This window comes from Streptomyces sp. NPDC051133 (assembly GCF_040682635.1).
Taxonomy (GTDB): Bacteria; Actinomycetota; Actinomycetes; order Streptomycetales; family Streptomycetaceae; genus Streptomyces.
The window spans coordinates 57,672-114,111 of the sequence record NZ_JBFBBK010000004.1 but is presented as its reverse complement, the minus strand read 5'-3'; the positions used below and the strand labels follow the sequence as shown (position 1 = coordinate 114,111).

Annotated in this window: 49 protein-coding genes, 1 tRNA gene and 1 other RNA gene (1 of these 51 running past the window's edge); 11 read left to right on the top strand and 40 right to left on the bottom strand. The window is 72.1% G+C overall.

Annotated features, from left to right (window positions below):
• Window positions 1–227 precede the first annotated feature (227 nt).
• Together AB0N17_RS06595 and clpS are read right to left on the bottom strand one after the other, a co-directional pair.
• Window positions 228–839 (bottom strand): DUF2017 domain-containing protein, encoded by a 612-nt coding sequence (locus AB0N17_RS06595; RefSeq protein ID WP_366010022.1) that lies wholly within the window; start codon window positions 837–839, stop codon window positions 228–230.
• A 13-nt stretch (window positions 840–852) separates the two neighbouring features.
• Window positions 853–1,170 (bottom strand): ATP-dependent Clp protease adapter ClpS, encoded by a 318-nt coding sequence (clpS, locus tag AB0N17_RS06590; RefSeq protein ID WP_366010021.1) that lies wholly within the window; start codon window positions 1,168–1,170, stop codon window positions 853–855.
• Window positions 1,171–1,228: 58 nt separating this feature from the next.
• On the opposite strand from clpS, the gene AB0N17_RS06585 reads away from it, so the two are divergent.
• On the top strand, window positions 1,229–2,575 hold the full coding sequence (locus AB0N17_RS06585) for a nicotinate phosphoribosyltransferase (RefSeq protein ID WP_366010020.1): 1,347 nt from the start codon (window positions 1,229–1,231) through the stop codon (window positions 2,573–2,575).
• A 97-nt stretch (window positions 2,576–2,672) separates the two neighbouring features.
• The gene (locus tag AB0N17_RS06580; protein ID WP_366010019.1) at window positions 2,673–3,266 is read left to right on the top strand and encodes a nicotinamidase; all 594 of its coding nucleotides are present in this window, start codon (window positions 2,673–2,675) and stop codon (window positions 3,264–3,266) included.
• Between the two features lie 26 nt (window positions 3,267–3,292).
• Here the strand turns inward: AB0N17_RS06580 and AB0N17_RS06575 are convergent, their stop codons facing one another.
• Both AB0N17_RS06575 and AB0N17_RS06570 read right to left on the bottom strand, forming a co-directional pair.
• A complete protein-coding gene (locus AB0N17_RS06575; RefSeq protein WP_366010018.1) occupies window positions 3,293–3,619 on the bottom strand; it encodes a hypothetical protein in 327 nt (108 codons plus the stop codon).
• Between the two features lie 121 nt (window positions 3,620–3,740).
• Window positions 3,741–6,092, bottom strand: a complete 2,352-nt coding sequence (locus AB0N17_RS06570) for an immune inhibitor A domain-containing protein (RefSeq protein ID WP_366010017.1) — start codon at window positions 6,090–6,092, stop codon at window positions 3,741–3,743.
• 339 nt (window positions 6,093–6,431) lie between these two features.
• Between AB0N17_RS06570 and AB0N17_RS06565 the strand changes: the two genes are divergently transcribed.
• On the top strand, window positions 6,432–6,698 hold the full coding sequence (locus AB0N17_RS06565; RefSeq protein ID WP_366010016.1) for a hypothetical protein: 267 nt from the start codon (window positions 6,432–6,434) through the stop codon (window positions 6,696–6,698).
• 98 nt (window positions 6,699–6,796) lie between these two features.
• Here AB0N17_RS06565 and AB0N17_RS06560 read toward each other — a convergent pair whose 3' ends face one another.
• Complete coding sequence (locus AB0N17_RS06560) at window positions 6,797–7,591, bottom strand: RDD family protein (RefSeq protein WP_366010014.1); 795 nt, start codon at window positions 7,589–7,591, stop codon at window positions 6,797–6,799.
• Window positions 7,592–7,666: 75 nt separating this feature from the next.
• Entirely contained in the window at window positions 7,667–9,391 is a 1,725-nt protein-coding gene (locus tag AB0N17_RS06555) for an RDD family protein (RefSeq protein WP_366010013.1), read from the bottom strand.
• A gap of 244 nt (window positions 9,392–9,635) precedes the next feature.
• Between AB0N17_RS06555 and AB0N17_RS06550 the strand changes: the two genes are divergently transcribed.
• The gene (locus AB0N17_RS06550) at window positions 9,636–10,049 is read left to right on the top strand and encodes an SsgA family sporulation/cell division regulator (RefSeq protein WP_366010012.1); all 414 of its coding nucleotides are present in this window, start codon (window positions 9,636–9,638) and stop codon (window positions 10,047–10,049) included.
• An 11-nt stretch (window positions 10,050–10,060) separates the two neighbouring features.
• Here AB0N17_RS06550 and AB0N17_RS06545 read toward each other — a convergent pair whose 3' ends face one another.
• Window positions 10,061–11,467: an FAD-linked oxidase C-terminal domain-containing protein gene (locus tag AB0N17_RS06545; protein ID WP_366010011.1), complete on the bottom strand. Its 1,407-nt coding sequence runs from the start codon at window positions 11,465–11,467 to the stop codon at window positions 10,061–10,063.
• A 92-nt stretch (window positions 11,468–11,559) separates the two neighbouring features.
• Between AB0N17_RS06545 and AB0N17_RS06540 the strand changes: the two genes are divergently transcribed.
• Window positions 11,560–13,026 (top strand): tetratricopeptide repeat protein, encoded by a 1,467-nt coding sequence (locus AB0N17_RS06540; protein WP_366010010.1) that lies wholly within the window; start codon window positions 11,560–11,562, stop codon window positions 13,024–13,026.
• Window positions 13,027–13,035: 9 nt separating this feature from the next.
• On the opposite strand, the gene hppD is transcribed toward AB0N17_RS06540, so the two are convergent.
• The gene (gene hppD, locus AB0N17_RS06535) at window positions 13,036–14,181 is read right to left on the bottom strand and encodes a 4-hydroxyphenylpyruvate dioxygenase (protein WP_366010009.1); all 1,146 of its coding nucleotides are present in this window, start codon (window positions 14,179–14,181) and stop codon (window positions 13,036–13,038) included.
• 121 nt (window positions 14,182–14,302) lie between these two features.
• On the opposite strand from hppD, the gene AB0N17_RS06530 reads away from it, so the two are divergent.
• Window positions 14,303–14,800, top strand: a complete 498-nt coding sequence (locus AB0N17_RS06530; protein ID WP_366010008.1) for an Lrp/AsnC family transcriptional regulator — start codon at window positions 14,303–14,305, stop codon at window positions 14,798–14,800.
• Here the strand turns inward: AB0N17_RS06530 and AB0N17_RS06525 are convergent.
• The 3 genes from AB0N17_RS06525 to AB0N17_RS06515 form a co-directional block, all read right to left on the bottom strand.
• Window positions 14,797–15,588, bottom strand: coding sequence for a S16 family serine protease (locus AB0N17_RS06525; RefSeq protein ID WP_366010007.1), 792 nt, complete (start codon window positions 15,586–15,588; stop codon window positions 14,797–14,799). The two genes, AB0N17_RS06530 and AB0N17_RS06525, sit on opposite strands and share 4 nt — an antisense overlap.
• Before the next feature lie 64 nt (window positions 15,589–15,652).
• Window positions 15,653–16,762 (bottom strand): o-succinylbenzoate synthase, encoded by a 1,110-nt coding sequence (menC, locus tag AB0N17_RS06520; protein WP_366010006.1) that lies wholly within the window; start codon window positions 16,760–16,762, stop codon window positions 15,653–15,655.
• On the bottom strand, window positions 16,759–17,514 hold the full coding sequence (locus AB0N17_RS06515) for a chorismate synthase (protein WP_366010005.1): 756 nt from the start codon (window positions 17,512–17,514) through the stop codon (window positions 16,759–16,761). Before AB0N17_RS06515 ends, menC begins: the two co-directional genes overlap by 4 nt.
• 101 nt (window positions 17,515–17,615) lie before the next feature.
• On the opposite strand from AB0N17_RS06515, the gene AB0N17_RS06510 reads away from it, so the two are divergent.
• Entirely contained in the window at window positions 17,616–19,172 is a 1,557-nt protein-coding gene (locus AB0N17_RS06510; protein WP_366010004.1) for a helix-turn-helix domain-containing protein, read from the top strand.
• Here AB0N17_RS06510 and dapE read toward each other — a convergent pair.
• The 5 genes from dapE to AB0N17_RS06485 form a co-directional block, all read right to left on the bottom strand.
• A complete protein-coding gene (dapE, locus tag AB0N17_RS06505; RefSeq protein WP_366010003.1) occupies window positions 19,063–20,205 on the bottom strand; it encodes a succinyl-diaminopimelate desuccinylase in 1,143 nt (380 codons plus the stop codon). The genes AB0N17_RS06510 and dapE overlap by 110 nt on opposite strands.
• Window positions 20,202–20,390 (bottom strand): hypothetical protein, encoded by a 189-nt coding sequence (locus AB0N17_RS06500; protein ID WP_366010002.1) that lies wholly within the window; start codon window positions 20,388–20,390, stop codon window positions 20,202–20,204. Before AB0N17_RS06500 ends, dapE begins: the two co-directional genes overlap by 4 nt.
• Window positions 20,391–20,555: 165 nt before the next feature.
• Window positions 20,556–21,197, bottom strand: coding sequence for a helix-turn-helix domain-containing protein (locus AB0N17_RS06495; RefSeq protein WP_191870603.1), 642 nt, complete (start codon window positions 21,195–21,197; stop codon window positions 20,556–20,558).
• Between the two features lie 394 nt (window positions 21,198–21,591).
• On the bottom strand, window positions 21,592–23,394 hold the full coding sequence (locus tag AB0N17_RS06490; RefSeq protein ID WP_366010001.1) for a DEAD/DEAH box helicase: 1,803 nt from the start codon (window positions 23,392–23,394) through the stop codon (window positions 21,592–21,594).
• A gap of 199 nt (window positions 23,395–23,593) precedes the next feature.
• Window positions 23,594–25,030, bottom strand: coding sequence for an MFS transporter (locus AB0N17_RS06485; RefSeq protein ID WP_366010000.1), 1,437 nt, complete (start codon window positions 25,028–25,030; stop codon window positions 23,594–23,596).
• Between the two features lie 177 nt (window positions 25,031–25,207).
• On the opposite strand from AB0N17_RS06485, the gene AB0N17_RS06480 reads away from it, so the two are divergent.
• Window positions 25,208–25,279: transfer RNA gene (locus AB0N17_RS06480), tRNA-Cys, on the top strand.
• Between the two features lie 844 nt (window positions 25,280–26,123).
• Here the strand turns inward: AB0N17_RS06480 and AB0N17_RS06475 are convergent.
• The 8 genes from AB0N17_RS06475 to AB0N17_RS06440 all read right to left on the bottom strand — a co-directional run bounded on the left by AB0N17_RS06475 (window position 26,124) and on the right by AB0N17_RS06440 (window position 35,839).
• Window positions 26,124–27,275 (bottom strand): SUKH-4 family immunity protein, encoded by a 1,152-nt coding sequence (locus AB0N17_RS06475; RefSeq protein ID WP_366009999.1) that lies wholly within the window; start codon window positions 27,273–27,275, stop codon window positions 26,124–26,126.
• 189 nt (window positions 27,276–27,464) lie between these two features.
• Window positions 27,465–27,662, bottom strand: a complete 198-nt coding sequence (locus AB0N17_RS06470; protein WP_366009998.1) for a hypothetical protein — start codon at window positions 27,660–27,662, stop codon at window positions 27,465–27,467.
• Window positions 27,659–29,968: a molybdopterin cofactor-binding domain-containing protein gene (locus tag AB0N17_RS06465; RefSeq protein ID WP_366009997.1), complete on the bottom strand. Its 2,310-nt coding sequence runs from the start codon at window positions 29,966–29,968 to the stop codon at window positions 27,659–27,661. Before AB0N17_RS06465 ends, AB0N17_RS06470 begins: the two co-directional genes overlap by 4 nt.
• Window positions 29,965–31,953 carry a 2Fe-2S iron-sulfur cluster-binding protein gene (locus AB0N17_RS06460; protein WP_366009996.1) on the bottom strand — a complete coding sequence of 663 codons (1,989 nt, stop codon included), beginning with the start codon at window positions 31,951–31,953 and terminating at the stop codon, window positions 29,965–29,967. Before AB0N17_RS06460 ends, AB0N17_RS06465 begins: the two co-directional genes overlap by 4 nt.
• Window positions 31,950–32,843, bottom strand: a complete 894-nt coding sequence (locus tag AB0N17_RS06455; protein ID WP_366009995.1) for an FAD binding domain-containing protein — start codon at window positions 32,841–32,843, stop codon at window positions 31,950–31,952. The genes AB0N17_RS06460 and AB0N17_RS06455 overlap by 4 nt, the downstream gene beginning before the upstream one ends.
• A gap of 224 nt (window positions 32,844–33,067) precedes the next feature.
• Window positions 33,068–34,738 (bottom strand): beta-N-acetylhexosaminidase, encoded by a 1,671-nt coding sequence (locus AB0N17_RS06450; protein WP_366009994.1) that lies wholly within the window; start codon window positions 34,736–34,738, stop codon window positions 33,068–33,070.
• Window positions 34,739–34,945: 207 nt separating this feature from the next.
• Window positions 34,946–35,236 (bottom strand): DUF3039 domain-containing protein, encoded by a 291-nt coding sequence (locus tag AB0N17_RS06445; protein WP_097254340.1) that lies wholly within the window; start codon window positions 35,234–35,236, stop codon window positions 34,946–34,948.
• Window positions 35,237–35,266: 30 nt separating this feature from the next.
• Window positions 35,267–35,839, bottom strand: a complete 573-nt coding sequence (locus AB0N17_RS06440; RefSeq protein WP_366009992.1) for a YqgE/AlgH family protein — start codon at window positions 35,837–35,839, stop codon at window positions 35,267–35,269.
• A 267-nt stretch (window positions 35,840–36,106) separates the two neighbouring features.
• Between AB0N17_RS06440 and murA the strand changes: the two genes are divergently transcribed.
• Window positions 36,107–37,447, top strand: coding sequence for a UDP-N-acetylglucosamine 1-carboxyvinyltransferase (gene murA / locus AB0N17_RS06435; protein WP_366009991.1), 1,341 nt, complete (start codon window positions 36,107–36,109; stop codon window positions 37,445–37,447).
• A 210-nt stretch (window positions 37,448–37,657) separates the two neighbouring features.
• Here the strand turns inward: murA and AB0N17_RS06430 are convergent, their stop codons facing one another.
• The 9 genes from AB0N17_RS06430 to AB0N17_RS06390 form a co-directional block, all read right to left on the bottom strand.
• Window positions 37,658–37,939 carry an HU family DNA-binding protein gene (locus AB0N17_RS06430; RefSeq protein WP_023550134.1) on the bottom strand — a complete coding sequence of 94 codons (282 nt, stop codon included), beginning with the start codon at window positions 37,937–37,939 and terminating at the stop codon, window positions 37,658–37,660.
• Window positions 37,940–38,232: 293 nt separating this feature from the next.
• Window positions 38,233–39,648 (bottom strand): NAD-dependent malic enzyme, encoded by a 1,416-nt coding sequence (locus AB0N17_RS06425; RefSeq protein ID WP_366009990.1) that lies wholly within the window; start codon window positions 39,646–39,648, stop codon window positions 38,233–38,235.
• A gap of 387 nt (window positions 39,649–40,035) precedes the next feature.
• Window positions 40,036–42,408 carry a UvrD-helicase domain-containing protein gene (locus tag AB0N17_RS06420; RefSeq protein ID WP_366009989.1) on the bottom strand — a complete coding sequence of 791 codons (2,373 nt, stop codon included), beginning with the start codon at window positions 42,406–42,408 and terminating at the stop codon, window positions 40,036–40,038.
• Window positions 42,409–42,468: 60 nt separating this feature from the next.
• Window positions 42,469–43,236, bottom strand: coding sequence for a zf-HC2 domain-containing protein (locus AB0N17_RS06415; protein ID WP_366009987.1), 768 nt, complete (start codon window positions 43,234–43,236; stop codon window positions 42,469–42,471).
• Between the two features lie 62 nt (window positions 43,237–43,298).
• Window positions 43,299–43,883 (bottom strand): sigma-70 family RNA polymerase sigma factor, encoded by a 585-nt coding sequence (locus AB0N17_RS06410; RefSeq protein ID WP_030167252.1) that lies wholly within the window; start codon window positions 43,881–43,883, stop codon window positions 43,299–43,301.
• A 218-nt stretch (window positions 43,884–44,101) separates the two neighbouring features.
• Window positions 44,102–44,695 carry an ABATE domain-containing protein gene (locus AB0N17_RS06405; protein ID WP_366009986.1) on the bottom strand — a complete coding sequence of 198 codons (594 nt, stop codon included), beginning with the start codon at window positions 44,693–44,695 and terminating at the stop codon, window positions 44,102–44,104.
• Window positions 44,696–44,843: 148 nt separating this feature from the next.
• A complete protein-coding gene (locus AB0N17_RS06400; RefSeq protein ID WP_366009985.1) occupies window positions 44,844–46,004 on the bottom strand; it encodes a uroporphyrinogen-III synthase in 1,161 nt (386 codons plus the stop codon).
• 87 nt (window positions 46,005–46,091) lie between these two features.
• Window positions 46,092–47,462 (bottom strand): nitrate/nitrite transporter, encoded by a 1,371-nt coding sequence (locus tag AB0N17_RS06395; RefSeq protein WP_366009984.1) that lies wholly within the window; start codon window positions 47,460–47,462, stop codon window positions 46,092–46,094.
• A 166-nt stretch (window positions 47,463–47,628) separates the two neighbouring features.
• The gene (locus AB0N17_RS06390) at window positions 47,629–48,600 is read right to left on the bottom strand and encodes a LysR family transcriptional regulator (RefSeq protein ID WP_366009983.1); all 972 of its coding nucleotides are present in this window, start codon (window positions 48,598–48,600) and stop codon (window positions 47,629–47,631) included.
• A gap of 84 nt (window positions 48,601–48,684) precedes the next feature.
• On the opposite strand from AB0N17_RS06390, the gene AB0N17_RS06385 reads away from it, so the two are divergent.
• Window positions 48,685–49,890, top strand: a complete 1,206-nt coding sequence (locus AB0N17_RS06385; protein WP_366009982.1) for an MFS transporter — start codon at window positions 48,685–48,687, stop codon at window positions 49,888–49,890.
• Window positions 49,891–49,954: 64 nt separating this feature from the next.
• Here AB0N17_RS06385 and ssrA read toward each other — a convergent pair.
• From ssrA to ftsE, 5 genes are all read right to left on the bottom strand, one after another.
• Window positions 49,955–50,323, bottom strand: a transfer-messenger RNA (tmRNA) gene (gene ssrA, locus AB0N17_RS06380).
• 114 nt (window positions 50,324–50,437) lie between these two features.
• Entirely contained in the window at window positions 50,438–50,980 is a 543-nt protein-coding gene (smpB, locus tag AB0N17_RS06375) for an SsrA-binding protein SmpB (RefSeq protein WP_366010223.1), read from the bottom strand.
• 81 nt (window positions 50,981–51,061) lie between these two features.
• Window positions 51,062–52,237, bottom strand: coding sequence for a S41 family peptidase (locus AB0N17_RS06370; RefSeq protein ID WP_366009981.1), 1,176 nt, complete (start codon window positions 52,235–52,237; stop codon window positions 51,062–51,064).
• A gap of 67 nt (window positions 52,238–52,304) precedes the next feature.
• Complete coding sequence (gene ftsX, locus AB0N17_RS06365) at window positions 52,305–53,222, bottom strand: permease-like cell division protein FtsX (protein WP_366009980.1); 918 nt, start codon at window positions 53,220–53,222, stop codon at window positions 52,305–52,307.
• Between the two features lie 36 nt (window positions 53,223–53,258).
• Window positions 53,259–53,948, bottom strand: coding sequence for a cell division ATP-binding protein FtsE (gene ftsE, locus AB0N17_RS06360; protein WP_366009979.1), 690 nt, complete (start codon window positions 53,946–53,948; stop codon window positions 53,259–53,261).
• Between the two features lie 247 nt (window positions 53,949–54,195).
• Here ftsE and AB0N17_RS06355 point away from each other — a divergent pair, with 247 nt between their 5' ends.
• Window positions 54,196–54,387 (top strand): hypothetical protein, encoded by a 192-nt coding sequence (locus AB0N17_RS06355; protein WP_366009978.1) that lies wholly within the window; start codon window positions 54,196–54,198, stop codon window positions 54,385–54,387.
• 117 nt (window positions 54,388–54,504) lie between these two features.
• Here AB0N17_RS06355 and AB0N17_RS06350 read toward each other — a convergent pair whose 3' ends face one another.
• Window positions 54,505–55,377 carry a hypothetical protein gene (locus AB0N17_RS06350; protein ID WP_366009977.1) on the bottom strand — a complete coding sequence of 291 codons (873 nt, stop codon included), beginning with the start codon at window positions 55,375–55,377 and terminating at the stop codon, window positions 54,505–54,507.
• A gap of 297 nt (window positions 55,378–55,674) precedes the next feature.
• Window positions 55,675–56,440 carry the 3' portion of a peptide chain release factor 2 gene (gene prfB / locus AB0N17_RS06345; RefSeq protein WP_366009976.1) on the bottom strand. It continues 341 nt past the right edge of the window, so 766 of the gene's 1,107 nt are visible here — the last part of the coding sequence; its start codon lies beyond the right edge, outside the window — the gene reads right to left on this strand; its stop codon occupies window positions 55,675–55,677.

Here is a 56,440-nt window from a genome sequence, read left to right as displayed (position 1 = left end):
CGGCTCGGTGGCGCACCCGGCCGGACATGGGTGGTGTCGGCCGGGCGGTCGTGAAGATTTATCACGGCCGCAATATTGATCACAGAGGCGCGTTGTGGCGCATCCCACAGGTAAAAGCGGACAAAGAGCGCCCGAATGCGGCAAACCAGGCCGCAACGGTGACGGGATCGTTATCCGGATTTGAGCGTCCTCTGAGCGAACACTCCGAGGCGGCGAAACGGGACGGGTTACGACAAAAGAGTCGTCACGAGGGTCTCCTGGAGACCGCCGAGCCACAGATAGGCCATCACCATCGGCTTGCGCGGGTCCTCGTCCGGGAGCCGGTAGAGCAGGTCGGTGTCGTCCTCGTCGGTGATCTCCAGCCGGGCGCCGATCGCGAGGCGCAGGTCGTTCAGGGCGCCGAGCCAGTGCCGGGACTGCGCCGGCGACAGCTTCAGCACCGCCCCGGTCTCGTCCACCGGCGCGAGCGCGTCCAGGCTGCGGATCACCGCGAGCGCGTTCTCCCGTTTGCCGGCGCGCAGGTCGTTCTCGGTGTAGCGGCGGAACTCGGCGGAGTGGGCCCGCCGCTCCTCGGCCTGGGCGGGCGACTCGGGGGCCTGTTCCGGGTCGCTGTAGGCGTCCGGGAAGAGCCGGCGCAGGACGGGGTCCGCGGGCGGCTCGCTCGGCCCCTCGGCGAACAGCTCGGCGAGCGGGTCGCTCTCGGCGCCCTCGGCGGGGCCGGGGCCGGGACCGATGAGCTCCAGGAGCTGGACGGCCAGCGACCGGATGATGGAGATCTCGACGTCGTCGAGCGCGACGGCCGCGCCGCCGCCGGGAAGCGGTTCGAAATGTCCGGGCATATAAGTCGGTTCGCTACTTCCGGTCCTGCTGGAGGGTGGCCCACAGACCGTAGCCGTGCATCGCCTGCACGTCGCGCTCCATCTCCTCGCGGGTCCCGCTGGAGACGACCGCCCGGCCCTTGTGGTGGACGTCGAGCATGAGCTTGGTGGCCTTGTCCTTGGTGTAGCCGAAGTACGTCTGGAAGACGTACGTCACGTAGCTCATGAGGTTGACCGGGTCGTTGTGCACGATCGTGACCCAGGGGACGTCGGGCTCGGGTACGGCGAAGACCTCCTCCGCCGACTCGGTGCGTTCGATCTCTACGGGCGCGGGTGACGTCACAGTGACCATGCTGCCACGGGGTCCAGAAATCGTCACACTGACGCGAAGTGGGTGTAGCATCTTCGCCATGGACACAGCGGACCTTGGGCTGCCGGTGGATGTTCCCTCGACGGCGCTCTTCACGGACCAGTACGAGCTGACGATGCTGCAGGCCGCGCTGAAGGCCGGTACGGCCGAACGGCGCAGCGTGTTCGAGCTCTTCACCCGGCGGCTGCCGGAGGGGCGCCGCTACGGCGTCGTGGCGGGCACCGGGCGCGTCCTGGACGCGGTGGAGAACTTCCGCTTCGACGAGGGCGTCCTCGGCTTCCTGCGCGAACGGAAGATCGTCGACGAGGCGACCCTGAAGTGGCTCGGCGACTACCGCTTCAGCGGTGACATCTGGGGCTACCCGGAGGGCGAGGTGTACTTCCCGGGCTCGCCGATCATGCGGGTCGAGGGCACCTTCGCCGAGTGCGTGCTGCTGGAGACGGTGCTCCTGTCCATCCTCAACCACGACTCGGCGATCGCCGCCGCCGCCTCCCGCATGGCCTCCGCCGCCGGCGGCCGGCCGCTGATCGAGATGGGCGCCCGCCGCACCCACGAGCTGGCCGCCGTGGCCGCCGCGCGCGCCGCCTACGTCGGCGGCTTCTCGACCACCTCCGACCTCGCGGCCGGCTTCCGGTACGGCATCCCGACCGTCGGCACCTCCGCCCACGCCTTCACCCTCCTGCACGACCGCGAGCGCGACGCCTTCCAGGCCCAGGTGGACACCCTCGGCCGGGGCACCACCCTGCTGGTGGACACCTACGACGTCGCCGAGGCCGTCCGTACGGCGGTGGAGGTGGCCGGACCCGACCTGGGCGCCGTCCGCATCGACTCCGGTGACCTGCTCCTCGTCGCCCACCGGGTGCGGCACCAGCTGGACGAGCTGGGCGCGACGAACACGAAGATCGTCGTGACGTCGGACCTGGACGAGTACGCGATCGCCTCGCTGGCCGCCGCGCCCGTGGACGCGTACGGCGTCGGCACCCAGCTGGTGACCGGCTCCGGGCACCCGACCGCCTCCATGGTCTACAAGCTGGTCGCCCGCGCCGAGACCACCGGCCCGCAGGCGCCCCTGGTGTCGGTCGCGAAGAAGTCCAGCGGCGGCAAGACGTCCATCGGCGGACGCAAGTGGGCGGCGCGCCGGCCCGACGGGGACGGGGTGGGCGAGGCCGAGGTCGTGGGCACCGGTCCGGTGCCGCCGGAGCTCGCGGACCACCTGCTCCTGGTGCAGCTGGTCAAGGGCGGGGACGTCGTGGCCCGTGAGGCGCTGGACGTGCCCCGGGACCGCCACATCGCCGCCCGCGCCCGTCTGCCCCTGTCCGCCACCCAGCTCTCCCGAGGGGAACCCGTCCTTCCGACGGAGTACCTCACCGAGCGCTCGGGTAGCTAAAGCGGGTCGGCCGTCCGCCCCTTCGAACGCCCCCTCCCGCACCGGCCCATAAGTCTCTAGGCTCAGTTACTTAGCCCACAGTCGAAGGACACCCACCATGCGCCGCGCCTTGATCGTCGTCGATGTGCAGAACGACTTCTGCGAGGGGGGCAGCCTCGCGGTGGCCGGCGGTGCGGACGTGGCCGCCGCCATCACCGAACTGATCGGGCAGGCCGCGGGGACGGGCTACCGCCACGTGGTGGCCACCCGCGACCACCACATCGCCCCCGGCGGCCACTTCGCCGACAACCCCGACTTCGTCCGCTCCTGGCCCGCGCACTGTGTCGCGGGCACCGAGGGAGTGGGCTTCCATCCGAACTTCGCCCCCGCCGTCGCCTCCGGCGCGGTGGACGCGGTGTTCGACAAGGGCGCCTACGCGGCGGCGTACAGCGGCTTCGAGGGGGCCGACGAGAACGGCGTCCCCCTCGCCGAGTGGCTGCGCGCCCGCCACATCGACGAGGTCGACGTGGTCGGCATAGCCACGGACCACTGCGTGCGCGCCACGGCCCTGGACGCCGCCCGCGAGGGCTTCCGCACCCAGGTCCTGCTGGACCTGACGGCCGGGGTGGCCCCGGAGACGACGGAGCGGGCCCTGGAGGAGCTGCGGGGGGCGGGCGTGGAACTCACGGGCAAGCCGGTGGTCACCGGCTAGGGACGCGGCCCCTCAAGGGGCCCGTGTCACCCCTGCGGCACCGCCGGAGGTCTGCGCAGCAGCGCCCGGATCGGGTGCCACAGCTCGTTCACCAGGACACCGTTGTCAGCCGGTGCCGTGCGCCATATCAGGCCGTCGGGGTGGTGCAGCACCGCCGTGATCTCGTCCGGCGTCGGAGGTGCCGCGTTCCCCCGGAGGTAGATCGCCCGGAACCCCAGGTTGCGGAGCCTGGTCAGGGCCCTGGCGCGGTTCTGGGCGTGCACCAGCACCCGCACCCCGAGGGCGTCGTAGGGCAGGTTCAGCGCCACCACCACCGTGCCGTTCGGCAGCTTGCAGAAGCCTCCTGCGGCCATGCGGTCACATCCCCGTTTCGGTCGGTGTCAATAAGCGGTCCACAGGACGCACCTAAACACGATCGGCGGCAACCCGCCAAGGGGTTGCCGCCGATACGTCTCTGACCTGCGGAGATGCGGACTACTTCACCGCGGGGCCGACCTTCAGCAAGATCGTCGAGCCGTCCTTGGCCTCCTTGACGATCGCGATCTTGGTGTTGGTGTCAGTGACCTTCACGCCCCCGGCCGGGTTGGCCGGGTCGTAGTAGGTGCTCGCGTGGTCGTTGAAGACCGACACGCCCTTCGACGCCTTGATCTTCGTCACGACGTCGGCCTTGTGCAGGGTGATGCCGTCCGTGCCGTAGAGGCTGAACGGGGAGTCGTAGGCCTGCATGCGGTTGCGCATCAGCGTGCCGTCCGACCACTTCATCGCCGTCGGGTGGGAGTCGATCGGCAGGATCAGACCCGTGCCCGGGTGGTCCTTCGCGTTGGTGTTGTTGTCCGCCTGGGAGGTGTCCCACTTCCAGATCAGCAGACCGTTCTGGTACGGGTAGTGCTCCACCCAGTCGGGGCGCTTGGCCGAACCGAAGTTGTACGGGCCGGTCTTGAGCTGCTTGTCGTACGACACGTACTGCCGGTTCTCGGCGATGTAGTACTGCTTGTAGTCCTTGGTGAAGGACGCGCCGATGCGGGAGAACCCGTTCGACGTCCAAGCGGCGTCCCGCGTCTCGGCGTTGTCCGAGAAGACCGGCGCGCCGTCGGCGGTCACGGCGATCTCGTCGGCCGTGAAGCCGTTCTCCGCGACACCGCCGTCGGTGGCGTAGCGGAAGCGGAGCTGGATCTTCTGGCCGGCGTAGGCGTCCAGGGAGTACGACAGCTTCTTGTGCGTCGTCGAGAAGCCGGTCAGCGCGGGCTTGCCGCCGCCGTCCTGCGGGATGGCCTGGCCGTCCGCCGTGCCGTTGACGGCGGTCCAGTTGGCGCCGCCGTCGGTGGACACCTCGGTGTACAGGTAGTCGTAGCCGTCCTCGATGGCCCACCAGCCGTCCAGGTCCAGCTTCGCCGACGACTTGCCGGTGAGGTCCACGGACCGGGTCAGCGTGTTCTTCAGGTCGTTGCCGCTGCCGCTCCACCACTGGGCCGAGCCCTCGGCGGGCTGGGTGATCGTCGTGGTGACCGCCTTGTCGGGCAGGTTGACCACGAGAGCCTGCTTGTCCCAGGTGTTGTACTCGGCGACGCCCAGCTTGTGCGTGGACTGCGTGCCGGCCTTGGCGGTGTCGTAGTTCAGCCAGCCCAGCTGCAGCTTGTCCCAGGCGTTCATGTCGCCGGGCACGTCACCGATGGACTCCTTGCCGGTGCCGAGCCAGGAACCGGAGGACATCAGGGTCCAGAAGCCGGTGGAGTTGTCGCCGCCGTCGGTGTCGTACTCGTCCGGCAGGCCCAGGTCGTGGCCGTACTCGTGGGCGAAGACGCCGAGGCCGCCGTTCTCCGGCTGGATGGTGTAGTCGCCGACCCAGATGCCGGTGCCGCCGACCTGCGCGCCGCCGAGCTTGTTGTTCTCGGGGCCGGTGGCGCCGGCGTCGGTGCCGAAGGCGTACCAGCGGTGGGCCCAGATCGCGTCCTTGCCCTGCGCGCCGCCGCCCGCGGACTCGTCCTCACCGGCGTGCACGAGCTGGAAGTGGTCGATGTACCCGTCGGGCTCGTTGAAGTTGCCGTCGTGGTCGTAGTCGTACCGGTCCCACTGGTCGTACTTGGCCAGGTCCGCCTTGATCGCGGCGTCGGACTTGCCGGCCGCCTTCTGCTGGGCGACCCAGGCGTTCAGACCGTCGCTGACGACGTTCCACACGCTCGTGCAGTTGGTCTGGCCGCAGGCGTTGTTGCCGTAACGGGCCTCGTTGTAGGGGACCTTGACCCAGTCGGAGACCTCTCCGTCGACCGAGTAGCGGCCCGAGGACTGCTTCTCGTAGTACTTCTTCAGCGACTCGGTCTTCTTGCCGGTGCCGAAGTAGAGGTCCTGGTAGTGCTTCTGGTTGTAGTCCTTCTGCCAGGCCGTGGAGTTGTCCTTCTTGCGGTCCGGCGCGGCGATGGTGTTGTGCAGCGGCCCGGGGGTGCCGCCGTACTTCGGGTCCGTCTTGTCCCCGAACTCCACCAGGATCGTGAAGATCTTGTCGGTCTTCTCGCGGCTCAGCTCGACGTACTTGCTCTTGCCCTTGCCGCTCTTGAGCGCCAGGACCTTGGAGCCGTTGCGCTCCTGGGCCTTGGCCTTGCCCGATATGAGCTGGTTCAGGGCTTCGCGGCGCTGGGCGTCCTGGGTCTTGCTCAGCGGACCGTCGAGGTCGTGCTTCTGCTGCTTCACCGGGGCCGGGTCGTGCCGGTTGGCCGCCGCCCGGGTCTGGGTGCTCGCCTCCGCGACGGCGAAGGTGGCGAAGGTGGCGGAGGCCGCCGCGAGCGTCACCCCGATCGCGGCCGCTCTGAACGTCCAGGATCTGCTGGTCACTTGAGTTCCTCCCCCGCGCCGCGCGCACGGACAGGGGGATCCGGGTCATGGAGGAATCCGCGCGCGCACGTTCAACGCGTGTTCAAGTGACGTCATTTGACTAGAGGTTTAGAAGAAAAGACAGACCTTGACTTGTTCAGGCCAAGTGCACTATGCGGAGTCGGTGTTCGCTTTACGGACTTGTCCGGGTCACATGACTCCGTGCGCCCCCCGTGCTCCCGGTACGGTGGGTTAGGTCACGCTTACCAGGCGTTCGGCTCGGGCATGCACGCGAAGAGAGAGTCGAAGGCACCCCCCGACACCCGAAGACCTCCGCAGACTTCCGAGGACACGATTGCCATGCCTCGTCCGACCTCCGCACAGCTCACCTACGGTTCGTGCACCGTGATCTTCTCGACGCTCGCCATGCTGCTGCTGTCGCAGACGAGTTCGGGCCTCGGGGTCGCCGTGATCGCCCTCGTGGCGCTGGCCCTGGGGCTGCTCGTGGCGATGACGGTACCCCTGCCGGGGGCGCGAACGGCGGACAGGGCCGAGACGCCGGCCGAGCCGGCGGCCCGGACGGCCGAACCGGCCGCCGAGGAGCAGCCGGTGTCCACCAGGCTCTGACCGGAGCACACGGCAGCGGCGGGCCCGTGCTGCTCACGGACCCGCCGCCCTGTGCGCGGTCATGCTGTGCGTGCGGTCGTGCTGTGCGCGCTCGCGCCTCAACCGGTGCTGACCACCACCGTCTTGGCCGCCTTGTCGTGCAGGCCCTGTTTGTACGGCTTGTCGAAGAAGCTCCAGCCGCCGCAGATCGCCGTCCAGATGCAGGCGCAGCAGAAGGCGAACGGCACCCAGAGCACCAGGGCGCGGGTGAGCGAGGTCTGGGTGGAGGGGGTCGCGCCGTTGTCCAGGTTGGCCACGCGCATGTGCAGCCACTTCTTGCCGAGGGTCTGGCCCGTCCTCGCGATCAGGAAGGTGTCGTAGGCGACGTAGAGCACGGCGGCGACGACCGACTGCCAGATGGTGCCGGACGTCTCGATCTTGTCGGTGTTCACGTTGTACTCGTGGGCACCGATCGGCCAGGTGACCAGCCAGACGACGATCCCGACGATGATCATGTCGATGATGCGCGCGAGGGTGCGCTTGCCGCTCTCGGCGAGCGGGGGCATGCCGGCGAGCGGGTCGGCGGGATAGCCGCCGGCTCCGTAGGGGCCACCGCCGGGGCCGGGGCCGTACGGGCCACCGCCGGGGCCGGGGCCGTACGGGCCGCCTTCCCCGCCGTAGGGGCCGCCGCCTCCGTACGGGCCGCCTCCGCCGGAGGGGCCGCCGCCGGCCGGCGGCGGGTGCTCGCCGCCGTAGGGGGGTGGCTGGCCGCCACCGGGCGGCGGGGGCTGCTGGGCGCCGCCGTACGGGGTGTCGTACGGCGAGCCCGACCCCTGGTCCGACGGCGGCCGCTTCCTCAGCGGGTCGTCGTCGGGGGGCTGCGGTCCGGAGCCGGGGGGCGGTTCACTGCTCATGGCCCGAGTGGACCGCGAACCTCCCGGATCCGCACCCGGCGGGCGGCCGGACGGAGTACGCGGGTGTCCCCCGCGTCAGTCCGCGACGAAGGTGTGGGCCGCCTTGTCGTGCCAGCACTGGTGCCAGGGCCGGTCGAACAGGCACCACAGCACGCCCAGGATCCCGATGCCGAGCAGCCCGGGCACGCTGTAGACGAGCCAGCGGCGCAGCGCCGGGCCGAACGTCGGGGGCTCGTGCGCCTCGATGTCCCGCACCTCGAGACCGCACAGCTTCTTGCCCAGGGTGCGGCCCCACTTGACGGTCGGCAGCACCTCGTACAGGACGCCGGCGAGCAGCAGGACGGCGAGGACGATGCCCAGGCTCGTGCCGGTCGTGCCGTCGAGCAGCCAGACGGTGACCTCACGGCCGGACAGCTTGGCCGCGTCGATCTTCTGCTGGATGTGGTCGGCGGCCTTGATCCCGAGCGGTACGGCGGCGACGGCCGTCACGGCGCCCAGCACCAGGCTGTCGATCAGCCGGGCGGCGAACCGCTTGCCGAGTCCGGCCGGACGGGCCGCCGCCTGGCGGCGCGCCGCCGCCTGGAACACGTCCTCCACCGGCGGCTTCCACGGCGCCACCGGCTGCTCCTCCGCCCCTCCGGCCAGCTGGTGCACCTGCTGTGCCCAGGAGGCCTGACCGCCACCGGGTCCGGCGGTCAGCGGGGTGGCGGCGGGGGCCGGGGCCGGCCTGCCCTGCGCGGGCCCCGCCTGCTGCGGCACCGAAGGGGCCGCGGCGGAGGGCGGTCCGGCGTGGGGCGCCTGGGGTCCGGGGACGTTGGAGGCCTGCGGGGCCTGGGCCGCGTGGGCCTGGGGCGGCTGGGCGGCCGCGGCTCGCTCCGCGGCGGCCTTCCCGGCGCTGAAACCGGGACCGGCGGGCGCGGCCGAGGGCGCTCCGACCGGGCCCTGGACACCGGGTGCGCCGAGGCCGGGGTCCCCCGGGTGCGCCCCCTGCGCACCGCTCGGACCGCCGGCGCCCTGCACGGGGCCCGCACCGGGCTGTCCCGGAGCGGCCTGCCCCTGCGCGGAGCCGGGTGCCCCGAAACCGGTGCCGCCCGCGTGGCCGGGGTCGTGCGGGCCGAACCCGTCCCCGCCACCGGCTCCCGGGCCCGACGCCTGCGGGCCGAAGCCGGCCCCGCCGGGTGCGTGACCCGGGCTCCCGGGCGTCGCGCCCGGGGTGCCCGGTCCGCCGTCCGGTGCCGGCGCGCCGGGCCGGCCCTGGCCCGGGACCGGGCGGAACGTCATCGTGCCCTCGTCCCTGACCGCCGCCGGGCCCGGGACGGGACGGCGGAAGATGAAGGTGCCGCCGGGGTCGGGGGCGTCGTCGTCCGCGGCCGGGGCCGTGCCGTCGGCGCGGTGGGCGTGAGCGGCCGGGCCGTCGGCGGGCAGACGCGGGTCGGCACCCCAGGCGGCACGGCCGTCGGCGGCGGCACCGGACCCGCCGGGCCGCCCGGCGGGCGGGCCACCGGTGCCCGCCTGCCCCGCGCGGTCCTGTCCGCCGGCGCCCCAGGCGGGGGACCGCGGGTCCTCGTCGAAGAAGTGCGGGCCGGTCTCCTCCACGGCCGGGGCGGCCGGGGCGGCCGGGGCGGCCGGGCGGACGCCGGGCGGCGGGGTGAGCGGCTCGCCGTCCTCGGGCGCCGGGCGGCTGGTGCCGGGCACCCAGGAGGCGCCGTTCCAGTACCGGACGTAGCCGGGGATGGACGGGTCCGGGTAGTAGCCCTCGCGGGGCCTGTCGTCACCTGGGGCCGGGGTTGGGGCGCTCATGTCCGTCGTCCCGTATCTGCTCGGGGGTGGGATGGGGGGCTCCACATCTATCAGACGCGGGCTTCCGCCACCGCCAGTCCCACCGGACCCGCCCCTTTCCGGGCAACGGCGTACCCGGACGCGCGGTTCCGGGCAAAAAAATTCCACCGAACCCGCGTAATGGACGGGCCGCTGCCTCCTCTCCCCTGCCGCGGGCCCGTTGCGAGCGGGCCCCGGGCAGACCCGAGCAGAGAGGACACACGTCATGCATCACACCGTGGTGGAGCGGGAGCTGGAGTTGCGGCTGATCCTGTCGCCCGAGCGGAGCATCCCGGTCCCGGCCCGGCTGCGCTACCGCTGCGACGACCCGTACGCCGTCCACATCACCTTCCACACCGACTCCGAGCAGCCCGTGCACTGGACGTTCGCCCGTGAGCTGCTGGTGGAGGGGGTGTTCCGGCCGTGCGGGTACGGGGACGTGCGGGTGTGGCCGACGAAGGTCGACGGGCAGGGCGTCGTCCTCGTCGCGCTGAGTTCGCCGGACGGGGAGGCGCTGCTGGAGGCACCGGTCCCGCAGGTGTCGGCGTGGCTGGAGCGGACGCTGCGGGCGGTGCCGCCGGGCTCGGAGGGCGGGCAGCTGGGCATCGACGACGGCCTCGACCAGCTGCTCGCCCGGTGACCGGACCGGGCTCAGAGGACCTTGCCCGGGTTGAGGAGGCCCAGCGGGTCGAAGGCGTGCTTCACGGCCCGCTGCATCTCCACCCCGACCGGGCCGATCTCCCGGGCCAGCCACTCCTTCTTCAGGACGCCGACGCCGTGCTCCCCGGTGATGGTGCCGCCCAGCTCCAGGCCGAGGGCCATGATCTCGTCGAAGGACTCCCGGGCCCGCCGGGACTCGTCCTCGTCCTGGGCGTCGAAGCAGACGGTGGGGTGGGTGTTGCCGTCGCCGGCGTGCGCGCAGACGCCGATGGTGAGGTCGTACTTCTCGGCGATCCGCTCCACGCCGTCGAGCATCGCGCCGAGCTTCGACCGGGGCACGCACACGTCGTCGATCATCGTCGTGCCCTTGACCGCCTCCAGCGCGGTCAGCGAGAGCCGCCGGGCCTGGAGGAGGAGTTCGGACTCGGCCGCGTCCTCGGCCGGGACGACCCCGGTGGCGCCGGCCGCCTCGCACAGGGCGCCGACGGCGGCGAGGTCGGCGGCGGGCGCCGGGGTGTCGAAGGCGGCCAGCAGCAGTGCCTCGGTGGTCTCGGGCAGACCCATGTGGGCGAGGTCGTTGACCGCCTTGACGGTCGTACGGTCCATCAGTTCGAGGAGGGACGGCAGATGACCGCCCTCCATGATCCGGCAGACGGCGTCGCAGGCGGCCGTCGCGGACGGGAACTCGGCCGCCAGCACCAGCTGCTGCGGCGGCTTGGGCTTCAGCGCGAGGACCGCGCGGACCACGATGCCGAGGGAGCCCTCGGAGCCGACGAACAGCCGGGTGAGGTCGTAGCCCGCGACGCCCTTCGCGGTGCGGCGCCCGGTGGACAGCAGGCGGCCGTCGGCGAGGACGACGTCCAGGCCGAGGACGTACTCGGCGGTGACGCCGTACTTCACACAGCACAGTCCGCCCGAGCCCGTGCCGATGTTGCCGCCGATCGTGCACATCTCCCAGCTGGAGGGGTCCGGCGGGTAGTACAGGCCGTGCGCCTCGACCGCACGGGAGAGGGTCGCGTTGATCACGCCGGGCTCGACCACGGCGATGCGGTCGACGGGGCTGATCTCCAGGACGCGGTCCATCTTGACGAGGGAGAGCACGATGCAGCCGTCCGTGGCGTTCGCGGCGCCGGACAGGCCCGAGCGGGCGCCCTGCGGGACGACGGGGACGCGTAGTTCGGTGGCGGTGCGCATGACGTGCTGCACCTCCTCGACCGTGCGCGGCAGGACGACCACGGCCGGGGCGCCGGCCGGGCAGAAGCTCGCCATGTCGTGGGCGTAGGAGGCGGTGACGTCGGGGTCGATGAGGACGGCCTCGGCAGGCAGGCCGGCCAGGAGCCGGTCGGTGAGGTCGCCGGTCGCCTCGTCGCAGGATGCTTCGATACGGCTCATGATCACAGGGTCGCACTCACGGCCATCGGTGTGAACCCCGGACGCCCTCCGCTTGGGCCGCACCGATCAGCTCGTCATATTGACGCACAGTGAGCGTCATGGACAACCGACTGAGCGCGCCCGGTACGTCCCTGCTGCCCGAGCCGCCCGCCCCGCGCCGCTCCCGGCGGTGGCTGCGGCGGGTGCTGGTGGCCGCACTGGCGGGCGGTGTCGCCGCCGGCACGGTGCTGGCGCTGCTGCCCGAGGAGCAGCCGCGGCGGCACCGGGCGGTCCGGCCGCCCGCCGCCGGACCGCAGGCGCCGGCGGCACTGACGGCGCTGACGGCCGGGATGCCGGTCGCCCTGCCGCAGCTGACGGCGCTCATCGGGCAGCAGGAGCTCCGGGTGCGGGAGCGGCCCGGGGACGCGCAGGCCTGGGCCGTGCTGGGGACCGCCTACGTGGAGCGGGGACGCCGGGCGGCCGACGCCGCCGACTTCCCGCGGGCCGAGCAGGCGCTGCGCACCTCGCTGGAGGTGCGGGGCGGGGCGAACGCCGAGGCGCTGGACGGGCTGACCGCGCTGGCGCTGGCACGCCGGGACTTCACGGAGGCGAAACGTTACGGCGAGGAGGCGCTGAAGCTCACGCCCCGGCGGTGGTCGGCGTATCCGCAGCTGATCGATGCCTACAACGGGCTCGGCGACTACGAGGCGGCCCGGCGGTCCCTGGACAAGCTGATGGCGCTGCACACCGGCGCGGCGGTGCGGCCGGCCGTGATGGCGCAGGCGTCGGCGGTGTACCGGGACCGGGGCTGGCGCGAGGACGCGGTGGCCCAGCTGACGGACGCGGCGGCCGCCGCCCGCACCCCGGCCGAGCAGGCCGCCTACCTGGCCGGGCTCGGGCAGCTGGCCTGGGAGCGCGGGGACCTGCAGGACGCGCTGCGGCACTTCGAGGCGGCCGTACGCCTCGACCCCGACCAGCGGGCGGCGCCGGTGGGGCGGGCGAGGGTGCTGGCGGCGCTGGGCCGTACGGCCGAGGCGCTCACCGCCTATGAGACGGCCCTGGCCAGGCAGCCGAACCCGCGGTACACGCTGGAACTGGGCGAACTGTACGAGTCGCTGGGGCAGGACCGGCTCGCGGCCACGCAGTACACGCAGGTCAGGGAGGAGGCGCGGCGGGAGGCGGAGGGCGGGGTCGACGACGATCTGCTGATCGGCCAGTACGAGGCGGACCACGGGGACCCGGTGGAGGCCGTGGACCGGTTGCGGGACGAGTGGGACCGCCAGCCGGGCATCGAGGTGGCCGACGCGCTCGGCTGGGCGCTGCACCGGGCCGGTGAGGACGAGGAGGCGTTGGAGTACGCCTGCGTCGCCACGGACAAGACGAAGGGCGGCGGGGTGCGCAGTGCCCTGTACACCTTCCACCGGGGCATGATCGAGGACGAGCTGGAGGAGTACGGGCCCGCCCGCAGGCATCTGCAGGAGGCGCTGCGCATCAACCCGTACTTCTCGCCCCTCCTGGCCCCGGCGGCGCAGGCGGCCCTGCGCTCGCTGGGCGACGTCCCGGACGAGCCGGCGCCCAGCGAGTAGGGCCTGCCGCTACAGGTTGCCGCGCTTTTCCTGCTCGCGCTCGATCGCCTCGAACAGGGCCTTGAAGTTGCCCTTGCCGAAGCCCATCGAGCCGTGCCGCTCGATGATCTCGAAGAAGACGGTCGGCCGGTCCTGGACGGGCTTGGTGAAGATCTGCAGCAGGTAGCCGTCCTCGTCGCGGTCGGCGAGGATCTTCAGCTCGCGCAGGGTCTCGACGGGCACGCGGGTGTCGCCGACCCACTCGCCGAGGGTGTCGTAGTAGGAGTCGGGGGTGTTGAGGAACTCGACGCCGGCCGCGCGCATGGTGCGGACGGTCTGCACGATGTCGTTGGTGTTCAGCGCGACGTGCTGGACACCGGGGCCGCCGTAGAACTCCAGGTACTCGTCGATCTGCGACTTCTTCTTGGCGATCGCGGGCTCGTTGAGCGGGAACTTCACCTTGAGGGTGCCGTCCGCGACGACCTTCGACATCAGGGCGCTGTACTCGGTGGCGATGTCGTCGCCCACGAACTCCTTCATGTTCGTGAAGCCCAGGACGTTGTTGTAGAACGCGACCCACTCGTCCATCTTGCCGAGCTCGACGTTGCCGACGCAGTGGTCGATCGCCTGGAAGGTGCGCTGGGCCGGCGGCTCGACCATCGGCCGGGCGGTGACGAAGCCGGGGAGGTAGGGGCCGTCGTAACCGGAGCGGTCGACCAGGGTGTGGCGGGTCTCGCCGTAGGTGGCGATGGCGGCGAGGACGACGGTGCCGTGCTCGTCCTTCATCTCGTACGGCTCGGCGACGCTCGTCGCACCCTGCGCGATGGCGTGGGCGTACGCGGCACGGGCGTCCGGGACCTCGATGGCCAGGTCGATGACACCGTCGCCGTGGTCGGCCACGTGCTGGGCGAGGAAGTGGCCCCAGGTGGTGCTCGGCTTGATCACCGAGGTGAAGACGAACCGGGCGGAGCCGTTCTCGAGCACGTAACTGGCGGTCTCGCGGCTGCCGTTCTCCGGTCCGGAGTACGCGACGAGCTGCATGCCGAAGGCGGTGGAGTAGTAGTGCGCCGCCTGCTTGGCGTTGCCCACGGCGAAGACGACCGCGTCCATTCCCTTGACCGGGAAGGGGTCGGCCTGCCGGGCGGTGTCGGGAGTGTGCTGTGTGGTCTGCGTCATAGCGGAAGGGTGGCCCCGCTCTGCAAGGTGCGCAATAGTTCGCGTATTCACTGGGCAATCTGACCAGCGATACGACCGCGTCGGCAGCCTTTGTGTACAGGATGACCATCTCGGGGGTCCCATGGCGATCGATCATCTGGACGGGCGCATCATCGTGCTGCTGGCCCAGGAGCCGCGCATCGGTGTGCTGGAGATGTCCCGGCGGCTCGGGGTCGCCCGGGGCACGGTCCAGGCGCGCCTGGACCGGCTCCAGTCGAACGGGGTCATCCGCGGATTCGGCCCCCAGGTGGATCCGGCGGCCCTCGGCTACCCGGTCACCGCGTTCGCGACGCTGCAGATCCGGCAGGGCCAGGGGACCGACGTCCGGGCACACCTGTCGACCGTGCCCGAGGTGCTGGAGCTGCTCACGACCACCGGCAGCGGGGACATGCTGTGCCGGCTGGTGGCCCGCTCGAACGCCGATCTGCAACGGGTGATCGACCGGGTCGTCGGTTTCGACGGCATCGTCCGCGCCTCCACGACGATCGTCATGGAGAACCCCGTACCGCTGCGGATCATCCCGCTGGTGGAACAGGCGGCGGGCGAGGGCCGGGACAGGGACGGACGGGGCGGGAGCTAGCAGCTCGGGACGGAGCCCTTGTGCTTCTCCAGGGACACCAGGGAGTCGATCGCGCTCTTCAGTGTCGTCACCGGGACCAGGCGCAGGCCCTTCGGGAGTTCGGCCTTGGCGTCGGCGCACTCCGCCTTCGGCACCAGGAAGACGGTGGCTCCGTCCCGCCGCGCGGCCTGCGTCTTCAGGGCCACCCCGCCGACCGCGCCGACCTTGCCGGAGGCGTCGATCGTGCCCGTGCCGGCGATGGTGCGGCCCCCGGTGAGGTCGCCGCCGCCGCCGTCGCCGTCCAGCTTGTCGATGATCCCCAGGGTGAACAGCAGCCCCGCGCTCGGCCCGCCCACGTCCGCGAGCTTCAGCGTGGCCTTGACCTTGTCGGGACTGAGGTTCAGGTACTTCAGCGCCGCCTGGGTCGCCGCGTCCTGGGACTGCCGCATCTGCGCCTGGTTGTGCCGCTCGATCTCCTTGACGGTGTCACCGCTCGGGTAGACGGCGTCGCGGGGCATGACGGCCCGGTCGGTGCGGAACCAGTTGCCGATCACGTCGCTCAGGGAGATCCGGGCGTCCGGGCCGGTCGCCGCGATCGTGACCATCCGCAGCTGTCCCGCGGGCTCGCGCACCGGCGCGCCGGAGACGGTGATCACCGGAGTGCCCTTGTTCTCCCCGAGCACGTTCGCCGTCGACCCGGGCTGCGCCAGCGTGAACGGCAGCGGTGCGAACGCCGCCGTGGCGATCAGGGCCACGACGGGTACGGCGCAGACGGCGAGGGCCTGGGGGCGCGTGAGACGTGAGAGCACGGGATCAATCTAACGCGACACGCCCCGCACCCCCTGTGGCGCGTAGGCGGGTACAGGTCCCAGCTCATGCCCGGTACAGGTCCCGGCGCTCCCTGGTGAACCGGCGCAGCGCCTCCGGGAGCGGTTCGACGCCGATGCCCGGGCCCGTCGGGACCGGGAGGTGGCCGTCCCGCAGGACGAACGGCTCGGTGATGTCCTCGGCGAAGTAGCGGGAGGAGGCGGAGGTGTCGCCGGGCAGGGTGCAGCCGGGCAGCGCCGCCAGCGCCAGGTTCGGGGCGCGGCCGATGCCCGTCTCCAGCATGCCGCCGCACCACACCGGGACCCCGTGCGCGTGGGCCACGTCGTGCACCCGGCGGGCCTCCAGGTAGCCGCCGACCCGGGCGGGCTTGACGTTCACCACCCGGCAGGCGTCCATCGCGATCGCGGAGGCGGTGTCCCGGGCGTGGTGCAGGGACTCGTCCAGGCAGACGGGCGTCCGCAGACGCTGCTGGAGCCGGGCGTACGCGTGCAGGTTGTTCTCCTCCAGCGGCTCCTCGATCAGCAGCAGCCCGAAGTCGTCCAGCCGCCGCAGGTGCTCGGCGTCCGCGAGGGTGTAGGCGGTGTTGGCGTCGACCTGGAGGGGCAGCGCCCCGCCGAAGCGCTCGCGGACCGCCCGCACCGGCTCGACGTCCCAGCCGGGCTCGATCTTCAGCTTGATCCGGACATAGCCCTCGGCGAGGTAGCGCTCGACGTCGTCCAGCAGCTCCGGGACCGAGTTCTTGATGCCGACCGACACCCCTGCGGGCACCCGGTCCCGTACCGCGCCGAGGCAGGTCGCGAGCGGCATGCCGTACGCCCGCAGTTCGGCGTCCAGGACGGCCGTCTCCAGGGCCGCCTTGGCCAGCTCGTGCCCCTTCACCCCGGCTGTCGCCGGTGCGAGGGCGGCGGCGGTGGGGCGGGGCAGGGCCGCCGCGCGCGGGATCAGGAAGTCGCGCAGCACGATCTCGGCGCCGGCCACGAACTCCGAGCAGTACAGCGGCTCGGGGTCGGCCGCGAACTCCGACCAGCCCTCGGCCTCGTCCGTCACGACGTGCAGCAGGAAGGTGTCCTTCGTCGTCATCGTGCCGAAGGAGGTGCGGAAGGCGGTGACCAGGGGGATCGCGACGTGCACGATTTCGACGCGTTCGAGCTTCACGCGGCCTTCTCCGCCCGGGTCAGCGTGTACCAGCCGTCGCGCGACATCCCGGTGGCCCGGAAGCCGTCCGCGCAGGCCGTCAGGAACACCTCGCGCACCGCGTGCCGCCAGCGCAGCGCCTGCTCCGGGTCGGCGGCGCGCAGCTCGACGATGTCGTCGGGGACGCGGCACCACAGGTAGCGGTCGGCGAGGTCGCGCCGGACGAGCGGTCCGCCGTCGGGGGCGAGCCGGGCCACCGGTCCGTGGCCCTCGGGACCGGACGGGGCGGGGGGCGCCCCGAGCCGCCAGGTCACGGTCAGCCGGTCGCTCTCGTCGCCGTCGTTCACGCCGTCGGTCATGGGGCCGTAGAAGTCGACCAGGTACTCGGTGCCGACGGCCCCCAGCTTGACCAGGTTGAAGCGGGCGTTGCGGCCGACCAGCGGGTCGAAGGTCCAGCGCATGCTGCGGGCGCCCAGGGCCAGGGCCCAGTCGCGCTGGGCCAGCTTCACGGCGTGCCCGAGGCCCCGCTCGGCGGCGGCCACCAGCGAGTACGTGCTCCGCTCGGGGCCGAGGACGGCGACGGACGCGCCGACGAGCCGCCGCCCGTCGTGCGCGGCGTGCACGGCGCCACCGGCGTGCACCAGGCTGTGCAGGACCTCGGCCGGGTAGGGCGGGGCGCTGCGGGACGTCCGCCAGACGTCGCTGAAGTAATCGGCCACGGCCGCGAGGGAGGCGACGTCGTGGACGGTACGGATGGTGACTCCTGCTGTCATGGCACGAGTCTCGAAGGAGCCGGCCCCGGCCGTGTTGTGCGAGCGGCCAAGGCATGCGTACGTTCGTTTGGCCATCCGCCAACAGTCTTCCGGGGACCCTCATGGACGCCTGCACCCTCGGCGACCTCCTCGACGTCGTCGGCGGCCCTGCCCTGCGGCTGCACACCGCGCCCGCCGGGCAGGCCGTCCCGGTCACCGAGGCGGTGCTGTACGACGGCCGCACCCCGCTCCCCCGCACGCCGGGCGCGCTGCTGCTCGCGGTCGGCGTGCCGGCGGCCCAGGCCGGACCGCTGCTGCGGGCCGCCGCCGAGGCCGGGATGACCGGGGTGGTGGTGCGCGGCGCGGACGGCCCGGTGGCGCAGGCGGAGGCGCACGGCGTGGCCCTGCTGTCCGTCGCCGAGGACGCCGCCTGGCACCACGTGCACCTGCTGCTGGTGTCGGCCGTCACCGCCGGACCCGGCACCTCCGTCACCGCCGACACCGGGCTCGGCGACCTGTTCGCGCTGGCCGACGCGATCGCGACGGCGACCGGCGGGGCCACCGCCGTCGAGGACCCCCGGCAGCGGCTCCTCGCCTACTCGACCGTCGCCGGGCAGCCGGTGGACGAGGACCGCCGGCAGAGCATCCTCGGCCGCCAGGTGCCGGCCAGCGCGGAGAACACCGAGCAGTACCGGCGGCTGTTCGCCGCCGACCGCCCGCTGCGGCTGCCCGCGCTGTCCGGCGCGGACCTGCCCCGGCTCGCGATGCCGGTGCGGGCCGGCGGGGAGACGCTGGGCTCGGTGTGGGTGGTCGACGGCGGCACGCTCGCCCCCGACGCCGAGGACACCCTCGCCCAGGGCGCCTCCACGGCCGCGCTCCTGCTGCTGCGGGCGCGGGCGGCACGGGAGCTGGCCCGGCACCGGGGCAGCGACCTGCTGCGCCGGCTGCTGGACGGCACGGCACCGGACGCGCCGACGGCCGCCGCCCGCCTGGGTGTCGACGGCCCGGCCCGGGTCGCCGCCTTCGTGCTGGACTCCGCCGCGAGCGTCCCGGACGCCGAACGCACGGCGCTGCGCCTGCTGGACGTCGTACGCCTGCAGTGCGAGGCGCGTTACGGCCGGCACGCGGGCGTGCTCGTGGACGGGGTGGTGTACGCGGTGCTGCCCGGGCCCGGCGAGCGGCACCGCAGGCTCGCCGAGGACATCGTGGCGCGGGCCGGGCAGGCGCTGCGGGTGCCGGTGCGGGCGGCGCTCGGCGAACCGGTGCCGGGCGCGGACGGCCTCGCGGACTCCCGGGCGGACGCGGACCTGGTGCTGCGGGTGCTGGACGCGCAACTGCCGGTGGCCACGGTGGAGGAGGTACGGGCGCGGGTGACCCTGCTCCGCCTCGGCGAAGTCATGGGCGAGCGCCGCGAGTTGAACGCGGGCGCCTGGCGCCGGGTACTGGCGTACGACGCCGGTCACGGCACGGAGTACGCCCGCACACTGGTCTGCTGGTTCGACGCGGGCTGCGACATGGCGGGCGCGGCGAAGCTGCTCGCCGTCCACCCCAACACCTGCCGCTACCGGCTCAGGCAGCTCCAGCAGCACGCCGAGGTCGATCTGGACGACCCCGACGAACGGCTGGTGCTGTGGCTCCAGTTGCGGACGCTGGCCGGACTCCGCGCAACCACGCGCTGAGCCCGTCCGCGCACCGCTCCAGGTGCTCCACGGGGACGTACTCCCCCGCCGTGTGAGCCAGGGAGGGGTCCCCGGGGCCGTAGTTGAGCGCGGGCACGCCGAGCGCGGCGAACCGGGCCACGTCGGTCCAGCCCAGCTTGGGCCGGGGCGCGGCACCGAGGGCCGCCACGAGGTCGCCGACCCGGTCCAGGTGGGGCAGGGCGCCGGGGACGACCTCGGTGACCCGGACGTCGTACTCGGGGAAGAGCCCCCGCACGTACGCCTCCGCCTCCCGCGGCGAACGGCTGGGAGCGAAACGGTGGTTGACGGTGATCCGGCACTCGTCGGGGACGACGTTCCCGGCAACCCCGGCCCGTACGGCGACGGCGCTCAGCCCCTCCCGGTACTCCAGCCCGTCGATCACGACCCGCTCGGGGGTGTGCTCGTCGAGGCGCTGCAGCACCCGGCCCGCCTTGTGGGCGGCGTTGACGCCCTTCCAGGCGCGGGCGGTGTGCGCACGGGCGCCCTCGACCACGATGTCGGCGGTGAGGATGCCCTGGCAGCCGGCCTCCACGCCGGCGTCGGAGGGTTCCATGAGGATCGCCAGGTCGGCGTCGAGCAGGTCGGGCCGCGCGGCGCCGATGCGGGCGAGCCCGTTCCGGTCGCCTTCCACCTCCTCGCACTCGTAGAAGACGTAGGTGAGGTCGCGGCCGGGGTCGTCGAGGCCGGCGGCGAGCCGCAGGGCGACGGCGACCCCGCCCTTCATGTCGCAGGCGCCGAGCCCGTACACCCGGCCGTCGGCGAGCCGCGAGGGCAGGTTCCCGGCGGCCGGAACGGTGTCCAGGTGGCCGGCGACCACGACCCGCTCCGGGCGGCCGAGGCCGGTGCGGGCGACGACCGAGTCACCGATCCGGTCCACGGCGAGGTGGGGCAGTGCGCGCAAGGAGGTCTCGACGGCGTCCGCGATCCGTCCCTCCCGCCCGCTCTCGGAGGGCAGGTCGACGAGGGCACGGGTGAGGGTGACGAGGTCGGCGGTGAGGTCGAGGGTGCTCATGCGGGGTCCTGGGGCCGGTCGCGCGCGGGGTCCTGAAGCCGGTGGAACTGGGAGTGCCGGATGCCGTAGGGGCCGTAGAGGCCGTAGACGATCAGTGCGGGCGCCCCGACGGCTTGCCGCCGCCTGGGCGCGGCCCACCGCGTCGTCCTCGCTCCGGCCCCCGGCCGACTGTCGGCTCTCTCCATGCCACTGCTTCCCTCCGCCTCCGGGCTGGGTATGCCCCTTGATGATGCGGAGGGGCGAGGCGGGGGTGGTGGAAGGATAGGCCAAAGGTCGCGGGGTGGAATTGGCGGGTCGGCCAAAGGGACGGACGGGCGGGTCGGCGCCAGGCGGTGGGCGGCCGCGCCCGCTCAGCGCAGGGCTTCCGCCACCTCGCGTGCCGCCTCCACCACACGCGGCCCCACCCTCTCCGGGACGGAGTCCGCGAGCATCACCACTCCGACGCTGCCCTCGACCCCGGTCACCCCGACCAGCGGCGCCGCGGCCCCACTGGCCCCAGCCTCCAACTCGCCGTGCGTGAGCGTGTATCCGGGATCGGCTGACGGCGCCTGCCGCGCGGCGAGAATCGCCCTGCCCGCGGCCCCCCGGTCCAACGGATGGCGGAATCCCGCCCGGTACGCCACGTGATAGTCCGTCCACGTCGGCTCGACCACCGCTACGGCCAACGCCTCGGTGCCGTCCACCAGCGTCAGATGCGCCGTCGCCCCTATGTCCTCGGCCAGCGACCGCAGCGCCGGCAACGCGGCCTCCCGTACCAGCGGGTGCACCTGCCGCCCGAGCCGCAGCACCCCGAGCCCGACCCGGGCTCGCCCGCCCAGATCACGTCGTACGAGCGCATGCTGTTCCAGCGTGGCGAGCAACCGGTACACCACGGTCCGGTTCACGCCCAGTTTCGTGGACAACTCGGTGACGGTCAGCCCGTGGTCCGTGTCGGCCAGCAGCTTGAGGACACGCAGTCCCCGGTCGAGCGTCTGAGAGGTCTCCGCGGTCACGACGCCCACTCCTTCGGCGGTGAGGTCGGCGGACCGCTGAGCGAGATTGCGTCACCGAGTCCCGTCGGCGACGCGCTTCAGAGGCCGCCGATCGGCAGGAAGGCCCGGCGGCTCCGGGCATGTCGCTTCACGGCTGCGCTCCGCGGCGGCGCTGCCACGGGGCGTGTGCGTAGCCGGACAGTAGCGAAGGCGGTTCGCTGAGCGGAAGCCTCCGTCCAGAATCCGGGCAAGGCCAGATCCGGCCTGCCTCAGTTCGTCCGGATACGAGCAGGCCCCAGGAACTGACACGCGCCACGTACCGCGGAGGGGAAACGCTGCCGGTCGCCGCCGGTCCCGCCGGATCCCGCGGCGCGTCACCGCATGCGCGTGGAGCGTCACTGATGCGCGTGGAGCGTCACCGCATGCGCGTGGCCCACTCCTGCACCTTGGAGATGCGCTGCCTGAGCTGTCCCGCCGTGGCCTCCGCGCTCGGCGGACCGCCGCACACCCGGCGCAGCTCGGTGTGGATCACCCCGTGCGGCTTGCCGCTCTGGTGGACGTAGGCGCTCACGAGGGTGTTGAGCCGCTTGCGCAGCTCCATCATCTCCTTGTGGCTGACCACCGGCCGCCGCTCGGCGGGCAGCTCCAGCAGGTCGGCCTCGGTGTCCGGCTTCTTCTTGCTGTGCGCGATCTGCCGGGCCTGCCGCTTCTGCAGCAGCAACTGCACCTGATCGGGCTCCAGGAGACCGGGGATGCCGAGGTAGTCCTGCTCCTCCTCGCTGCCCGGGTGGGCCTGCATGCCGAACTCCGCGCCGTCGTAGAGCACCCGGTCGAAGACGGCCTCGGACTCCAGCGCCTCGAAGGAGAACTGTTCCTGCTCGCCGGTGTCCTCGTCCTGCTGCTTGTTCGCCTCCTCCATCTCCTTCTCGGATTCGGCGTACGGGTCCTCCTCGCCCTCCTTCTTCGGCTTGTCGAGGGCGTGGTCCCGTTCCTTCTCCATCTCGTTGGCGAAGGTCAGCAGATCGGGCACGGTCGGCAGGAACACGGACGCGGTCTCGCCGCGCCGCCGGGACCGCACGAAACGCCCGACGGCCTGGGCGAAGAAGAGGGGGGTCGAGATGGTCGTGGCGTACACGCCGACCGCGAGCCGCGGCACGTCGACGCCCTCGGACACCATGCGCACCGCGACCATCCACCGGTCGTTGCTCTCGCTGAAGTCGTCGATCCGCTTCGAGGCCCCGGCGTCGTCGGACAGCACGAGCGTGGCCTTCGTACCCGTGATCTCCCGGATGAGCTTGGCGTAGGCGCGGGCGGAGTCCTGGTCGGAGGCGATGACGAGGGCGCCGGCGTCCGGGATGGCCTTGCGGACCTCGGTCAGCCGCTGGTCGGCGGCGCGCAGCACGCTGGGCATCCACTCACCGCGCGGATCCAGCGCCGTACGCCACGCCTGGCTGACCGCGTCCTTGGTCATCGGCTCGCCGAGCCGGGCGGCGATCTCGTCACCGGCCTTGGTGCGCCAGCGCATGTTGCCGCTGTAGGAGAGGAAGATGACCGGGCGGACGACGTGGTCGGCGAGCGCGTTGCCGTATCCGTACGTGTAGTCGGCGGCGGACCGCCGGATGCCGGCGTTGTCCTCCTCGTACGTCACGAAGGGGATGGGGTTGGTGTCGGACCTGAACGGCGTACCGGTCAGCGCGAGCCGGCGCGTGGCGGGCTCGAAGGCCTCCAGGCAGGCCTCGCCCCAGGACTTGGAGTCGCCGGCGTGGTGGATCTCGTCGAGGATGACGAGGGTCTTGCGCTGCTCGACCCGGTTGCGGTGCAGCATCGGGCGCACGCCCACACCGGCGTAGGTGACGGCGACCCCGTCGTAGTCCCGGCCGAGCGGCCCGGCGCTGTACTCGGGGTCGAGCTTGATCCCTATCCGCGCGGCCGCCTCCGCCCACTGCTTCTTCAGGTGCTCGGTCGGCGCGACCACGGTCACCTGCTGCACGACGTGGTGGTGCAGCAGCCAGGAGGCGAGCGTCAGCGCGAAGGTCGTCTTGCCGGCGCCGGGGGTGGCGACGGCGAGGAAGTCACGCGGCTGCTCCTGGATGTACTTCTCCATCGCCCCCTGCTGCCAGGCGCGCAGCTTGCTGGCGGTACCCCAGGGGGCCCGGCCCGGGAAGGCGGGCGAGAGGTGGTGGGAGTGGGTGGAGGAGGAAGCGGCGGTGGTAGTCACGGTCTCCGTGCATTGGGTCGGCGGCTACGTATGACAACCGGGCCACCCTACCGGCGGCGCACCCCCGTCAACGCCCGGACAAGGCCGGGTCACCCCCGGGTGGGACCCACGTCACAGCCCCGCCGGTACGGCGGTACGGCGGTACGGCGGTACGGCGGTACGGGCGGTACGGCTCACCGCATCGGTACGTCCGTGCGGCTCACCGCTCCCGCAGTCGTCGCGTCACCCAGGCCCCCACCAGCGCCACCGCGGCCATCGGCAGGAAGACGGCCAGGAAGGCGGCCGGGCGGGTGCCGTCGGCGGCCGTCGCCGCGGTGGCCGCCGCGGTGCCGCCGCCCAGGGCTGCGAAGGCCGCGCCGGTACCGGCGAGCAGGACGACGTTCGACAGGGCGTCGGAGATCTGGAGGGCGGCGGAGTTGGCGCCGGCCGCTTCGGGGGCGGACAGCTGGAGCAGCAACACGCTGGTGGAGGAGATCACCAGGCCCATGCCGAAGCAGCCGAAGGCCCAGGCGACGGCGACGGTCCAGACGGGGACGGAGTGCACGAGGACACCGGGCGCCGTGACGATCGCGGCGGCGACCAGCACCATCCCGAAGGTCATCAGCCGTTCCCGGTACGGCTCCACGCGCGAGCGGGACTGCACCCAGGAGCCCAGCGCCCAGGTGCCGCCGCCCGCGGCCAGGGAGAACCCGGCGAGCGTCGGCGACAGTCCGCGCTGGGTGACCAGCATGAGCGGGACGAAGGACTCGGCGGCGATGAAGGAACCTGCGGACAGCCCGCGCAACAGCACCACGGAGGGCAGACCGCGGGCCGCCCGGTAGGTGCCGCGCGGGAGGAGACCGAGGACGGCGGGCACCAGCAGGGCGGCACCGGCCAGGCCCGGCAGCACGGAGAGGGGGCGCAGGTCCTGGGCGGCGTACTGGAGGAGACCGGCGCCGAGGGAGATGCCGAGGGCGAGCCGGATGCGCCGGCGGTCGAAGGAGCCGGAGCCCGCCTCCCCGCCCACCGGCCCGGACGCCCTGCGCCGTATCTGCGGCAGGGCGAGGGCGAGCGGGAACACGACGAGGGCGGGGATGCCGAGGAAGACCCACCGCCAGCCGAGGTGCTCGGTGACGGCGCCCGCGGCGAGCGGGCCGACGATGGAGGGCACCACCCAGCCGGCGGCGAAGGCCGCCATGATCGCGGGGCGCAGCCGCTCGGGGTAGGCGCGCCCGACGACGACGTACAGGGCGACGATGACCAGTCCGCCGCCGAATCCCTGGACGGCCCGCCCGAGGATGAACACCCACATGGACTGCGCGGTCCCGGCGACGACCAGGCCCGCGGCGAAGGCGCCGATCCCCGTGGTCAGCGACCCGAGGGGCCCCTTGCGGTCCGACCACTGCCCGGAGAGGACCATGCCGAGCAGGCTGGTGGTGAAGTACCCGGAGAAGGCGAAGGCGTACAACGCCACACCGTCCAGCTCCCGGGCCGCGACGGGCATGGCGGTGCCGACGGCGGTGGCCTCGAAGGCGATGAGGAGGACGACGGAGACGATGCCGACACTGAGGGCCCGGTACGACCGGCTCAGCACACCGCCGTCCCTCTCGACGGCTGGGTCCACGACAGCGGCGTCACGGGATTCAAGGGCACTCATGGTCGTCAGAGTAAGCCCCGCAACCGAGTTTGACCCCTGTCACGAGACCGACCACCCCTGCGACCTTGGTCGTACACCCCGCGCCCCCTGTGAACGCCACATGGCAGTCACATTGCAGCCCCCGCCGTCCCCTTGAACCCCTCGGACGCCCCGGCCTACGGTCATTCACACGAACACGGCCGTGTGCCCGAGTGGTTTAGGGGCTCGCCTGCAAAGCGAGTTACGTGGGTTCGATTCCCGCCACGGCCTCTGGAGTCTTGACCAGGCCAAAGGAAAGGGCGGCGCCCCGCAGGGGGTACCGCCCTACTGGCCGTCTGCATGACTTCGGGTTAGGCGAGCGCTACAGCCGACCACCACCTTGCTGCTGTATGCCGCCCGGCTATTTGCCACCCGTGTCGTTGCCCGGCTTGCCACCTGGCATGCCCCCGCCCGGCGTGCCGCCACCCGGCGTGCCCCCGCCCGGCGTACCCCCACCCGGCGTACCCCCACCCGGCGTACCCCCACCCGGCGTGCCACCACCCGGCGTACCCCCGCCCGGCGTACCCCCGCCCGGCGTGCCGCCACCCGGCGTGCCGCCACCCGGCGTGCTGTTTGGGCGGTTGCCGAAGTTGCAGGTTGCGCCTGTCTGGCAGATGACCACAGGGCCATTGTTGCGACCGCTGTTGCGGCCGCTGTTGCGACCGTTTTTACTGCCGTTGTTTCGACCGTTATTGGACCGGCCGTTACAGTACTTGTTGTTGCTGTTCTTGCATGACCAATCCGGGACACGCTGCTGTGCCGTCACCACTTGCCGTGCGCCGGGTTGTTGCGCCGACGCAGACGCATTGTCGAGAACCCCGCCCATGAGTAGGGGCGGTATTGCCAGACCGGCAACGATGAGACTCCTGCGCATGAGTTGACTCCTCGCGGCGCATCGATCTCTTGAAGAAGGCCGAGGCTGAGCCTCGCCAGCCGAAAACCGCTCGCGGTTACACCACCACTGGTCAACCACCCACGTTACTACTCGCAGACCGGGCTGCCCAACGCTGGGAATACGCAATGCGGTTGAGCGATAAATAGGTCCCGGTTCAACGACAACACCGCAGTGGCCGCCCTAGAGAACCCCGCCCCGTTCGTCCTGAAAGAGTTCCGTCCAGTAGTGCCAGGGTGTGCGTGGCGTGGTGGGGTCCACTGTCGACAGGGTGTGGAGCATGGCCGCGGCGAGGTGGTCGTAGGCCGTCGTGGTCAGTTCGTGGCGCAGGTGGGCGTCGATCGTGCGCTCGTGGTGCAGGAGCCAGAGCGTGTAGGCGAGGGTGGAGACGTCGGTGTTGAGGGGGTGGAGCGTCGCCTCCGGTTCGCTGAAGGTCAGGACCGCGCCCGTTCTGCCGTCCACCACCAGGCTGTTGTCCCCGACCAGGTGGCCGAGGCGGATCAGGTGGTCGCAGTGGGCTGGGAGGTCGGAGAGCGGGCAGTCGCCCGGCTCGTCGGCCATGTACTCCCGCAGCGTCGGCAGCGGGACGTCCGTGTCGGCGTGGAAGAGGACCGCCTCCTCGGGCAGCCCCGTCTCCCGCAGGAAGCGGCGGGTCGGCTCGTGGGTGAGCGTCGGCGGGAAGTCGACCTCTTCGAAACGGGCCACTCTGTTGTGCCCGAACTCTTGATCCAGCACGCGCGCGGGGACGTCCAGGGTGAGCCCGGACGCCGTGCCGGGGCCGGCGGCGAGGGAGAGGGGGCGGATCAGGGCCGCCGCCTTCCAGTAGGGCGGGACCTCGCCGCCCGTGCCCTCCTCGAAGAGGGAGAGCAGACGGCGGGTCGCCTCGGCCGCCGTCTCGGGGCCGTACCGGCCGGCCAGGGAGGCGAAACGGCCGCGCAGACCCGCCAGTTCCTCGGTGACCGCGGCGAAGCGCAGCAGCGTGTCCAGGGAGGGCGCGAAGGGGCGGGCACCGGACGGGTCGAAGAGGTAGGCCGTCGTCAGCTCGCCCGTGACCCCGTCGAGCAGGATCGACTCGCGCTCCATGCCGGCCGGGTTCAGCAGTTCACCGATCACCAGCCGGTCCCGCAGCTCGGCGGCCACCCGGAACGGGGCCTCCGCGGCGTCGGCGAACTTGCGCAGGCCGTGCGTGCGGAGGGGGGAGAAGGTCAGCAGGTCGGTCTGCGTGGGCAGCCCGGAGTCAGTGAGCAGGCCGCGCGTCGGCGCGTGCGTGACGTAGCGGTCCAGCTCCGCCTCGGTCAGCGTGATCGCCGGAATCCCGGCGTCGGTCGTGCTCATCGCTCCCCCGCGATCTTCCCCGTCGGTGCACGTCGAGTCCGTGGGCGCCACTGCCCCCACCACTCGGCACACTACGCCGCCCCACTGACAACGGGGCTCGACGGAAGGGACGCCGGACGGCCCGCGCGCGTTCCCCGCGCCTCACGTGAAAACTCACGGAAAACCTCACGTGAGACCTGACGCGAGACCTCACGTGAAGTAGACGCCGCCCAGTACGACGGCCAGGGCCGCCACGAGGAACAGCAGGACCCAGAAGAAGAGCTTGCCCACGCTCGGCGGGGGCTCGTAGCGCGGCTCGTACGAAGGCTGCGCAGTCGTCTGCGAGGCTTGCGGGGGCTGCGAGGGCTGTGGGGCCTGCGGGTTCTGCGGGCTCTCTTGCGTGCTCACTGGGCCGTCACCACTGCTGCTTGCGGGCGGATCGGAAGGCGGTTGACCGGGCGGCCGGTGGCCGCGCGGACGGCGGAGGCGATCGCGGCCGGTGCCGTCACCACCGGGACCGCGCTGACCGACTTGGCGCCGAAGGGCGCGACGACGTCCCGCTCCTCGACGAGTTTGACGATCCGGATGTCCGGCGCGTCCAGGGCGGTCGGCAGGGCGTACCCGGTCAGGTCGGGATGGCGGATCAGACCGCGCGGGGTGCGCAGGTTCTCCGTGAGCGCGATGCCCACGCCCTGGGTGACGCCGGCCTCGATACGGGCGGCGAGCTGGGCCGGGTTCAGGATCCGGCCCACGTCCTGCGCCACCGCCAGCTCGACCACCCGGACCGAGCCCAGCTCGATGTCGACGTCCACCACCGCGCGGATGGCGCAGAAGGCCAGCCCCACGAAGGCGTCGCCCTGGCCGGCGGCGTTCAGCGGCTCGGTGGGGTGCGGGCGGCACTGGGCCGTGGCCCACAGTTCCTTGCCGTCCATCGCCTCCGTGACGGTGGTCGACAGCACACCGTCGTACGAGGTGATCTTGCCGTCGGTGATCTGCAGCAGCTCCGTCGACATGCCAAACTTGTGCGCGAGCGGCTGGAGGAGCTGGGTGCGGACCATCTTCGCCGCGCGCTCCACCGCGCCGCCCGACACCCAGGTGTGCCGCCCCCGGCAGCCCGCGCCGGCCGGCGGCTGGTCGGTGTCGACCGGGGCGACGTGGACCTCTTCGATGCCGAGGGTCTCCTGGACGATCTGCCGGGCGAGGGTGGTGAAGCCCTGGCCGGTCTCCACGGCAGCGCAGAGGACGGTGGCGACGCCGTCGTGGACCTTGACGGTCGCCGTGGACACCTCGTCGGCGCCCTCCGCGCCGAGCATGTGCACCATGCCCAGGCCGTAGCCGACGCCCCGGCGCACCGCACCCGGCTCGCCCGCGCCCTCGGGGCCGCCGGGCAGCAGCCACTCGTCCTCGGGCGTGTCCTTCGGGAGGGCGGGGAGCGGGAAGTCCCGCACCGTCTGGAGGAGTTCGGCCACCGGGGCGGGACAGGTCACCGTCTGGCCGATCGGGAGGACGTCCCCGGTCGCGAGGACGTTGCGCAGCCGCACCTCGGCCGGGTCCAGCCCCAGCTTCTTCGCCAGCTTGTCCATCTGCGCCTCGTAGGCGGCGCACACCTGCATCGCACCCTCGCCGCGCACATGGCCGGAGGGCGGGTTGTTGGTGCGTACGGCCCAGCCCTCGATGAAGGCGTTCGGGACGACGTACGGGCCGCACGCGAAGGAGACGGCGGCGGCCAGGGACTCGGAGGAGGCGTCGGCGTACGCGCCCGCGTCCAGCAGGATCTGCGCCTCCACCTTCACCAGCTTGCCGTCGCCGTCGGCGTGGTGGCGGTAGCGCAGCAGGGTGGGGTGGCGGTGGGCGTGGCCGAGGAAGGACTCCTCGCGGGTCGCCGTCAGCTTCACCGGGCAGCCGGTCCGCAGGGCGAGCAGGCCGAGCGGGAGCTGGAAGCCCTGGTCCTCGCGGTCGGCCGTGGCGCCGGGCACCCCCGTGACCACGATCTTCACCTGATCGGGGGACAGGCCGTAGCAGGCGGCGGCCGTGTTGCGGTCGGCGTGCGGGTCGGTGGAGGCCAGGTACAGCTCCACCCCGCCGTCCGGGCGCGGCACGGCGAGGCCGGCCTCGGCGCCGATCGGGGCCGGGTCCTGGCGCCCTATGCGGTACAGGCCCTCGACGACGACCTCGCCGGCCGCCTCCGGGTCGCCGTGGTGCAGCGGGATGTGCCGGATCAGGTTGCCGTCGGGGTGCAGCGGCTCGGCCTCGAAGGCCTGCTCGGGATCGGTGACGGGGTCGAGGAGTTCGTACTCGACGATGACGGCGGCGGCGGCCATCCGCGCGGTGTCCGGGTGGTCGGCGGCGACGGCGGCGATGGGCTCGCCGTGGTGCCGTACGACCTCGGAGGCGAACACCGGGCGGTCGGGCGTGCCCCGGCCGTGGCGGGGCGTGCCGGGCACGTCCTCGTGGGTGACGACGGCGCGTACGCCGGGCATCTCACGCGCGTGGGTCGTGTCGATGGAGACGATGCGCGCGTGCGCGTGCGGGGAGCGCAGGACGGCCGCCCAGAGCAGGCCCTCGGCCCACAGGTCGGCCGCGTACGGGAAGGTGCCCTCGGTCTTGGCGCGGGCGTCGGCGTGCGGCAGCGAGGCGCCGAGGCCGTGCGGCCAGACGTCGGCCTCGGGGGCCGCTTCCGCGGCGGTGGTCGCCGTGGCGGCTTCGTTGCTCACCCCTGGCCTCCGTCCTGGCCGTAGTGCGGGTCGTGCGGGCCGTGCGGATCGTGCGGTCCCGGGGTGCCGTACGGGTCGGGCGAGCCGTACGGGTCCGGTGTGCCGCCGTAGCCGCCGGGAGGGGCGTGGGGCGTGTCGAACGCGCCCGGTGCCTCGAACGCCGACGGGTTGACGCCGCCGGAGCCGGGGCCCGCCTGGTGCGGAATGCGCGCCTCCTCCGCGTCCGTGCCGGGAGCGGCGTGCGACGCCTCGCGTTCGGAGACGACCTCCTTGACGGCCTCCACTACGCCCCGGTAGCCGGAGCAGCGGCACAGGTTGCCGCACAGCGCCTGGCGGGTCTCCAGCTCGGTCGGCGCGGGGTTGCCCTCCAGCAGGTCGTGCACGGTCATCGCCATGCCCGGCACGCAGAAGCCGCACTGCACGGCGCCGCAGCGGGCGAGCGCGCGCTGCACGTCCGAGGGCTGTCCGTCGACGGCCAGGCCCTCGACCGTACGCACCTCGCTGCCGGCCGCGGTGACCGCCGGCACCAGGCAGGAGGCCACCAGGCGTCCGTCGACCTGCACGTTGCAGGCACCGCACTCGCCCTGCGAGCAGCCGTCCTTGGCGCCGGCGAGACCGAGGCGCTCGCGCAGGACGTAGAGCAGCGACTCGCCGATCCAGGCGTCGGTGACGGGGCGGTCGGCGCCGTTGACGCGCAGGACGTACGAGGCGAGGGGGTGGTCGTCGTGCGGGGGCAGCGGCGCGTGGTGCTCCTCCGCGGCGGCCTCGTGCGGGGCCACGGGGTGGTCGCCGGCGGTCTCGGCGGTGTCGGCGCTGTCCTCGGGCGTGTCGTCCGACGGGGGGACGGCGCCCTCGGAGGCGTCCGGGACGTCGGTGCCGTCGGTGCCGTCGGCCGGGTGTCCGGGTGCGGTGGCTTCGGCCGCGGCTGTCTCGGGTGCGGCCGCTTCGGCCGGGTCCTGCGGTGCCTGCGTGCCGGTGGCGGCCGGGGCGGCGGCAGCGGCGGCCGTGTGCGCGGCCTGAGGGGCCGCAGCGCCGGCCGCGGAGTCCGCGGGCTCCTCGTGGCCTGCCGGGCCGTCAGCGGGGCGCTCAGGGGCTTCCGCGGGGCCGTGGGCGTCCGCGTCCGGCGCCGCCGCGGTCGTCCGCGTGCGCCGGCCCTGACCGGCGTCCGGGTGACCGGACTCGGCGTAACCGGCGCCCGGGTGACCGGGCTCCGCCTGCCGCGGCTCTCCCTGCTCCGGCTCCGCGTGACCGGCCGCGACGTGCCCGTAGGGCTCCCCCGGCCCGTACCCGTCGTCCGGCGCGTACCCCTCGTCCGGCCCGTACCCGTCGTCCGGCGCGTACTCCTCCGGTGCCGCGCCGCCCGCGGGATGCGCGCCGGTGTGGTCGGGGACGGGGCCGCCGGGGTGGGCCGGGGCCTGGGGGTCCGCGGGGCCGTCCCAGGGGTGGCCCGCGTCCTCCGTCGCCCAGGGGGCGGGCGCGCCGCCTGGCAGGGTGGCCGGCGGGGTGCCGCCCCACTGCTCGACCAGGGACGAGGTGGTGAACTCGCCGGACTCGTCCGGGAGATCGCCGCCGGCGACGGGGATGGACCACTGCCCGGTGACGTCGTGCCCGGGTGCGGCCGGGGCCGCGGGCTCCTCGAAGGTCCAGTGCTGGGTCGCGCCGGGCTGGTAGGTGAACCGGTCGTCCGCGCCCTGTCCGGCGCCCGCGGGCGCGGCGTTCGGGTCGGGCCACTGGGGTCCGTCGGCGGGCGCGCTCCAGGTGCCGGTGGCGGCGGGGTCGGCGGTGCCGGGGGCGACCGCTATCTGCGGCGGCACATAGCCGTGTCCCGGTGCGGCCAGCGGGCTGTCGCCGTTCAGCAGGGCGTCGATGCCGCCCTCGGGGAGCTTGACGAACGCGGTGGCGCCGTCGTCGTAGTCGCCCTGGGGCAGCGGGTTCCAGCGCCCGCCGCCCTGGGGCGTGCCCTCTCCGTGCTGGTCGTCGGTCACGACAGCGCCCTCCCCAGTGCTCGTCGGGCCAGTGCGGCGACGGTGCGCCGCAGGTGCAGTACGGCAGGCGGAAGCGGGGTCACCGAGCCGTCGGGCTCCGGTGCCGGATCCGGGATGCAGGCCGCGGCCACGTACTCGCCGAAGGCGTTCAGGGCCTCCGGGACGAGCGCGCGGTCGTTGTCCCAGTCGATCAGCTGGGCGACCCACTGCTCGGCCTCCAGGGGCCGCAGCGGCATCGGCGCTATGGCACCGACGGCGCACCGCACCCCGCGCCGGGCGGGGTCGAGGACGAGGGCCACGGAGGCCAGCGCGCGGCCCGGGCCGGTGCGTCCGGTGGCCTTCAGGAAGACCTGCGGGGCGTGCAGCAGCGGCACGCGCACGAAGCCGATGAGTTCCCCGCCGTGCAGCATCTCCACGCCGGCCAGCAGGTGCGACACCGGGATCTCCCGGCGGGCTCCGCCCTGGCCCGCGATGATCAGCGTCGCCTCCAGGGCGGCCAGCACCGGCAGCGCGTCCCCGGTCGGGGCGGCCGAGGCGATGTTGCCGCCCAGGGTGCCCGCGTTGCGGATGTGCGGCGGGCCGGCCGCGCGCGCGGCGGCGGCGAGCGCCGGGATCAGGGCCGCGAAGTCGGGGCGGCCCATACGCGCGTGCGTGAGGCCCGCGCCGAGCAGCGCGTGGCCGTCCTGGTACTGCCAGCCGCGGATCTCGCTGATCCGCCCGAGGCCCACCAGGGCGGCGGGCCTGAGCTGTCCGGAGTTGACGGCGGCCATGAGGTCGGTGCCACCCGCCACCGGAACGGCCGTGGGCATGGCGGTGAGGGCCGCCACGGCCTCGTCCAGTGTCGTGGGCAGCGTGACGGCCTGCGCCGCCTGCGGTGCGTGCGTGGTCAAACCGGCTGCCCCTTCCCGCTGCCCCACCTGGTCCCACCTGTGTGGCCGTACGGTACGTGCTCACAGGGCGGACGTGGCAACTCTGGCACATCTTCGCGAGGGCCGAACGCGGGGGTCCGCTAGGAGGCATTCGCCCGCCTCACCAGGGAGATGGTCCGATTTCGCACGGCATCACCGATGCGAGTGGATTGCCACTCTTCGGTGACGCCTGAGGTCTTTTTCCATCACCTGTTCGGAGGCGTCCCCTCGATCGGGCGGCCGGGGACACCGGGACGTTTCTGCCACGGCCGGGGGCCGGCGGGTGGCCGGTAGGCGACCCCGAGGGCGTCAAGTCGCCGGTAGTGGGCGGCCATCCGGCGCTCGAAGCCGGCGAAGTCCCGCTCCGCCGGGGCGGGCAGGCGGCTCCAGGCGACCTCGGCGAACGCGGCCAGCCGCGGGAACGTCTGGTAGTCCACGCGCGCGGTGTCCTCCAGCACCTCGGTCCACACGTTGGCCTGCGTGCCCAGCACGTGCCGGGCCTCCTCCGCGGTGAGTTGGGGCGGCACCGGCTCGAACCGGTAGACGTCCTCCAGGGTGCGCACGAAGCCGATGGGCACCGGCTCGTCCTCGCCCGGCGCCTGACGGTGGTCCAGATACACGTACTGCTCCGGGCACATGACCACGTCGTGACCGGCCCGCGCGGCGGCGATCCCGCCGCCGTAGCCGCGCCAGGAGGACACCGCCGCGCCCTGGGCGAGGCCGCCCTCCAGGATCTCGTCCCAGCCGATGAGCCGCCGCCCGCGCGCGGCCAGCCACGCGTCGAAGTGCCCGACGAACCAGGACTGCAGCTCGTCCTCGTCGGCCAGCCCGAGGTCGCTGATGCGGGTCTTGGCGGTCACCGACTCGCTCCACTGCTCCTTGCGGCACTCGTCGCCACCGATGTGGATGAACCGTGAAGGGAACAGTTCCAGTACCTCCTCGAACACCCCTTCGTAAAAGCGCAGGGTGGTGTCGGTGGGAGCCAGTACGTTGGAGGAGATCCCCCAGTTGTCCCAGACGGAGAGGGCGGTGGTGTCGATGACGTCGGTGTTGCCGAGTTCCGGGTACGCGGCGATGGCGGCCTGCGAGTGGCCCGGTACGTCGATCTCCGGGACGACGGTGATGTGCCGCTCGGCGGCGTAGGCGACGATCTCGCGGATGTCGTCCTGGGTGTAGTAGCCGCCGTGCGGTTTCTCCTCCCACAGGGGTGAGGCCCGGTGACCGAATTTCGACCGTGCCCGCCAGGAGGCGGTCTCGGCCAGTTCCGGGTACCGCTTGATCTCGATCCGCCAGCCCTGGTCGTCCGTCAGGTGGAAGTGGAAGACGTTGAGTTTGTGCGCGGCCATCAGGTCCAGGTAGCGCAGCACCCCGTCCTTGGGCATGAAGTGGCGGGCCACGTCGAGCAGGAGCCCGCGCCAGCGGAACCGGGGGGCGTCCTGGATGGTGACGGCGGGGAACTCCCACTCGCGCCGGCCGCTGACCGGCGCGCGCCGGAAGGCCTCGGGGCCGAGCAGTTGGCGGAAGGTCTGGGCGCCCCAGAACAGGCCTGCCTCGCTCGCGCCGTCGATGGCGATGAGATACCCGTCGGCGGACAGCCGGTAGCCCTCGTCGCCGCCGAGTTCGTCCGCGAGCCCGGGGACGATCCGCAGCAGGATGCGGCTGCCGCTGTCGGTGAGCGGCGCCAGCGGCAGCCCGGTCGCCGCGCCGACGGTCGCGCGCAGCCACTGCGCGACCCGCCCGGTGCCCTCGGTGGCCTCGATCTCGGTGTCCGCGTCGATCACGTATCCGGCGCCGCCGCCCGGCAGCGAGGCCGAGATCCGGTCCGGGGCCGGGATCAGCGGCACGTCCGGTTCGGGGAAGAGGGGTGTGTCGCTCATGCCGCCGTCGCACCTCCGCACCAGCCGTTGCATCAGGGGCAACGGCTGTTTCGCTCCGTACAGGCCGCTAGGGAGGCTACGGAGTCCGGTGAGGGCCGACAAGAGGTCTGAACCACTTCGCGCCGTGGGCGCGCGAAGACCCCCGGGACAGGCGTGCACGCACGCGTCCCGGGGGCCTCACGAGACTCGGGCCGGGCGGGGAGGCCTCTACTTGCCGCCGCCCTTGTCGCCGCCCTTGTCGTCGCCGCCACTGCCCATGGACTCGTAGATCTCCTTGCACATGGGGCACACGGGGTACTTCTTCGGGTCGCGGCCCGGCACCCAGACCTTGCCGCACAGCGCCACGACGGGGGTACCGTCGAGGGCGCTCGCCATGATCTTGTCCTTCTGGACGTAGTGGGCGAAGCGCTCGTGGTCACCGTCACCGTGGGACACCTGCGGCGTCGGCTCTACGAGGGTCCCCGTACCAGTCCCGCGCTCGGGCTCGAGAGTGCTCATACCGCCCAGGGTACTGAAAGCTCACACGCATCAGTTGAGCGAAGGGTCGTCCGGATACGTGGCCACCATCGCCAGCTCGTTGCGCTGGCGGCGCAGCACCTCGCGCCACAGCCGCTCCGGCGCCGGCGAGGAGACGTCCCCCGGCTCGGACTCCACCACGTACCAGGCGCCCTCGGCCAGCTCGTCCTCCAGCTGGCCGGGACCCCAGCCCGCGTACCCGGCGAAGATCCTCAGGGAGCCGAGGGCCGAGGCGAGCAGTTCCGGCGGGGCCTCCAGGTCGACCAGGCCGATCGCGCCGTGCACCCGGCGCCAGCCGAGCGGGGCGAGGTCGCCGTTCGCGCCGCCCGGGATGACCGCGACACCGAGCGCCGAGTCCAGCGAGACGGGGCCGCCCTGGAAGACCACGCCGGGCTCGCCCGCGAGGTCGGCCCAGCCCTCCAGGATGTCCCCGACGTCCACCGGGGTGGGGCGGTTGAGGACGACGCCGAGGGAGCCCTCCTCGTCGTGGTCGAGAAGGAGCACCACCGCACGGTCGAAGTTGGGGTCCGCCAGGGCGGGAGTGGCCACGAGCAGCCGCCCTGTGAGCGAGGACACCTCGGTCATGCCAGACATGATCCCGCATCTTCCCCCGGTGTGGGGAGCCAATGCGGGGTACCCAGGCCAGGGCGCAGGGGAGCGGGCCCGGCGCACGGCCGGGACCGGTGACCCCATGTGCCCGATAGGGAACGGTTCGTGTTGTGACACAGCTATGACGCGACTGGGCGGTCCTCGGGCTTAACGACGGGGGGTGATCGGCGATTACCCTGTCTTCCCGGCCCCTGCGCACAGTGATCGGCCGGCCCCTGCCCAACTCATCGGAACGCGAGATTCATGACCGTCAACGACGATGTCCTGCTTGTCCACGGCGGAACCCCGCTGGAGGGCGAGATCCGTGTCCGCGGTGCGAAGAACCTCGTACCGAAGGCCATGGTCGCCGCCCTGCTGGGCAGCGCGCCGAGCCGCCTGCGCAACGTCCCCGACATCCGTGACGTGCGGGTGGTGCGCGGCCTGCTCCAGCTGCACGGGGTGACGGTCCGTCCGGGTGAGGAGCCCGGCGAGCTGGTGCTGGACCCGACGCACGTCGAGAGCGCCAACGTGGCCGACATCGATGCCCACGCGGGCTCCAGCCGTATCCCGATCCTCTTCTGCGGCCCGCTGCTGCACCGTCTCGGCCACGCGTTCATCCCCGGCCTCGGCGGCTGTGACATCGGCGGCCGGCCCATCGACTTCCACTTCGACGTGCTGCGGCAGTTCGGCGCGACCATCGAGAAGCGCGCGGACGGTCAGTACCTGGAGGCGCCGCAGCGGCTGCGCGGCACGAAGATCCGGCTGCCGTACCCGTCGGTCGGCGCGACCGAGCAGGTGCTGCTGACGGCGGTCCTCGCCGAGGGCGTCACCGAGCTGTCCAACGCGGCCGTCGAGCCGGAGATCGAGGACCTCATCTGCGTGCTGCAGAAGATGGGCGCGATCATCGCGATGGACACCGACCGCACGATCCGCATCACCGGTGTGGACAAGCTGGGCGGCTACACCCACCATGCCCTGTCGGACCGCCTGGAGGCGGCGTCCTGGGCGTCGGCGGCCCTGGCGACCAACGGCAACATCTACGTCCGCGGCGCCCAGCAGCGCTCGATGATGACGTTCCTGAACACCTACCGGAAGGTGGGCGGCGCCTTCGAGATCGACGACGAGGGCATCCGCTTCTGGCACCCCGGCGGCCAGCTGAAGTCCATCGCGCTGGAGACGGACGTGCACCCCGGTTTCCAGACGGACTGGCAGCAGCCGCTGGTGGTGGCGCTGACGCAGGCCACGGGCCTGTCCATCATCCACGAGACGGTGTACGAGTCCCGGCTGGGCTTCACCTCGGCGCTGAACCAGATGGGCGCGCACATCCAGCTGTACCGCGAGTGCCTGGGCGGCTCGGACTGCCGCTTCGGCCAGCGCAACTTCCTGCACTCGGCGGTCGTCTCCGGCCCGACGAAGCTGCAGGGCGCCGACCTGGTCATCCCTGACCTCCGTGGCGGCTTCTCGTACCTCATCGCGGCCCTGGCCGCCGAGGGCACGTCCCGGGTCCACGGCATCGACCTGATCAACCGCGGCTACGAGAACTTCATGGAGAAGCTCGTGGAACTGGGCGCGAAGGTGGAACTGCCGGGCAAGGCGCTCGGCTAGCACTTGGACACGCCAAAAGGGCGGCCCCTCCTCCGATGGAGAGGGGCCGCCCTTTTCTACGTCTCCGGCTGAGGTGCGCCCGAAGGGGCCCGGGACCGTATCGATCTGCGGCTCCGCCGCGCGGGCGCGACCAGCCACTACGGGCCCGCAGTCACCCACGGCGGCCCAGCGGAACGGCGCTCCGGTGGACCGGCACTCACAGCGGAGCGCTTACTTGCCCTTGGCCGCTTCCTTGAGCTTCGAGCCCGCGGTGACCTTCACGCTGTAGCCGGCCGGGATGTTGATCGGCTCGCCGGTCTGCGGGTTGCGCGCGGTGCGAGCGGCACGGTGGGTGCGCTCGAAGGTCAGGAAGCCGGGGATGGTGACCTTCTCGTCGCCCTTGGCGACGATCTCGCCGACGGTCTCGGCGAACGCGGCCAGCACGGCGTCGGCGTCCTTGCGGGTCACCTCGGCGCGGTCGGCCAGCGCGGCCACCAGCTCACTGCGGTTCATGTTGTTACTCCCGTGTTCTTCTTGCCGTTGGGGTGTGCCACGCGGCGGATCCGCCCGAGGCACTGCGATGCCGATGCGCTCGCGCCCAGGGACGCATCCTGCCCCTACCTGCGGCGGGAAAGCCAATCCGGCACCCGTAGGAGTCGTGGGAACACCCTGGGGAGTCACACGAAAAGCGCCTGCTCGGCCGTCACCCTAGAGCGCACGCGGCATCTGCTGGTTCCACGACGCGCCGGTGCGGGGGGCCGGTCGTGGTGATCCTCACAGCCCCTGCACAGTACGTCACGCGGTGTCTAGACGGTCGCTCCGGCCGCCTTCGCGGCCTCGCGGACGGCGCCGGCGACCGCGCCCGCGACCTTGTCGTTGAAGACGCTCGGAATGATGTAGTTCGGGTTCAGCTCGTCCTCGGTCACCACGTCGGCGAGGGCCTTGGCGGCGGCGAGCATCATCTCCGTGTTGACGGTGCGGGACTGGGCGTCCAGCAGGCCGCGGAAGACACCCGGGAAGACCAGCACGTTGTTGATCTGGTTCGGGAAGTCGGAGCGGCCGGTGGCCACGACCGCCGCGGTCTGGCGGGCGATCGCCGGGTCCACCTCGGGGTCGGGGTTCGCGAGCGCGAACACGATGGCGCCGTCGGCCATGGCGGCCACGTCGTCGCCGTCGAGGACGTTCGGGGCGGAGACGCCGATGAAGACGTCGGCGCCGTGCACGGCCTCCTTCAGGGTGCCGGTGAGGCCCTCGGGGTTGGTGTTGTCGGCGATCCAGCGCAGCGCCGAGCCGGTCGGGGCGTCCACCAGGTCCTCGCGGCCGGCGTGGACGACACCGTGGATGTCGGCGACGACGGCGTTCTTCACGCCCGCGGCGAGCAGCAGCTTGAGGATGGCCGTACCGGCGGCGCCGGCGCCGGACATGACGACCCGGATGTTCTCGATCGCCTTTTCCGTGACGCGCAGGGCGTTGGTCAGGGCGGCGAGGACGACGATCGCGGTGCCGTGCTGGTCGTCGTGGAAGACGGGGATGTCGAGGGCCTCGCGCAGCCGGGCCTCGATCTCGAAGCAGCGGGGGGCGGAGATGTCCTCGAGGTTGATGCCGGCGAACCCGGGGGCGATCGCCTTGACGATCTCCACGATCGCGTCGCTGTCCTGGGTGTCCAGGCAGATCGGCCAGGCGTCGATGCCGGCGAAGCGCTTGAAGAGGGCCGCCTTGCCCTCCATGACGGGCAGCGCGGCCTTGGGGCCGATGTTGCCCAGGCCGAGCACGGCGGAGCCGTCCGTCACGACCGCAACGGAGTTGCGCTTGATGGTGAGGCGGCGGGCGTCCTCGGGGTTCTGGGCGATGGCCATGCAGACGCGGGCCACACCCGGCGTGTAGACCATGGAGAGGTCGTCACGGTTGCGGATGGGGTGTTTCGACGCCATCTCGATCTTGCCGCCGAGGTGCATCAGGAACGTACGGTCGGAGACCTTGCCGAGGGTGACGCCCTCGATGCCGCGCAGCTTCTCGACGATCTCGTCGGCGTGCGCCGTGGAGGAGGCCGCGATGGTGACGTCGATACGGAGCTTCTCGTGACCGGAGGCGGTGACGTCGAGGCCGGTCACCGAGCCTCCGGAGGACTCCACCGCGGTGGTGAGCTGCGAGACGGCGGTTCCGCTCGCGGGCACCTCCAGCCGGATGGTCATCGAGTAGGAGACGCTGGGCGCCGTTGCCATGGCCGACTTCCTCTGCTTTCACCGTGTCGCGAGTTGTGCCGTCCGATCGTCGCACCTACCGCTCAGTACGTGGTAGTCGCCCTGGGTTGCGGACGTTTTGTTCACAGGAAACCGTCCGGCGGGTGCGCGGTTTCGGAAAACCACTTCCACCATACGAGAAAAGATCAGGTGAGAAAAGAGGGGGCCGGGCAAACGGAAGAGGCCCACGTCACATCGGACGTGGGCCTCTCACAGGCTCAGTGACACCGACCCGCCATGCTCGCCTCGCGGCAAGTGGTCCCTCTGAGGGACGAAGGTTGGGCCCGGGGGCTTGGATCGGGCCGGTGCCACACCCAGGCTAACAAACGCACGGCGGAAGCCATTCCCCCTGCGGGGAGTTCACAGGAATCAGTCCCTGAGCAGGTCCGGCACCGCGGCCGCGTCCGGCTCGTCCCGGTCCCCCGAGACCACCGTCAGCTGCTGGGTCGCCCGGGTCAGCGCCACGTACAGCACGCGCAGGCCCGCCGGGGACTCGTCCGCGATCTCCGCGGGGGAGACGACGACCGTCGCGTCGTACTCCAGGCCCTTGGCCTCCAGGCTGCCGAGGGCCACGACCCGGTCGCCGAGCCCGGCCAGCCAGCGCCGGGCCTCCGCGCGCCGGTTCATCGCGACGACCACGCCGACCGTGCCGTCCACCACGCCCAGCAGCCGCTCGGCCTCGGCCCGCACGGTGGCCGCGGGCGAGTCCCCCACGACGACGAAGCGCGGCTCGACCCCGGTGGACCGCACGGCGCTGGGCGCCTCGGAGCCGGGCATGGCGAGCGCGAGCACCTTGGCGGCGAGCTCCGCGATCTCGGCCGGGTTGCGGTAGTTCACGGTGAGCTGGAAGCGGCGCCGGGGCCGGGTGCCGAGGGCCTCGTCGCGGGCCTCGGCCGCCTCGTCCGGGTCGGACCAAGAGGACTGGGCCGGGTCGCCGACCACCGTCCAGGTGGCGTGCCGGCCGCGACGGCCGACCATGCGCCACTGCATCGGGGTCAGGTCCTGCGCCTCGTCCACGATGACGTGCGCGTACTCGGTGCGCTCCTGCGCGAGGCGTTCGGCCCGCTCCCGCTGGCTCTCCTCGCGCACCGGCATCAGCTCCTCCAGGCCGGTGAGCTGGTCCAGCGGGTCGAGTTCGCGCTTCTTCTTCGGGCGGGCCGGGGCGCCGAGGATCGCCTGCAGCTCGTCGAGCATGGCGATGTCGTGCACGGAGTACCCGTCCCGCTTCAGCGAGCGGGCGACCTTGCGCACCTCGCCCGGGTTGAGGATCCGGCGGGCCCAGCGGCCGAGCCGTCTCTCGTCGGCCATGGCGGCGAGCACCGCCTTCGGGGTCAGCTCGGGCCACCAGGCGTCGAGGAACGCGAGGAAGGAGTCCTCGCTCATGACGTCCTCGTCGAAGGAGGAGCGCAGCTCGGCGGCCAGCTCCGGGTCGGTGTGCCGGCCGGCGGCCCCGGACTTGGCCCACAGGGCGTCCAGGAGGAGCTTGCGGGCGCGCGGGCGCAGCAGGTTGACGGGCGCGGTGCCGCCGAGGGCGGTACGGCGGACCCGTTCCAGCTCGGCCGTCTCCAGCTCCAGGCGGCGCCCGAAGGCGACGACACGCAGGCGGTCGGTCGTGCGGAAGGCCGCCGGTGTCTCGTCCGCCTCGTCCTCGTCGTCGAGGGCGAGCTGCCCCACCGGAGCGCTCGGCCCGAGCTCCAGCGCGCCCCGGGCGGCCTTGCGCAGCACCTTCAGCATCCGGTACGAGCCCTTGGCGCGGGCCACGGACGGCGAGTCGTAGAGCGCGGCCTCGGCGCCGTCGACGAGCGAGCCGATCGCGCGGATGGCGACCTGGCCCTCCTCGCCGAGCGAGGGCAGCACGCCCTCGGTGTAGGCGACGAGCAGCGGGGTCGGGGAGACGATCAGGATGCCGCCCGCGTAGCGTCTGCGGTCCTGGTAGAGCAGGTAGGCCGCGCGGTGCAGGGCGACGGCGGTCTTGCCGGTGCCGGGGCCGCCCTCGACGTAGGTGACGGAGGCGGCCGGGGCGCGGATGACCAGGTCCTGCTCGGCCTGGATGGAGGAGACGATGTCCCGCATGGTGTGGCTGCGGGCCTGACCGAGGGCGGCCATGAGGGCGCCGTCGCCGATGACGGCCAGCTGGTGTCCGTCGAGGCGGGCCGCCAGCTCGGGCCGCATCAGGTCGTCCTCGACGCCGAGGACCCGGCGCCCCTTGGACCGGATGACCCGGCGCCGTACGACCCGGCCGGGGTCGACCGGGGTGGCGCGGTAGAAGGGTGCGGCGGCGGGTGCGCGCCAGTCGATGACGAGCGGTGCGTAGTCCTCGTCGAGGACCCCGATGCGCCCGATGTGCAGGGTCTCGGCGATGTCTGCGGTGTTGTCGTCGCGCACGGCGCCCTCGGCGGGTTCCACGGCGGTGTAGGCGCCGTCGGGCCCCTTCTTGCCGTCCTTGCCGAGGAGCAGGTCGATCCGGCCGAAGAGGAAGTCCTCGAACTCGTTGTTGAGCCGGTTCAGGTGGACGCCGGCCCGGAAGACCTGCGCGTCGCGCTCGGCCAGCGCGCCCGGGGTGCCGACCTGGCCGCGCTTGGCCGCGTCGTTCATCAGGAACTCGGCCTCGTGGATCTTCTCCTCGAGCCGCCGGTACACCCGGTCCAGGTGTGCCTGTTCGACGCTGATCTCTCGGTCACGGACGGAGTCGTGTGCATCGTGTACCGAGCCGACCGCGGACTGCTGAACCTGAGCGGCCACCGGGCCCCCTTCTGACGTGCTGGGCAGCCGTCAACCGTACGCGAAGGGGGCCGGGTGAAGCTACGCGTTCACCTGCACCAGCTTCTTCCCGTCGAAGGTCACGACCTCGAAGTGGTCGATCTCGTTCGGCTGAAAGGCCGCCGCGCCGCCGATGTAGAGCGGCTCCTTGGACTCCGGAGTCTTCCCGTTCGGGATGCCGTAGCCCCACTTCGGCACGGACCAGGAGGACATGGTCACGCGCTGGCCGTTCTTCGCGACGAGCACCAGGGAGCACTTGAGCGGCCCCTTGGCGTTCTTCAGTTCCAGCACCGCCTGCGTGCCCCAGACCTTCGGGGCCATGGCGACGGTGGCGCTGATCTGCGACGACGGGTCGGTGGCCGACTTCTTGTCCGGCAGGGAGGCGAAGGTGGTCTGCGCGGAGGACGCGGTGACCTGCCCGCCCCCGTCCGAGCCGCTGTTCATCGCGACCGCGGCCAGCGGCCCGGCGATGATCAGGGCGGCCGCGGCGGCGATCATGTAGAAGCTGCGGCGGCGCTTCATGGCGCGCTTCTCGGCGACCTCGTCGACCAGCTTCTCCGCCAGCCGCGGGCTGGGCCTGGCGGACAGCGACTCGCCGATCGCGGGCGTGCTGCCGGAGCCCGGCAGATCCGCGAGCGCGGCCAGCATCGGCTCCATCCCGGCCAGCTCGTCCAGTTGCTGGGCGCACCACTCGCAGCCGGCGAGATGCGCCTCGAAAGCGGTTGCTTCGGCGTCGTCGAGGATCCCGAGGGCGTAGGCGCCGACGGTCTCGTGCTCGCTCGGCACCGAAGATCCCGAACTGGGGCTCATGGGTCCTGACATACCCGGACCACCCGCGCCGAATCCCTGCATTCCCCCGTATCCGCTGCTCATCACGCCGTCACCCCCCGCTCCTCCAGTGCCAGCTTCATCGACCGCAGGGCGTAGAACACCCGAGAGCGCACCGTGCCGCTGGGGATGCCCAGCGTCTCGGCCGCCTCATTGACCGTACGCCCCTTGAAGTACGTCTCGACGAGGACCTCCCGGTGGGCCGGGGTCAGGTCGTCGAGCGCGTCCGACAGCGTCATCAGCCACAGCGCCTTGTCGATCTCGTCCTCCGCGGGGATGACCTCCAGCGGCGACGGATCGACCTCCTGCGGCCGGGCCTGCCGGCTGCGGTGGCCGTCGATGACGATGCGGCGTGCGACCGTCACCAGCCAGGGGCGTACCGAACCGGTCGCCCGATTGAGCTGACCGGCGTTCTTCCAGGCACGGATGAGCGTTTCCTGCACGACGTCCTCGGCGCGCTGCCGATCACCGGCGACCAGCCGGAGGACATACGCGAGCAGAGGTCCGGCGTGCTCTCGATACAGCGCACGCATCAGCTCCTCATCAGGTTCCGAGGGCTGCGAGGACATGCGATGTCGGGCCCTCGATCCACGTTCATTGGCCACGGCCGCATCCTTGCGCACGCCCACCTCCGGTGTCCGGGGGTTCCCCCAGTCGGTCGCTCGCCCACCCGTACGGAAGGGAGCGGCAAGGTGTTCAAACCGGAGTGACAGATTTCTCCGGGGTGACGTGACGAGAGGGACATGGGCGAACATTCCCACCGAGTGATCTTCACTTTTCCGACACATCACCGGAGGCGGCGATCATTTCCCGTGTACAGAGCACATAAAACGCGGTGTTACGGAAATCACGCTCGCGTGAGCGCTGCCCGACGCCGGTGCCGCGCCACCCGCTCCCGGTTCCCGCACACCTCGCTGGAGCACCAGCGCCGGCGCCGGCCCCGGGAGGTGTCCAGATAGACGAGCGGGCAGGTGTCCCCCTCGCACTCCCGCACGGCCGCCCGCGCGACGGGGTCGGTGAGCAGCTCGACGGCGTCCCGCGCGACGAGGGCGAGCAGCGCGGCGCACCCGGGCGGCCCCGCCAGCTCTCTGACCAGGCCGCCGTCGGCACCGCACACCGCGCACACGGCCGGCGGCGCGACCCGGGCCGCGGCGTTGACCCGGCCGAGGGCCCGCTCGTACGACGGGGCGTCCACGGAGTGCGCGGATCGCACCAACCGCCCCACGTGTCCCCGCAGTTCCCGGAACTCCACGAGCCAGGAGGCCTCGGCGTGGTCCAGCGCCGTGCCGTGCGGCACCAGGCCGCAGCCGCCGATCCAGGCGCGCAACGCCGGGACGGTGTCGAGCCGTTCGGCCGGATGCGTGGTCGCGAGGAGATCCAGACAGATCCGCCCGGCGTCGAACCGCAGCTCGTACGGGGGCGTGGCCGAACCCAGTGCCATGTGCCTGTCACCGCCTAGGCAGGAACTGTGGGGGGACCGTTCCACCACTCCTGTTCACAGTGCCCGTCCGGAGGGACGGCCGGAACCCCTCGTGGCGAGTTACGGGGCCCAGTGCGCGCTCCGGGCCGCGGCAGGGGACCGGACTCCCTCACGCGTCCGCGTACTTGGCGTCCGTCGCCGGGTCCAGTGCCAGCCGGTACCCCCGCTTCACCACGGTCTGGATCAGCTTGGGCGCCCCGAGGGCCGTACGCAGGCGGGCCATCGCCGTCTCCACGGCGTGCTCGTCACGGCCCGCGCCCGGCAGGGCCCGCAGGAGGTCGGCCCGGGCCACCACCCAGCCGGGGCGGCGGGAGAGGGTGCGCAGCAGGGACATGCCGGCCGGCGGAACCGGCTTCAGCTCGCCGTCGACCAGGACCGCGTGGCCCCGGATCTCCACCCGGTGGCCGGCGACCGGCAAGGGGCGCGCGCGGCCGGGGAGTTCCCGGCACAGCAGCTGGACGAGGGGGCCCAGGCGGAAGCGCTCCGGCTGGACCGTGTCCACACCGTGCGCCTGGAGCGGGAGGGCGGTCACCGGGCCCACGCAGGCCGGGAGCACGTCGTGGCCCAGGGCGGCCAGCAGCTCGGGCAGCAGGCCCCGGTCCTCCGCCCGGGAGAGCAGGGAGGCGGCGGCGGGCGCGCTGGTGAAGGTGAGCGCGTCCAGGCCCTGGGAGACGGTCGCGTCCAGCAGCCGGTCCACGGGCCCCAGGTCCTCCGGCGGCATCCAGCGGTACACCGGCACCGGGACCACCTCCGCTCCCCCGGCCCGCAGGGACTCGACGAAGCCCGGCAGCGGCTCGCCGTGCAGCTGTACGGCGATACGGCGGCCGTCGACACCCTCTTCCAGCAGCCGGTCCAGGACCTCCGCCAGCGACTCCGAGGCGGGGGACCACTCCTCCGTGAGGCCCGCGGCGCGGATGGCGCCCTTGACCTTGGGGCCGCGGGCCAGCAGGGCCACCGAGCGCAGCCGGCCGAGCAGCTGTTCGCCGAGACCCCAGCCGTCGGCCGCCTCCACCCAGCCGCGGAAGCCGATCGCGGTGGTGGCCACGACGACGTCCGGCGCCTGGTCGATGATCTCCTTGGTGGCGGCGAGGAGTTCACCGTCGTCGGCGAGCGGCACGATGCGCAGCGCGGGCGCGTGCAGCACGACGGCCCCGCGTCGCTGCAGCAGCGCGCCCAGCTCGTCGGCCCGGCGCGCGGCGGTGACGCCCACCGTGAATCCGGCGAGCGGACCGTGGTCGGGCCGTCCGGGGTGCTGCTCTTCGTCGTACATGGGGCTCTCCTAGCTGACCGGCACGCCGATCGAGCCTGTCAACAGCGCGTGACGGGCTCGGTTCGGGGTGATGTCACCGGTGTTACGTCACACCTCTGCGTAGCTGAGCTGCGGCTTTGCGTCCGTCGCCGCCGTGGTTCCAGTCTGCGTCGCCGTACGGCGAAGGTATACGGCCCACGTCACCGCGATGCAGAGGCCGTAGAAGGCCAGGAACGCGACGAAGGCGCCGGTGCCGGAGCCGTAGGACAGGAAGGACTGGCGGAAGGCGAGGTTGATGCCGACACCGCCGAGCGCGCCGACCGCGCCGATGAGGCCCATGGCGGCGCCCGACAGGCGCCGGCCGTGGGCCGCGGCCTCCTCACCGGTCAGCCCCCTGGCCAGGGCCTTGTTCTGGAAGATGCCGGGGATCATCTTGTACGTCGAGCCGTTGCCGAGGCCGCTGAGCACGAACAGGACCACGAAGACGCACACGAACAGCGGCAGCGACTTCCGCATTCCGGCGGCGATCAGCGCGGCGGTGGCGGCGGCCATGCCGACGTAGTTCCACAGGGTGATGCGGGCGCCGCCGTAGCGGTCGGCCAGCCGCCCGCCGACGGGGCGGATCAGGGAGCCGAGCAGCGGGCCGATGAAGGTGAGGTACGCCGCCTGCAGCGGGGTACGGCCGAACTGGATGGTCAGGACCTGGCCGAAGGCGAAGCTGTAGCCGATGAAGGAGCCGAAGGTGCCGATGTACAGGAACGCCATGATCCAGGTGTGGGCGTCCCGCGCGGCGTCCTTGGCCGCGCCGGTGTCGTTGGTCAGGGACGCCAGGTTGTCCATGAAGAGGGCGGCGAGCGTGGCCGCGACGACGACCAGCGGGATGTAGATGCCGAGCAGGACGCGCGGGCCGCCGCTCGCGCCGATGACGGCGAGGGCGGCCAGCTGGATGACGGGGACGCCGATGTTGCCGCCGCCGGCGTTGAGGCCGAGCGCCCAGCCCTTCTTCCGCAGCGGGAAGAAGGCGTTGATGTTGGTCATGGACGAGGCGAAGTTGCCGCCGCCGACGCCGGCCAGCAGCCCGACGAGGAGGAACGTGCCGAAGGACGTCCCCGGCTCCATCACCACGAAGGCGGCCACCGTCGGCACGAGCAGCAGGCTCGCGGAGACGATCGTCCAGTTCCGGCCGCCGAAGAGGGCGACGGCGAAGGTGTAGGGGACGCGGACGACGGCGCCGACCAGGGTGACCATCGAGGTCAGCAGGAACTTGTCGGCGGGGGTGAGGCCGTACTCCGGGCCCATGAACAGCACCAGCACGGACCACAGGGTCCAGACGGAGAACCCGATGTGCTCGGAGAGCACCGAGAACCACAGGTTCCGGCGGGCGACCTTCTCCCCGGTCGCCTCCCAGAACGTCTCGTCCTCCGGATCCCAGCGCTCGATCCAGCGGCCACTGCGACGGGTTGGGGGTGCGGCTGTCATCACGCCTCCACGGGGCTCCGGCTGTCCGGCCTGCCGTACGGCTGACCGGACTCGACGGTAGGGAGCACGCGTTTCCGGCCTGTGGCTCTGTGGGTGACCGCGAGGGAACGGTGCCCTCACCCTGCCGGGGGCCGGTGTGAGAGGTTCCGCGGCGGCTCCGCGCGCGTCAGCCCGGCGCGCTCATCGCGGCCGCGTCGGCGGCCGACACCCAGGCGCGGGCGGGCCGCCGCAGCCATCCCTGCGTCCGGGCCAGCTCGGTCGCCGCCCGGCGCAGCGCGTCGAGCCCGGGATGGACCAGGCCCTTGCGCCACACCAGGGAGACCGGCGACAGCGGGACGGGGTCGGCCAGCGGGCGGCGCACCGTGCGGGGCATGGCCGGGAAGTCCACCACGGCCAGCACCGGATGCCGGGTCTTGGCCATGATCCGCTCGAACTCCTCGTCCCCGACGGCGAGCGGGAGGGGCGGGGCGAGCCGGATGCCGCGTCCCTCGAAGAGCCGGCACGCCAGGTCGGTCCACTCCAGGGTGCGCGGGTTGCCGGCCCCGGCGTACACCGTCTGCCCGGCCAGCGCGGCCAGCGGCACCCGGGGCAGGTCGGCCAGCGGATGGTCCTCGGGCAGCACGACTGCCATCGGCTCGTAGCGCACCGGCTGTTGTTCCAGGCCGGACCGCAGGGCCGGGTCCAGACCGGCGAAGCGGCCGAAGGAGGCGTCCAGCCGGCCGGCCAGCAGCTCGGCGGCGGCACCGGTCAGGCCGCTCTCGTAGCGGGCCATCAGCTCGCAGTCGGGGGCGAGTTCACGCGCCCGGTGCAGCACCCGGCGGCCGGTGCCCAGACCCGGCGAGTTGAGGTCCACCAGCAGGGGCCGGGCCTGGCCGGAGGCGAACGCCGCGAGCAGGTCGTCCTGGGCGGCGAGGACGCGGCGCGCGTGCGGCAGCAGCCGGTCGCCGTCCGGGGTGAGCGTGACCTGGCGGGTGGTCCGCACGAACAGCTCGGTGCCCAGCTCCCGCTCCAGCCGCCGTACGTCCCGGCTGAGCGCCTGCTGGGCGACGTACAGGCGGGCCGCGGCCCGGGTGAAGTGGAGTTCCTCGGCCACGGCGACGAAGGCGCGCAGGAGCCGGGGGTCTATGTGGGCGGCCATGACGGCGAACTTACAACACAGGTGCGTGAATCGGCGCCGATCAGGTGTTGGACCCCTTGATCCACTCCGGGCGAGGGTGGAGCCATGCCCCCGCTCATAGCCACCGCCTCCGGATACCGCCGTCTCTTCGCCCTCCCCGGCACCCGCGCCTTCACCACCGGCAACCTCCTCGCTCGGCTGCCCATGGGCATGTTCAGCGTGAGCGCGGTCGTGATGATCGCCGGTTCGCGGGGCTCGTACGCCCTGGCCGGTGCCGTCACCGCGACCGGCCTCGCGGCGACCGCGCTGGCCGGTCCCTGGGTCGCCCGGCTCGTGGACCGGCACGGGCAGGCGCGGGTCGCCGTGCCCGCCACGCTCGCCTCGGTGCTCGGCAGCCTCGCGCTGCTGCTGTGCGTGCGCTACGGCGCCCCCGACTGGACGCTGTTCGCCGCGTACGCCGGCACCGCGGCCACCCCCAACATCGGCGGCCTGTCCCGCGCCCGCTGGGCCCATCTGCTGCGCGACGACCCGGGCGGGCTGCACACCGCGAACTCCTTCGAGCAGGCCGCCGACGAGCTGTGCTTCATGCTCGGCCCGGTCCTCGCGTCCTTTCTGACCGGCACGTTCTTCCCGGAGGCGGGCACGCTCGCGGGCGCGGCGCTGCTGCTGTCCGGCATGCTGCTGTTCACCGCCCAGCGGGCCACCGAGCCGCCGCCACAGGCCCGTTCGAGGACACGCTCGCCGCTGCGCAGCCCCGGCATCCCGCCGCTCCTGGCCTGCTTCACGGCCACCGGCGCGGTGTTCGGCTCGATGGAGGTCGTCACGATCGCGTATGCCGACGCCCAGGGCCACCGCGCGGCGGCCGGCGTGATCCTCGCGCTGCAGGCGGCGGGGTCGTGCGCGGCCGGGCTGGCGTACGGCGCCCGGAAGCCGGGCGCGCTGCGGCTGGGCCACTGCCTGGCGGGGATGGCCGTGCTGATGACCCTGCCCTGGCTGGCGGCGGGCCTCACCGGGTCCCTCGTCGCCCTCGCGGGCGCCCTGCTGGTGGCGGGCATGGCGACGGCGCCCACGATGGTCACCGCGATGACCCTGGTCCAGCGGCGCACCCCGGCCGACCGCCTCAACGAGGGCATGAGCCTGATGGTGACCGGCCTGCTCACCGGCATCGCGTGCGGCTCGGCGACGGGGGGCTGGGCGACGGAGCACCTGTCCGCGACGCTCGCCTACGCGGTCCCGGCCGGCGCCGCGGCGCTCGCCCTGGGACTGGCTTCGCTCACCCGGACCGGCGGGGCGCGGCGCGCCGGGGCATGACGACGGCCCCGCCGCTGAAAAGCGACGGGGCCGTTGCCCACATGGGGTACCCCCCTCAGGGGGCTCGTGGAGATGGCGGGAATCGAACCCGCGTCCAACGGTGCGGAATCAGGGCTTCTCCGTGTGCAGTTCGCTGTGATTTTCTCAGCCCCGGCGATCACGCGAACAAGTCGCCGACGGGCTCAGTCACTGTTTGGTTTCCCTCTTCACCCCGTGACCGGGATCAAGGTTTAGTTCCCTAGCTGATGCCAGGATCCGGGTCGGGAACAGCCCCGGGCTGACACTTCGCAAGTCGCTACTTAGGCAGCGAGGGCGAAGGAATCGCGCTTGGTGTTGGCGATTATTTTTTGCGACATATGGTTTACGAGATCATTGCCGCTTCCTCGACACGCTTCCCCTGCTTCGACAGCCGCTGTCGAAACCGATCATCCCCATGTTGTTTTTTCAACCCCCTCCGTGGAGGGGCCGCGCACCCTCTGTGGAGTGCAGTGCCATCGTACGTGACCAACGCACGACGATGCCAGCCTATTCCCCGGCGGCCGGCCCGCTAGACGCCGCGCTGCCTGCGCTTCGCCGCCGCGATCGCCCGGTCCGACTCCCGCCGGTCCTGCTTCTCCCGCAGCGTCTGCCGCTTGTCGTACTCCTTCTTGCCCCGCGCGAGGGCGATCTCGGCCTTCGCCCGGCCGTCCTTGAAGTAGATGGCGAGGGGCACGATCGTGTGCCCCGTCTCCTGGGACTTCGACTCCAGCTTGTCGATCTCCTCGCGGTGCAGGAGCAGCTTGCGCTTGCGGCGCGCGGAGTGGTTGGTCCAGCTGCCCTGGTGGTACTCGGGGATGTGGGCGTTGTGCAGCCACGCCTCACCGCGGTCGATCTGGACGAAGCCGTCGGTCAGCGAGGTCCGCCCCTCGCGCAGCGACTTGACCTCGGTGCCCATGAGCACGAGCCCGGCCTCGTAGGTGTCGATGATCGCGTAGTCGTGCCGGGCCTTCTTGTTCTGGGCGACGATCTTGCGCTTGCCGCCCTTCTCACCGTCCATGGCCTTGCCGGCCCCGCCGCCCTGCTTGGGCTGGGACTCCTTCGGTACGTACATTCCCTTGCTCATAGTGCCGACCATTTTCGCACCACACCGGGGGTGTGCGTACAGCCGATTACGCGTGATCGGCGGGCGTGGCTACGAGGGGTCGCCCAGGCCGGTGAGGACCGTCTCCGCCCGCGGCAGGGCCTGCCCCGGCCCCGCCTCCAGGTCGGGTGTGATGCCCCGGCCGTCGACGGCGTGTCCGGAGGGGGTGCGGTAGTGGCCCACGGTCAGTTCCGCCACCGCGCCGTCGGGCAGCCCGGTCGGCATCTGGACGGAGCCCTTGCCGAAGGTGCGGGAGCCGATCACGACCGCGCGGCCCCGGTCCTGCAGGGCGCCGGTGAGCATCTCGGCCGCGCTCATCGTGCCGCCGTCGACGAGGGCGACCAGGGGCCGGGCGGTGTCGCCGCCGGGCTCGGCGTGCAGGGAGCGCTCGGCTCCGTCGACGTCGTAGGTGGCGACCAGGCCGCCGTCCAGGAAGGCGGAGGCGGTGTCCACGGCCTCGGTGACCAGGCCGCCGGAGTTGCCGCGCAGGTCGAGGACGATCCCCGCGTCGGCCGGCGCGTCGCGGACGGCGGCGCGGACCGCGTCACCGGAGCCCTTGGTGAACGCGGCGATCCTGACGACGGTGACCCCGCCGGGCAGCCTGCGCACGGTCACGGAGTCGGTGGACAGCCGGACCCGGTGCAGTTTCTCGGTCCACGCGCGCGTGCCGCGCCGCAGACCGAGCGTGACCGTCGTACCGGCCGGGGCGTCCTCGGCGTCACCGCGCAGTAAGGAGACCACCTCGGTGACCGGCCGGCCGTCCACCCTGCCGCCGTCGACGCTGAGCAGCCGGTCGCCCGGGCGGATCCCGGCGTCGGCCGCGGGCGAGCCGGGCCGCACCTTCGTCACCTCGATCCGGCCGTCGGCCCCGCTCCGCGCCCACAGGCCGACGCCCGTGTAGCGGCCGTCGAGGGCCTCCTGGAACTCCTGGTACTCGCCCTCGGAGTAGACGGCGCCCCAGCGGTCCCCGCTGCGGCTGACGGCCCGCTCGGCGGCCTCCATCGGGGACTTGCCGTCGGCCGCGGCTTCGGCGGCGGCCTTCTGCACCTCCTGGTGCCGGCTCCCCGAGCGTGTCGGCCCGAACACCGCCGCCCTGCGCGAGGGCTGCCCGGCCTCCGGGAAGGATCCGGTGGCGGCGCCGGTGACCAGCACACCGGCGAAGACCAAGGTCAGGGCGGCCCCGCGGCGGATGCGGCGGGGCTGACAGAACAGATCTCGGCCCGACATGGCGGTGAGTCTAGGACAACGCGCAGGGCCGTACGGCCGGTTGCCCGTACGGCTCTCTTGGCGTGCGTCACACCTTCAGGTACTTGCGCAGCGCGAAGAACGCCGCCAGCGCCGGCATCAGGACGCTCGTGGCGAGGATCAGCGGCAGCTTGGTCAACACCGCGTCCCAGCCGACGAAGTTGATCAGAGTGAGCTTGTGGGAGAGGTCCATGCCGTGGTCGATGGTGAAGTACCGGCCGACCACGAGTCCCACGCAGGCGAGGCCGCCGCCGATGAGTCCGGCGACCGCGGCCTCGGCGATGAACGGCGCCTGGATGTAGAAGCCCGAGGCACCGACCAGGCGCATGATGCCGGTTTCGCGCCGGCGGCTGAACGCCGAGACACGCACGGTGTTGACGATCAGCAGGAGGGCGACGATCAGCATCATCGCCATCACGCCGAGCGCGCCCCGGTTCATCAGGTTCAGCAGCTGGAAGAGGTTGTCCAGGATGCCCTTCTGGTCCTGCACCGACTGCACGCCGTCGCGCCCGTTGAAGGCGGTCGCGATCACCTGGTACTTCTGCGGGTCCTTGAGCTTGATCCGGTACGACTCCTGCATCTGGTCCGGCGTGAGGGAGCTGGCCAGCGGAGAGTTGCCGAACTGCTCCTTGTAGTGCTTGTACGCGTCGTCCTGCGACTCGTACGTGACCTTCTCGACGACCGGCATGTTCTTCAGGTCCGCGAGGATCTGCTTCTTCTGGTCGTCGGTGACCGCACCCTTGGCGCAGTTGACGTCCTGCTCGGCGTCGTGCTTGTTGCACAGGAAGATCGAGACGTTGACCTTGTCGTACCAGTAGCCCTTCATGGTGCTCACCTGGTCGCTCATCAGCAGCGAGCCACCGAAGAGGGCCAGGGACAGGGCGACGGAGACGATGACGGCGAAGGTCATCGTCAGATTGCGGCGGAGACCGACACCGATCTCCGACAGGACGAACTGGGCGCGCATGGCGGGTTCTTCAGGCCTTTCGGGAGCGAGGTGCGGTCAGTGCTGGTAGCCGTAGACGCCGCGGGCCTGGTCGCGGACGAGGCGGCCCTTCTCCAGCTCGATGACGCGCTTGCGCATCTGGTCCACGATGTTCTGATCGTGTGTCGCCATGATGACCGTGGTGCCCGTCCGGTTGATCCGGTCGAGCAGCTTCATGATGCCGACGGAGGTCTGCGGGTCGAGGTTGCCGGTGGGCTCGTCGGCGATGAGCAGCTTGGGCCGGTTGACGAACGCGCGCGCGATGGCCACGCGCTGCTGCTCACCACCGGACAGCTCGCCGGGCATCCGGTCCTCCTTGCCGCCGAGGCCGACGAGGTCGAGCACCTGGGGCACGGACTTGCGGATCTCGCCGCGGGACTTGCCGATGACCTCCTGGGCGAAGGCCACGTTCTCCGCGACCGTCTTGTTCGGCAGGAGGCGGAAGTCCTGGAACACCGTCCCCAGCTGGCGGCGCATCTGCGGCACCTTCCAGTTGGAGAGGCGCGCGAGGTCCTTGCCCAGGACGTGCACCTGGCCGTGGCTGCACCGCTCCTCGCGGAGGACGAGCCGCAGGAAGGTGGACTTTCCGGAGCCGGAGGACCCCACGAGGAAGACGAACTCGCCCTTCTCGACCTCCAGGGAGACCTCCCTGAGGGCTGGACGGGTCTGCTTGGGGTAGACCTTGGAGACGTTGTCGAATCGGATCACGGATGCACCACGGGTCGCCGGGGGTAGATGAGCGTGACCATACGCGAACCGGGTGTGCAAGTGCAGTCGCAGGTTGAGGTTGGGCAAGACTTGTGCGTTTTTGTACCCGTGACCGTTCCCGCTTCGTTCCCGGCCCCTGCCCGGAGGGCCCGCGCAACGTACGGGGGAACCTGGCACAGTGGAAGGGGAACGTTCTGGTTCCCGCGAACGTTGTATGTGTGATGGCCGGTGCGAGGAGGGCGAGCGCATGACGTACGACCGGTTGGTGTGCGCGAACTGCGCGGCGCCCGTGAGCGAGGGCCGGTGCCCGGTGTGCCGTGCCAACCGCGAGCGACTGCAGCAAGAGGGCTTCCTGAACGGGCTGAACCCGATGGCGCTGATCGCGCTGCTGGCGGTGCTGATCGCCGCGGTGGCGCTGCTGGCGCACCAGACCGCGTAGGGAAGCGCGTAAGAAGTCGGCGGGAATCCGCCGCGAAGACACCGAAGGGCCCGGAGCGCCGAGCTCCGGGCCCTTGTGGCTGCGCGTCGCGCGCGGTGCGTGGCCGTACGGCTACGCTCAGGCGGCGGCGCCGCCCCGGCCGCTGACCAGACGCGGCAGCACGCGGAAGCCGATGCCGCCGGCGATCATCGTCGCGGCGCCGACGAGCAGGAACGCGGTCTGACCGGCACCGGTCTCGGCGAGCTGCTTGTCGCCGCCCTGGGCCTGGGTGTCGGACCCGGTGTCGGTGAGGGCCGAGGAGCCCTCGTCCTGGGGCGTGTCGTTGTTGCCGCCCTTGGGGGTGTCGTTGTTGCCACCGGTGCTGGAGCCGCTGCTGCCGTTGCCGCCGGAGTTGCCGTTGCCACCCGAGTTGCCATTGCCACCGGAGTTGCCGGTGCTGCCGGAGTTGCCGTTGCCGCCCGAGTTGCCGTTGCCGCCCGAGTTGCCGTTGCCACCGCCGGTCGTGGTCGTCTGACCAGTGCTGTTGGTCTCGCCGGTCGTGGTGGTCTGACCAGTGCTGTTGGTCTCGCCGGTGCTGTTCGTTTCACCGGTGCTGTTGGTCTCACCGGTGCTGTTGGTCTCACCAGTGCTGTTCGTCTCGCCGGTGCTGTTCGTCTCGCCGGTGCTGTTGGTCTCACCGGTGCTGTTCGTCTCGCCGGTGCTGTTGGTCTCGCCGGTGCTGTTGGTCTCGCCGGTCGAGTTCGTACCGGTCTCACCGCTGCTCTGGCCGCCCACGCTCGGGCAGACGCCGAGCGGGTCGCAGCCGCCGCCACCCCCGTTGGTCTCCCCGCCGTCCGCGGGGCCGTCGGCGCTTACGCCGAGGCTGATCGGGCCCGCCTGGACATCGAGGTCCAGAGCGGAAGCCGCGCCGGCTGCGGTCAGGGACGCACCGGCCGCGATCACGGCGCCGGCGGCTATCCGCGCGACCCGGATCCGCGTCTTCTTCGTCATGTGGTTGCTACCCCCAGTAGCTGTTCGTCAATGAGGCGGCGCGTGGGGCGTGCCGTGATCGACGGAGGTAGCCGGTGACGAAAGGTGGCATCAACTTCTTTCCCCCGGTTCACATGCGCCCCAAAGTACGCATGCCGCGGCTCACCCTTCCCATTTTTCAAAGCAACGTCAAGGTCGTTGCGCGCGCAATGTCCGATGGGGCGGCGTTTGGTGCGAGTTGAAGCCTGTGAGTGTGATGTAAAACCCAGACATAAGACAACTGCCGCCCCTCGGGCGGCAGTTGTCATGTCGACAAAGTTACTTCTCCTGCTGCTTGCGCCAGCGAATGCCGGCCTCCAGGAACCCGTCGATCTCACCGTTGAACACGGCCTCCGGGTTGCCCACCTCGTGCTCGGTGCGCAGGTCCTTGACCATCTGGTAGGGGTGCAGCACGTAGGAACGCATCTGGTTGCCCCACGAGTTGCCGCCGTCGCCCTTGAGGGCGTCCATCTTGGCCTGCTCCTCCTGCCGGCGCCGCTCGAGCAGCTTGGCCTGGAGAACGTTCATCGCGGTGGCCTTGTTCTGGATCTGCGACCGCTCGTTCTGGCAGGAGACCACGATCCCGGTGGGGAGGTGGGTGATGCGGACGGCGGAGTCGGTGGTGTTGACGCCCTGACCACCGGGACCGGAGGACCGGTAGACGTCGATCCGCAGGTCGGTCTCGTCGATCTCGACGTGGTCGGACTGCTCGACGACGGGGAGCACCTCGACACCCGCGAAGGAGGTCTGGCGGCGGCCCTGGTTGTCGAAGGGCGAGATGCGCACCAGGCGGTGCGTGCCCTGCTCGACGGAGAGGGTGCCGTAGGCGTACGGCACCTGCACGGAGAAGGTGGTCGACTTGATGCCGGCCTCTTCGGCGTACGACGTCTCGATGAGCTCCGTCTTGTAGCCGCGCTGCTCGGCCCAGCGCAGGTACATGCGCTGCAGCTTCTCGGCGAAGTCGGCGGCGTCGACGCCACCGGCCTCGGCGCGGATGTTGACGAGCGCCTCACGGGAGTCGTACTCGCCGGACAGGAGGGTGCGG

Excerpts from the sequence above, each read along its gene's own strand:
- AB0N17_RS06425 (WP_366009990.1), bottom strand. The coding sequence starts at position 39,648 with ATGGCAACGGCGCCCAGCGTCTCCTACTCGATGACCATCCGGCTGGAG.
- AB0N17_RS06575 (WP_366010018.1), bottom strand. The coding sequence starts at position 3,619 with ATGGCCGCAGGAGGCTTCTGCAAGCTGCCGAACGGCACGGTGGTGGTG.
- AB0N17_RS06390 (WP_366009983.1), bottom strand. The coding sequence starts at position 48,600 with ATGGCCGCCCACATAGACCCCCGGCTCCTGCGCGCCTTCGTCGCCGTG.
- AB0N17_RS06550 (WP_366010012.1), top strand. The coding sequence starts at position 9,636 with ATGCATCACACCGTGGTGGAGCGGGAGCTGGAGTTGCGGCTGATCCTG.
- AB0N17_RS06485 (WP_366010000.1), bottom strand. The coding sequence starts at position 25,030 with ATGAGTGCCCTTGAATCCCGTGACGCCGCTGTCGTGGACCCAGCCGTC.
- AB0N17_RS06400 (WP_366009985.1), bottom strand. The coding sequence starts at position 46,004 with ATGTACGACGAAGAGCAGCACCCCGGACGGCCCGACCACGGTCCGCTC.
- smpB (WP_366010223.1), bottom strand. The coding sequence starts at position 50,980 with ATGTACGTACCGAAGGAGTCCCAGCCCAAGCAGGGCGGCGGGGCCGGC.
- AB0N17_RS06580 (WP_366010019.1), top strand. The coding sequence starts at position 2,673 with ATGCGCCGCGCCTTGATCGTCGTCGATGTGCAGAACGACTTCTGCGAG.
- AB0N17_RS06515 (WP_366010005.1), bottom strand. The coding sequence starts at position 17,514 with ATGACAGCAGGAGTCACCATCCGTACCGTCCACGACGTCGCCTCCCTC.
- AB0N17_RS06585 (WP_366010020.1), top strand. The coding sequence starts at position 1,229 with ATGGACACAGCGGACCTTGGGCTGCCGGTGGATGTTCCCTCGACGGCG.
- hppD (WP_366010009.1), bottom strand. The coding sequence starts at position 14,181 with ATGACGCAGACCACACAGCACACTCCCGACACCGCCCGGCAGGCCGAC.
- AB0N17_RS06475 (WP_366009999.1), bottom strand. The coding sequence starts at position 27,275 with ATGAGCACGACCGACGCCGGGATTCCGGCGATCACGCTGACCGAGGCG.
- AB0N17_RS06560 (WP_366010014.1), bottom strand. The coding sequence starts at position 7,591 with ATGAGCAGTGAACCGCCCCCCGGCTCCGGACCGCAGCCCCCCGACGAC.
- AB0N17_RS06595 (WP_366010022.1), bottom strand. The coding sequence starts at position 839 with ATGCCCGGACATTTCGAACCGCTTCCCGGCGGCGGCGCGGCCGTCGCG.
- clpS (WP_366010021.1), bottom strand. The coding sequence starts at position 1,170 with ATGGTCACTGTGACGTCACCCGCGCCCGTAGAGATCGAACGCACCGAG.
- AB0N17_RS06355 (WP_366009978.1), top strand. The coding sequence starts at position 54,196 with ATGACGTACGACCGGTTGGTGTGCGCGAACTGCGCGGCGCCCGTGAGC.
- ftsX (WP_366009980.1), bottom strand. The coding sequence starts at position 53,222 with ATGCGCGCCCAGTTCGTCCTGTCGGAGATCGGTGTCGGTCTCCGCCGC.
- AB0N17_RS06540 (WP_366010010.1), top strand. The coding sequence starts at position 11,560 with ATGGACAACCGACTGAGCGCGCCCGGTACGTCCCTGCTGCCCGAGCCG.
- dapE (WP_366010003.1), bottom strand. The coding sequence starts at position 20,205 with ATGAGCACCCTCGACCTCACCGCCGACCTCGTCACCCTCACCCGTGCC.
- AB0N17_RS06500 (WP_366010002.1), bottom strand. The coding sequence starts at position 20,390 with ATGGAGAGAGCCGACAGTCGGCCGGGGGCCGGAGCGAGGACGACGCGG.
- AB0N17_RS06555 (WP_366010013.1), bottom strand. The coding sequence starts at position 9,391 with ATGAGCGCCCCAACCCCGGCCCCAGGTGACGACAGGCCCCGCGAGGGC.
- AB0N17_RS06430 (WP_023550134.1), bottom strand. The coding sequence starts at position 37,939 with ATGAACCGCAGTGAGCTGGTGGCCGCGCTGGCCGACCGCGCCGAGGTG.
- AB0N17_RS06415 (WP_366009987.1), bottom strand. The coding sequence starts at position 43,236 with ATGAGCCCCAGTTCGGGATCTTCGGTGCCGAGCGAGCACGAGACCGTC.
- AB0N17_RS06405 (WP_366009986.1), bottom strand. The coding sequence starts at position 44,695 with ATGGCACTGGGTTCGGCCACGCCCCCGTACGAGCTGCGGTTCGACGCC.
- AB0N17_RS06510 (WP_366010004.1), top strand. The coding sequence starts at position 17,616 with ATGGACGCCTGCACCCTCGGCGACCTCCTCGACGTCGTCGGCGGCCCT.
- AB0N17_RS06395 (WP_366009984.1), bottom strand. The coding sequence starts at position 47,462 with ATGACAGCCGCACCCCCAACCCGTCGCAGTGGCCGCTGGATCGAGCGC.
- AB0N17_RS06530 (WP_366010008.1), top strand. The coding sequence starts at position 14,303 with ATGGCGATCGATCATCTGGACGGGCGCATCATCGTGCTGCTGGCCCAG.
- murA (WP_366009991.1), top strand. The coding sequence starts at position 36,107 with ATGACCGTCAACGACGATGTCCTGCTTGTCCACGGCGGAACCCCGCTG.
- AB0N17_RS06350 (WP_366009977.1), bottom strand. The coding sequence starts at position 55,377 with ATGACGAAGAAGACGCGGATCCGGGTCGCGCGGATAGCCGCCGGCGCC.
- AB0N17_RS06565 (WP_366010016.1), top strand. The coding sequence starts at position 6,432 with ATGCCTCGTCCGACCTCCGCACAGCTCACCTACGGTTCGTGCACCGTG.
- AB0N17_RS06440 (WP_366009992.1), bottom strand. The coding sequence starts at position 35,839 with ATGACCGAGGTGTCCTCGCTCACAGGGCGGCTGCTCGTGGCCACTCCC.
- AB0N17_RS06450 (WP_366009994.1), bottom strand. The coding sequence starts at position 34,738 with ATGAGCGACACACCCCTCTTCCCCGAACCGGACGTGCCGCTGATCCCG.
- AB0N17_RS06445 (WP_097254340.1), bottom strand. The coding sequence starts at position 35,236 with ATGAGCACTCTCGAGCCCGAGCGCGGGACTGGTACGGGGACCCTCGTA.
- AB0N17_RS06385 (WP_366009982.1), top strand. The coding sequence starts at position 48,685 with ATGCCCCCGCTCATAGCCACCGCCTCCGGATACCGCCGTCTCTTCGCC.
- AB0N17_RS06370 (WP_366009981.1), bottom strand. The coding sequence starts at position 52,237 with ATGTCGGGCCGAGATCTGTTCTGTCAGCCCCGCCGCATCCGCCGCGGG.